The sequence below is a fragment of the Streptomyces sp. NPDC048192 genome, assembly GCF_043202415.1.
In the GTDB taxonomy this organism is placed as follows: Bacteria; Actinomycetota; Actinomycetes; order Streptomycetales; family Streptomycetaceae; genus Streptomyces.
This window is the reverse complement of sequence record NZ_JBIDAL010000003.1, coordinates 165,278-222,302: the sequence shown is the minus strand read 5'-3', so window position 1 is coordinate 222,302 and position 57,025 is coordinate 165,278. Positions and strand designations below refer to the sequence as shown.

The following is a 57,025-nucleotide window of genomic DNA, read 5'->3' as shown; positions in this document are numbered from 1 at the left end:
GCGGCGGCAACGGCGGCAACTGCCTGGAGGCGATGAAGCTGGCCGACGGCCGGATCGCCGTACGCCAGTCCACCGACCCGGACGGGCCGGCGCTGATCTACACCACGGACGAGATGACCGCGTTCATAGAAGGCGCCAAGGCGGGGGAGGCCGACTTCCTGCTCTCCTGACCTCGCTTGGCGTGTGCTGCTACTCGCTCGGCTTCCTCATCATGGCACCGACTTGAACGTTCCCCGCGTCAGACGTCCACTCCCGCGTCCCAGGGCGATGGACACCTGTGAGCCGCATCCCGCGCGGATGCACGACTGAGGCGGGGGCCGGCGGCTGCCGGCCCTCGAGCCCCGGGTGCCGGCCCCGCCTACACCCGCATGGGCCGATCCCGGGGCGAGACCGGGGCCGGCAGCTGTGAACTCCCGGTCAGATAGCGGTCGACGGCCGCCGCCACCGCCCGTCCCTCCGCGATCGCCCAGACGATCAGCGACTGCCCGCGCGCGGCGTCGCCGGCGGCGAACACCCCGGGCACGTTGGTGGCGAAACCGTCGTCCCGGGCGATCGTGCCGCGCGGTTGCAGCGCCAGCCCCAACTGGCCGATCAGCCCGTCCTCCTGGTCCGGCCCGGAGAACCCGAGAGCGAGCAGCACGAGATCGGCGGGCAGCGTCCGCCCGCTGTCCGGCACCGGGCGCCGCGCCGCGTCCACACCCACCAGGTGCAGCGACCGCACCCGCCCGCTGTCGTCCCCGGTGAAGCGGAGCGTGGACGCCGCGAAGAGCCGCGCGTCCGCGTCCGCCGCCGGAGCCGTACGCAGGTCCCGCGCCTCCTCGTGCGCGGCCGACAGCCGGTACAGCTTCGGGTACGTCGGCCACGGCTCGGTGTCCTCGTCGCGCTCGCTGCCCGGCTGGGCGTAGATGTCCAGCTGGGTCACGGACGCGGCCCCCTCGCGCACCGCGGTCCCCAGACAGTCCGCACCGGTGTCTCCGCCGCCGACGATCACCACATGCTTGCCGGCCGCCGACAAGGGGGAGACCTCCAGATCCCCCTCACGGACCCGGTTCGCCAGCGGCAGATACTCCATCGCCTGGTGGATCCCGCTCAACTCCCGGCCCGGCACCGGAAGTTCCCGCCACGCCGTGGCCCCGGTGGCGACGACGACGGCGTCGTACCGTCCGCACAGCTCCGCCGCCCCGACATCCCGGCCGACGGCGGTCGACGTACGGAACTTCGTCCCCTCGGCCCGCATCTGCTCGATCCGCCGCTCCAGATGCCGCTTCTCCATCTTGAACTCGGGGATCCCGTATCGCATCAGCCCGCCGATCCGGTCGTCCTTCTCGTACACGGCGACCGTGTGCCCGGCCCGGGTCAGCTGCTGGGCCGCGGCGAGCCCGGTGGGCCCGGAGCCGATGACGGCGACCGTCTTCCCGGACAGGCGCTCGGGCGGCGAAGCCGGGACGAAACCTTCCTCCCAGGCCCGGTCGGCGATCGCGCACTCGACGTTCTTGATGGTGACGGCCGGCTGGTTGATCGCCAGGACGCACCCCGCCTCACAGGGCGCCGGACACAACCGGCCGGTGAACTCGGGGAAGTTGTTCGTCGCGTGCAGCCGGTCGCTCGCCGCCCGCCAGTCCTCCCGCGAGACCAGGTCGTTCCACTCCGGGATGAGATTGCCCAGCGGGCAGGCGTGGTGGCAGAACGGGATGCCGCAGTCCATGCACCGGCCGGCCTGCTTGCTGATGATGGGCAGCAGCGCTCCCGGGACGTATGTCTCGTCCCAGTCCCGCACCCGCTCCTCGACGGGCCGCCGCGGCCACTCCTGGCGCGGCGTGGTCATGAACCCCTTGGGATCGGCCATGGTCGTCTTCCTCGCCTACGGAGACCGCGCGGGCACCGCGTGTACGACCGGCCGTACGTCATCGGGCGGCATCCTCCGGCACCCTTTCGGCCACGATACGTCCGCGCCGACGGCCGCGCAGAGTGGCTGACAGCGCTTTCTCCGGGTTGGTCGGAGGCGGTCCGGGGCCGGGAGGCGCAGCCGGGGTCAGGCGAGGGCCAGCAGGTAGATGAGGGCGGCCGCCGCGGAGGCGGCCGTGCGGACGTGGTTCCAGAACGTCCACTCCCGCACATACGCCGGCCAGTACACGGCGGCCTCCGGTGCGCCCGGGGTCAGCCGGGCCAGCCGCTCGTTGCGCCGGGATGTTCGCCGCGATCGTCAGCACGAACGCGCCGAAGAGGTACAGCGCGCTGCCCAGCAGCAGTTCCGTCCTGCCGTCCTCCGGCCACACCACGAACGTCACCACCGCGATGATCGCGCTCAGCACCGCCGAACCCGTGAACACCGTCGTGAAGACGGGCCGCACCGCGGCGGCGTTGATCGCGTTCATCGCGGCGACGCCCTGCGCGGGCGGCAGCGCGGCGAGCCCCCGCATCACGAAGGCCGAGAAGGCGCAGAAAACCCCGGCCATCAGCCCGGTACCGAGAACCCCCGCCACGACCAGCACGAAGAACGGCCCGTCGATCATCTCCCACGCCCCATCCCGTCTCGTCCCACCCCGTACGCACCCGGCATCCCCTCCGGGAAGCCGGCTCCGGCCAGGCCTGACGAGCGCCGCCGGCGAACGCACCCGGCGAACGCACGCGTCTCCGCCCCGAGGCCGATTCCCGCCCTTCACCCGGACCGGTGTCCGTTCGCTCCTCAGCCGACGTCCGCACCGGCGCTCTGCCAGCCCCGCAGCACGCTCTCCACCGCCGGGGCGATCCGGCGCCGTGCCTCGTACCGTGGCACCCCGCGCATCAGCAGCTGGTCGTACGTCGTGTCCACGTGCCGTACGGCCGCCACGACCGCCGACACCACCGCTCCCTCCGACAGCGCCCGCCCGGCCGCGCTCCGCCCGACCCGTCCGCTGCCCCGGGCGGACGCGTGCGCCGCGATCGCCTGTGCGCGATCGGCGGGGCAGCCGGGAAACAGCCGCAGGATCTCGGCCGCGAACGCCGCCGCGAACCGTTCGTCCTCCGCCGCCCGGCGTCGTGCGTCCCGTGCCCGTCGCCTGCGCCGCGCTTCCGCGTCCGCCAGACAGCGGGCCTCGGCCCGGGCCAGCGCCGCCTCCTCCACGAGCACGCCCTGCCGCTCGTAACGGCTCTTGCGCCGGTTGAACCGCACCACCACGACCGACAGCCCGCTCTCCTCCCGCGACCTGCGGGTCAGCGCGGTGTCCCCCCGCGGCAGGAACACCAGGTGCCCGAGGTCCGCGCAGTCCAGGCAGCGCGGAGCCCCGTCCTCCAGCACGAGCAGCGACAGCGGCCCGCGCCGGCAGGCGGAGCACCGCTTCGGCTTCTGCGCCTGGATGACGACAAGCCGACCGGGGGAGTGGGGAGTCGAGGGGAGCGCCATACGCGGTTCATTCCCCGTCGCCCACCCTTCCCACGCCGCGCCTGGTCCTTCCTCGTCCCCGCCTCTGCCTCACGCCTGCCTCACGCCTTCCGTCATCCCTGTCTCTGCTCCCGCTGCCTCCTCCCGCATGTGGTCCTCCGCTCCTCCCGCACGGGTCCTCGCGCTCGGGATTCCCCGGCAGCCGCCGTCACCCCACTTCCCTCCACCCGGCATCATGGGCCCGTGCGACTCGAAGCGATCACCTGGGACCGGCTCGCGGAGCTGCTCGCCGACCGGCTGGCCGCGCTGGAGCCGGCCGACGGCAGCGCCTGGCCGCGCGCCGGCTTCGACGGGGCCCCGGCCGCCCGGCCCGGCGACCTCGCCGAGCGCGTCGGGGAGGCGCTCCGGGTGCGGGGCCGGCCCTCACTCGTCATCGGCGCCGAGGGCTTCCTGCGCCCCGCCTCGCTGCGCCTGGAGCACGGGCACCGGGACGCGGAGTCGTACTACGGCGGATGGTTCGACGCCGGCGCCCTCTGGCGCGAGGTCTTCGGCCCGCTCGACCCCGGCGGCACCGGGCGCGTCCTGCCCGACCTGTGGGACCCGGCCACCGACCGGGCCACCCGCAGCCCCTATGTCCAACTCCCGCCCGGCGGGATCCTGTTGCTCCACGGCCCCCTTCTGCTGCGGCACTGGTTCCCCTTCGACCTGACCGTGCACCTCCTGCTCTCTCCGGGGGCCCTGCGCCGCCGTACCCCCGAGGCCGATCACTGGACGCTCCCCGCGTTCGAGCGCTACGAGGCCGAGACCGACCCCGCCGGCACGGCCGATGTGCTGGTCCGCGCCGACGACCCGCGTCATCCCGCCTGGAGCGGTGGATCCTGAGCGGGGGCCCCGAGCGGTTGATCCCGAGCGATGGATCCGGATCGGTGATCTGGAGTGGTGATCAGGAGCGGTGATCCGGAGAGGTTGATCCGGAGAGGTTGATCCGCACGGCCTGGCAGGAGGGTGCGGAGTTGTCGCTGCGGGCCGCGCCGGGGCCGTGGATCAGAGCCAGCCGTTGCGCCTGAAGCCCCGGTACAGCACCAGGCACGCCGCCGCCATGACGGCCATGACCAGGGGATAACCGAACCGCCAGTGCAGCTCCGGCATGTGGTCGAAGTTCATGCCGTACACCCCGCACACCATGGTCGGCACGGCGATCACCGCGGCCCACGCCGTGATCTTCCGCATGTCCTCGTTCTGCGCGACGGTCACCTGCGCAAGGTGGGCCTGGAGGATCGAGTTGAGCAGTTCGTCGAACGCGGCGATCTGCTCCTTGGCCCGTATCAGATGGTCGAGGACATCCCGGAAGTACGCCTGTATCTCCGGGGCGACGACCCGGATGGGACGGGTGGCCAGGTCCTCCACCGGCCGGCCGAGCGGCACCACCGCCCGCTTCAGCTCCAGCAGTTCACGCTTCATCTGGTAGATGCGCCCCGGATCGACCCGCGCGCCGTTCTCCGAGAACACGTCCGTCTCGACCTGGTCGATGTCGGCCTGCACCGCGTCGGTGACGTTCAGGTAGTCGTCCACGACGTGGTCGGCGATCGCGTGCAGCACCGCGGCCGGACCCTTGGCGAGCTGCTGCGGGTGCGCCTCCAGCTCCTCGCGCAGCGGGCCCAGCGAGCCGTGCCGGCCGTGACGCACCGTGATGACGAAGTCCTTGCCGACGAACACCATGATCTCGCCGGTGTCGACCACCTCGCTGGTCGCCGTCAGCTGTTCGTGCTCCACGTAGCAGACCGTCTTGAACACCGCGAAGAGCGTGTCGCCGTAATGCTCCAGCTTCGGACGCTGATGAGCCTCGACCGCGTCCTCCACCGCCAGCGGATGCAGGTCGAACAGCTCGGCGATACCGGCGAACTCACGGTCCGTCGGCTCATGCAGTCCGAGCCAGACGAAACCCTCGCCCGTCTTGCGCACCATCCGCACGGCGTCCACCAGGTCCGTGCACTGCGGCACGCGCACGCCGTCCTGATACATCACACAGTTGACCACCGAGGAACCCAGCGGCGACCTGGCGGGATGGCTCAGGTCCACGCGTGGCCGCCGCCGGGCCAGCCGGGCCACCTTGCGCAGGCCGCCAACCCTGCTCAGCCCCGTGACCTTCCGCAGATTCCCCGCCATGGACATCTGGATCCCCTCGTCTGGTCTCCCTCACTCGACGCTTTCGCGCCTTGCCCGGCAAGTCTGCCAGCCGAGGGCAAGACGCGGGTGAGCCTGTGGGAAGACGAAATTCCGCTTGGTTCCAGCCTGTGGACGAAGCGGTGGCGGCCGAACGTCGGACCCGGTGCGGGGAGAACGCCGGTGTGGTGGCTGAGGCGCCGGTGTGCGGCTGAGGCGCCGTTGTGGATAAGGCATGGGTGCGCGGAGAGGCGCATGATCGAGGCATGACCTCATCCGACGGGTACCTCCTGGACAACCGGCAGAACGAGGCCGGCGAGCGTTTCGACGCGTTCACCGCCCTCTTCGATCCCACGACCTTCCGGCACATCGAGGCGCTCGGTATCGGGCCCGGCTGGCGCTGCTGGGAAGTCGGCGCCGGTGGAACCTCCGTGGTGTCCTGGCTCGCCGAGAAGGCCGGCCCCGCCGGAAGGGTCGTCGCGACCGACATCGACACCTCGCGGCTCGACGCGGTTTCCGGCCCGTCGGTGGAGGTCCGCGTGCACGATGTGGGCGCCGACGAACCGCCGGGCGAGGGCTTCGACCTGGTCCACGCCCGGCTCGTCCTCGTCCATGTACCGGACCGGGCACGGGCGTTGCGGTCCATGATCCAGGCCCTGCGGCCCGGTGGACGGCTCCTCGTCGAGGACGCCGACCCCGCACTCCAGCCGCTGGCCTGCCCCGACGAGTACGGCCCCGAGCAGCGGCTCGCCAACCGGCTGCGCCAGGGCTTCCGCAAGCTGCTCGCCGAACGCGGCGCGATCTCTCGTACGGCCGCAAACTCCCGCGTCTGCTCCGGGAGGCCGGCCTGAGCGCGGTGGAGTCCGAGGCGTTCTTCCCGGTGACGTCTCCTGCCTGCACCGTTCTCGAGGCCGCCACGGTCCGCCAGATCCGGCACCGCCTCGTCGCCGCGGGGCTCGCCACCGACGAGGAGATCGACCAGCACCTGACCAATGTCGAGGCCGGAGGCATGGACCTGGCCACCGCGCCGATGATCTCCGCGTGGGGCAGGAAGGACTAGCCGGGCGCACCGCGCCGACGCCCGTACCACTGCGTCGCCCCCGGCCACGTCCGCGACGGTGCACGCGACCCAGTGCCGCCCCGAGCCACCGCCGCCGGCGCCTTAGCGGCCGTCGACGAAGAGCGTCGGCAGACGGCCTGGCGGCCCCTCGGATGCCGCGGTCGGGGCTGGGCGTCTCCCCGGAGCCGACCGCCGATATCGGCCTTCGGCCTGCCCCCCGAACGCAGGGCGAATCAGCCGCCGCTCGCCGGGCGCGGCGGTCTGCCGCCCACCCGTTCCACCGCCTCCGCACCCGCCCTGCAGCCGTGTGCCGCCGCCTCCTCGGGGGCGGTACCCGCGAGCAGCGCAGCGAGGAACGCGCCGGTGAAGGCGTCGCCCGCGCCCGTGGTGTCCCGAGGTGACACCGGCACCGCCGGTACCCGGGTCGGTGTGCCGCCGGAACGGACGACCAGCGCACCGTCCGCCCCGGCCTTCACCACCACGAGCGGAACGAGACGGCTCAGCTTGACCGCCGCGTCCGCCGGATCCGGCAGCCCCGTCAGCAGGCACGCCTCGTCGCGGCTGGGCAGCAGGACGTCCAGCTCCTCCGCGAACGCCAGGAAGCGGTCCACCCCCAGCCGTACGAGGAAGCCCGCCGACGCCGGATCAAGGCTGACCGGTACGCCACGCGCCCGTGCGGCGACGAGAGCCGTCCGCGCCAGCTCCCGGCTCGGCTCCGTGAACAGCAGATAGCCCGACAGATGCAGCCGGGCCACCCCGTCGAGCAACGCGTCCGACCAGTCGGCGGGTTCGAGCCGCAGCGACGCCCCGCTGTCCGTGAGGAACGTGCGCTCGGCCGCCGCGCCGGCGTCGACGAGGCAGATCACCGTCCCGGTGGCCGCCACCGGATCGACGACCAGCCGGGGACGCACCCCGGCCGCGACCAGCTCGCGTCCGTGCCACGCGGCCGACTCCCCGCCCACCCGGCCGAGCAGCCGTACGTCCGCACAGCCCGTGTGCGCGGCCCAGCACGCCACGTTGGCGCCCGCGCCGCCCGGCAGCGTCCGGATCACGGCGGCGGTGTCGGTGCCGGCCGCGAGGGGCCCGTGGTGCCGGGCGACCACATCGGTGACCACGTCGCCGACCACCAGCAGGGCCCCGCCCGGACCCGCGGTCATGCCCGGGTCCACGCCGCGGCGATCCGTGCCGCCAGCCGTACGTTGCCGCGCACGGCCGCCAGATTGGCGTCGAGGGAGGCGCCCTCGGTGTGCCGGACCAGGTAGTCCAGCAGGAACGGGGTCACCGCCTGACCGGTGACGCCCTGGTCCGCGCAGGCGCGCAGCGCGTCGGCCAGCACGCGCGCGTGCAACCCGGGATCGAGCTGCTCGGCCTCGGGCACGGGGTTGGCGACGATCAGCGCGGAATGCGGTGCGTCCAGCGCGTCCTGGGCCCGCATGACGTCCGCGACCTGCTCCGGCGTGTCCAGCGTCCAGTCGACCGGATGCCCGGAGTCGGACAGATAGAAGCCGGGGAAGCGGTCCGTGCCGTAGCCGGCGACGGCCACGCCCAGCGTCTCCAGCCGCTGCAGGGTCGCGGGCACGTCCAGGATCGACTTCACGCCCGCGCAGACCACCGTGATCCGGGTGTCCGCCAGCAGACGCAGGTCGGCCGACTCGTCCTGGGTCACCGTCCACTCCCGGTGCACCCCGCCCAGCCCGCCGGTGGCGAACACCCGGACGCCCGCGAGCGCGGCCAGCTGCGCCGTCGCCGACACCGTGGTCGCCCCGCTCGCGCCCGTCGCCACGGCGAGCGGCAGATCGCGGTGGCCGAGTTTGCGCACCCCGTCCTCGTTCGCGACCCGCTCCAGCTGCTCCTTGTCCAGGCCGATCCTGGGCCGGCCGTCGAGGACCGCGACGGTCGCCGGGACGGCGCCCTCCCGGCGGACCGCGTCCTCGAGTTCCAGCGCCACCTGAAGGTTGCGCGGGCGGGGCAGACCGTGCGCGATGATCGTGGACTCCAGGGCCACCACCGGCCGCCGTGCGTCGAGCGCTTCCCGGACCTCTTCCGACACCATCAGCACCACAGGCACCGCCTCCTGTCCGTCGGTAACGGCCTTTCCTCATCTCTGGCGGGCGCCGGCCGCCGCTAAACGCTTGCGGCCTGTGGGGGACACCACCAGCCTGGGGCGCATGACGAACACCAGCATGCGTCTCGACCACGTCGTCCTGTGGGTGGCCGATCCGGTCGCCGCGGCCGGCTTCTACGAGACGGCCGTGGGCCTGGAGCCGATCAAGGTCGCGGAGTTCGCCGAGGGCAAGGCGGCCTTTCCGTCCGTGCGTGTCAACGAGGAGACCATCCTCGACCTCGCCCCGCTCGGCCTCGCCCCGCGCATGAAGATGCTCCCCGGTGCGGACGAGAGCGCCGGTCACCCCGTCAACCACATCTGCCTGTCCCTGCCGGCCGACTCCTTCGACGCCCTCCGCGCCCGCCTGCAAGAGCATGGAGTCACCGTGTCGGACATCGACCGCGACCTGTCCGGCGCCCGCGGCAACGCCGCGCGCAGCTTCTACTTCCGCGACCCCGACGGCAACGTCTTCGAGGCACGGCACTACGACGGCTAGCCGGGCCACCGGAAACGAGCGGGCGCGCCGGCGCAGAAGCCGGGCCGGGCCCCTCGCACGCGCAGGGGCGGCCCGGTCACGGATCCATGGGCGGGCGGGTCAGAACAGCGGCTCGGGCAGCACTCCCTCCAGGGCGAGCAGCTTCCGCTTGGTCTCCAGCCCGCCCCCGAAGCCGCCGATCCCGCCGTCGCTCTCCACCACCCGGTGACACGGCACGACCACTGGCAGCGGATTGGCGCCCATCGCCGCGCCGACCGCCTGCGCACCGCCCGGCTGCCCGACCCGCCCGGCCAGGTCGCCGTACCCCACCACGGTGCCGTACGGCACCCCGGCCGCCAGCTCTCGCAGCACCTGCCGGTTGAAGCCGGAGATCAGCGACCAGTCCAGCGGCAGGTCGAAGTCGTGCCGCTCGCCCGCGAAGTAGGCCCGCAGCTGGCGTATCGCCTCCGCCAGCACCGGCGCGCCGGGATCCTCGACGGGGGCGGCGCCCAGCCGGGCGGCCAGGCGATCCAGGGCGCGGTCCCGCACCGCTTCCGTGGCGTGGAAGACGACGTTGACCAGGCCGTCGGAAGTCGCCGCCAGCATCAGCGGCCCGATCTCCGAGCGCACCACGATCCACACGACCTGCTGCTCATCCTGCCCATGGCTGTCCATGCGCCCACGGTACGGCCCGGCACTGACAACGCCCGCCGCGCTCAGTACGAGCCGAGTGCCGCCCGGACCACGTCCGGCTTGTTGGTGATGATCCCGTAGACGCCGTAGCCGGCGACCTTGCGCGCGGTGACCGCGTCGTTCACCGTCCAGGCGCACACCCGCAGCGGCCTGCCGTGCGCTCCGCGCAGCGCGTGGGCGGCGGCGACGTACTCCTTGGTGAGCGAGCCGTACGACGGGTTGACGAGATCGGTGAAGGGCGCGTCCTTGCGCAGCTGCGCCGGAGTCGGCGACCCGAGGAGGGCGGTGGTGACCGCGGGCCTCAGCTCGTGCACGGTGCGGATGCTGCCGACGCTGAAACTCTGCACGATCAGCCGCTTCAGATGCGCGCGGTCCAGCCAGCCCTCGTTGCCGAGGAGCTTCAGTGTCTGCTGCTCGATGCCGGGGTAGAGCTCCGGGTTCTTGATCTCCAGGAGCAGCTTCTCGTGGTTGTGCTCGATCCGGCGCATGTACTGCTTCAGGGTCGGCACACGCGTGCCCGCGTACGCGGGGGAGTACCAGCTGCCCGCGTCCAGCCGGGCGATCTCGGCCGCGGTGAAGTCCTTCACCTTCCACGGCGCCCGGCCCGGGAAGACCTTCTCGACGTTCGTGGTGCGCCGCAGGCTGTCGTCGTGGATGACGACCAGCTCGCCGTCCTTGGTGCGCTGGACGTCGTTCTCGACCCAGGAGAAGCCCAGCCGTGCGGCCTCGTCGATCGAGGCCAGCGTGTTCTCGGGGGCGTAGGCGGAGGCACCCCGGTGGGCGATCACCGTCGGTTCGCCGACGTCGCGCGCCCGGGCGTCGGAGGCGGGGTTCAGCAGGGCCACCGTCCCCAGGGCCGCGGCGACCGCGACGGCAACTACGCGCGCGTGCATGCACACTCCTCGCGTCGAGCGAATACGGACGGCAACCAGCCTGACAGCAGACGGTCCGCGGCACCTCGCGCACTACGGCCACAGGCGGAACGGATCTGTCCCGATTCCGCACACCGGTACCGCACAAGTGAGGCAAGGCCGTGTTTCTTTGCCGGAACATCGTTCGACCATTCCGGTCGGGGTCATACTCTCTGCGACAACCCTGACCGCCCAGGCGGTCCTGGGCCGGGGAACAATTTCAATGGATTCCGGGACGCAAGAGGGCGGAAGGGCAGCCGCGGATGCAAGGCACGGTCGACGGATTCAGTTACGGGGCCGTCACCCCACTGGTGGCCTATCTGATGGCCTGCCTCGGTGGCGCCCTCGGCCTGCGCTGCACCACCCGGTCCCTGCTGGTCTCGCACTCCTGGCGGCCCGCCTGGCTGGCCCTCGGCTCGGCCGCGATCGGCTCGGGCATCTGGACCATGCACTTCGTCGCCATGATGGGCTTCGCCATCAAGGAGACGCCGATCCACTACGACAAGTCGATCACCTATGCGAGCCTCGGCCTGGCCATCGTCATGGTCGGAATCGGGATCTTCATCGTCGGCTACCGGGGCGCCACCGGCACCGCCCTGTTCACCGGCGGCACCATCACCGGTCTGGGCGTCGCCTCGATGCACTACCTGGGCATGGCCGGTGCGCGCTTCCACGGGCGGTTCACCTACAACACGATCACCGTCGTCGTCTCCGTCGTCATAGCGGTCGTGGCCGCCACCGCCGCCCTGTGGGCCGCCGGACGTGTGCGGGGCTTCACGTGGAGCGTGGGCGCGAGCCTCGTGATGGGGCTCGCGGTCAGCGGCATGCACTACACGGGCATGGCGGCCCTCGGCGTCCACCTCGACGGCGCCTCCCACACCGGGGGAGGCGCGCCCGAGCCGTCCGTGCTCGCGCCGATGCTGATCGGTCCGCTCGCCTTCCTGCTCCTCGCCGGCATCGTGGTGATCTTCGACCCGCTGATGGTCGCGGGCCGGACCGCCCCCGGGCCCGTCGAGCACAAACCGGGCGTCCCGGCCGCCGCCGTCTCCTCCCACCCACCCCGCCGTACCGTCGTGCACGAGGTGCACCAGCCCGAGCAGCACGCCTCCCGGACCCCGCAGAACCGCTGATCCGGGCCCGTTGTCAGTGCGGGGTCGTACGGTGGATGGCATGCGGCCCGTATCCCACATCGAACGCACGGTGGCGCCCTTCGAGGTCGTCAGCTCCTACCAGCCCAGCGGCGACCAGCCGACGGCCATCGCCGACCTGGCCCGGCGCATCCAGGCAGGTGAGAAGGACGTCGTCCTGCTGGGCGCGACCGGCACCGGCAAGTCCGCCACCACGGCGTGGATGATCGAGCAGCTCCAGCGCCCCACGCTCGTGATGGCGCCGAACAAGACGCTGGCCGCCCAGCTGGCCAACGAGTTCCGCGAGCTGCTGCCGAACAACGCGGTCGAATACTTCGTCTCGTACTACGACTACTACCAGCCCGAGGCCTACGTCCCGCAGTCGGACACGTACATCGAGAAGGACTCCTCGATCAACGAGGAGGTCGAGCGGCTGCGCCACTCGGCCACGAACTCGCTGCTCACCCGTCGTGACGTCGTGGTGGTGGCCTCGGTGTCCTGCATCTACGGCCTCGGTACGCCGCAGGAGTACGTGGACCGGATGGTCCCCCTCAGGGTCGGCGACGAGATCGACCGGGACGAGCTGCTGCGCCGTTTCGTGGACATCCAGTACACCCGCAACGACATGGCCTTCTCCCGCGGCACCTTCCGGGTCCGCGGCGACACCATCGAGATCTTCCCGGTCTACGAGGAGCTGGCCGTCCGCATCGAGATGTTCGGCGACGAGATCGAGGCGCTGTCCACGCTGCACCCGCTCACCGGCGAGATCATCAGCGACGACCAGCAGCTGTACGTCTTCCCCGCCTCCCACTACGTCGCCGGCCCCGAGCGCATGGAGCGGGCCATCAACGACATCGAGAAGGAGCTGGGGGAGCGCCTCGCCGAGCTGGAGAAGCAGGGCAAACTCCTGGAGGCCCAGCGGCTGCGGATGCGCACCACGTACGACATCGAGATGCTCCGCCAGATCGGCACCTGCTCCGGCGTGGAGAACTACTCGATGCACTTCGACGGCCGTCTGCCCGGTTCCCCGCCCAACACCCTGCTGGACTACTTCCCGGACGACTTCCTGCTCGTCATCGACGAGTCGCACGTCACCGTCCCGCAGATCGGTGCCATGTACGAGGGCGACGCCTCCCGCAAGCGCACCCTCGTGGAACACGGTTTCCGTCTGCCGTCCGCGCTGGACAACCGCCCCCTGAAGTGGGAGGAGTTCCAGGAGCGCATCGGCCAGACCGTCTATCTGTCGGCCACCCCGGGCCCGTACGAGCTGTCGCGCTCCGACGGCGTCGTCGAGCAGATCATCCGCCCGACCGGCCTGGTCGACCCGGAGGTCGTGGTCAAGCCCACCGAGGGCCAGATCGACGACCTGGTGCACGAGATCCGCAAGCGCACCGAGAAGGACGAGCGCGTCCTCGTCACCACGCTCACCAAGAAGATGGCCGAGGACCTCACCGACTACTTCCTGGAGCTCGGCATCCAGGTGCGCTATCTGCACAGCGACGTCGACACCCTGCGCCGCGTGGAGCTGCTGCGCGAGCTGCGCTCCGGCGAGTTCGACGTCCTGGTCGGCATCAACCTGCTCCGGGAGGGCCTCGACCTGCCCGAGGTGTCCCTGGTGGCGATCCTGGACGCCGACAAGGAGGGCTTCCTGCGCTCGGGGACCTCGCTGATCCAGACCATCGGCCGCGCGGCGCGCAATGTTTCCGGCCAGGTCCACATGTACGCCGACAAGATCACCCCGGCGATGGAGAAGGCCATCGAGGAGACCAACCGCCGCCGCGAGAAGCAGATCGCCTACAACAAGGCCAAGGGCATCGACCCTCAGCCGCTGCGCAAGAAGATCAACGACATCGTCGCGCAGATCGCCCGCGAGGAGGTCGACACCGAGCAGCTCCTCGGTTCCGGCTACCGCAAGTCCAAGGACGGCAAGGGCGCCAAGGCGCCCGTCCCGGCGCTGGGCGACAAGGCGGCCAAGGGCGCGAAGGCGGGCAAGGCCGCCAAGGGCAAGGCGGCGGCCGCGGTCCCCACGGACCGTCCGGCGGCCGAACTCGCCGAGCAGATCGAGGAGATGACCGAGCGCATGCGCGCCGCCGCCGCGGAGCTGCAGTTCGAGATCGCGGCCCGGCTGCGCGACGAGGTGTCGGAGATGAAGAAGGAGCTGCGCCAGATGCGGGAAGCCGGCCTCGCCTGAGCCCCGCCACCCGCCGGACCTCGGCATACGCGCAAGTGTTGCAACACCGACACAAAGCGCGGGCCGGGGTTCGGCACTGTCAGTGCCCCTGCGTAGGGTTCTTGGCAACCGCGCACTGCGCGGCAACAGGGGACCTTCGAGAGGGGATTCAGCGGTGTCCGTCAACTTGAGCAAGGGTCAGGCCATCAGCCTGGAGAAGAAGGACGGGGCCACCCTGACCGCGGTCCGCATGGGGCTCGGCTGGCAGGCGGCGAAGCGGCGGGGCCTGTTCGGCTCCCGCACGCGCGAGATCGACCTGGACGCCTCGGCCGTCCTCTTCGCCGGCACCCAGCCGGTCGACGTCGTCTTCTTCCGCCACCTGGTGAGCGACGACGGCTCCGTCCGCCACACCGGCGACAACCTCGTCGGCGGCGTCGGCCAGGGCGGTGACGACGAGGCGATCCTCGTGGACCTGCAGCGCGTTCCGGTCCACGTCGACCAGATCGTCTTCACCGTGAACTCCTTCACGGGCCAGACCTTCCAGGAGGTCCAGAACGCGTTCTGCCGCCTCGTGGACGAGACCAACGGCCAGGAACTGGCCCGCTACACGCTGGACGGAGGCGGCGACTACACCGCCCAGATCATGGCGAAGGTGCACCGCGCGGGCTCCGGTTGGACGATGACCGCCCTCGGCACCCCGACCAACGGCCGTACGTTCCAGGACCTGATGCCGGCGATCCAGCAGCACCTGTAGGACCGCCCGCTCGACCGGCGGGGCGTACGACGGCACGACACGACGGACGGGGGCGGCGGCGATGACGACCGAGCTGGTGCGGGGGCAGAACCACCCGCTGTCCCAGGACCGGCTGACGATCCGGATCTCGGCAGGGGCGCCGGTCCTGGCCGGAGCCACGCTCAGCGACGAGAACGGCACGGTGCACGGCCCCGAGTGGGTCGCCCACCCCGGCGCCCCCGCTCTGCCCGGCGTCGAGACGCCCCGGCAGGCCGCCGGCGAACACCGGCTGGCCGTCGACCTGGGCGCCCTGCCCGAGTCGGTGCACCGCGTCCACATCTTCCTCGCCCTGCCCACCGGCGCGGGGTCGCCGCTCCGGTTCGGTGCCGTAGCCGCCCCGCACACCACGGTCGAGACCCCGGACGGCACCGAACTCGCCTGCTACACCCTCACCGGCCTCGACAGCGAGACGGCCGTGCTCGCCCTGGAGCTGTACCGCAGACAGGGCGCCTGGAAGGTGCGCGCGGTGGGCCAGGGCTATGCGGCCGGGCTTGCGGCACTCCTCGCCGACCAAGGGCTGCACGGGGCAGCCGACCTCGCGGCCGCAGCCCAAGAGGCGGCGGCCCCCGGCCGGACCGGCACGTCACCGGCACCGTCCTCCGTCCCCTCGCCGCGGGGAACGCCCCCGCACGAGACCGCAGCCTCCGCCGCGCTCGTCACCCCGGCCGCGGGGCCGGACGACACCCGGGCGCCCCGGCCGCAGGACACCCCCGCGGCCGGCCCGCCGCCGCCGTACACACCGCAGCACCCGGACCCGGCAGCGTCGCACGAGACGCGGAACGCGTACGACGCCCGTACATCCGCCGCCCCGCGTGATCCCGGCGCCCGCGTCGACTACACCCACCCCGGCCGCCGCCCGCACGGCGCACCGCCCGCCGAGCCTCAGGCCCCCGGCGACACGCCCGCGCAGCCCGTCGCGGGCGACGCCGCGGGCTGGTCGATGGAGGAGCGGCTCTACAACCAGGTGTGGGGCATGTTCGAGGACCTGGCCCGCACGACCGCCGCCTACCGTAGCGCGGTCGACTTCGCCGACTCGCGCCTGGAGAAGGAACTCGACCAGGCCCTGACCGACCCGCGCGACCGGCTGGGCGCCGCGGGCGAAGGCGCGCGGGAGGCAGCCCATGCCCGCCGGACGCAGCTGGTGGACCAGGCACGCGCAGTCCTCGACCGCGACCTCGCCCAGCTCACCGCCGAGTCCGAGGTGGTCGAACCCGCTCTCCCGCCCGCCTGCGCCCGCTGGGACAACCCCGTCTGGCACGGCTACCGCGTGCCCGCCGAGCCGCCGATGGCGCTGCGCCTGGGCGACCTCCGACTGCCCGAGAGCGGGCAGCTGAGCATTCCGCTGCTGGTCAGACTGCCGCTGGAACGCGGCCTGTGGGTCGACAGCGGCCCGACGGCGGAATACGACGGCTTCCCCGACTCCGCCCAGCTGCGGCACCTGGCGTTGGAGACGGCGGTGGCGCTCGCGGCGCGGCTGCTGGCCGTGCATCCGGCGGGGGACTTCGCCGTGCAGATCATCGACCCGGCAGGCGCAGGGGCTGCGGCGTTCGCCCCGCTGACCGGGACCGGCGTGCTCGCCGCGCCGCCCGCGAATGGCGCGTCCGGGGTGACGCGGACGCTGGAGCGGCTCACCCGCCGGGTCGACCTGGTGCAGATGGCCGTGCGCGGCGGTGCGCCCGAGTCGTTGCCGACCGATGTCGACACCGCACGTCAGCTGCTGATCGTCAACGACTTCCCGCACGGTTTCGACGACCGGGCGGTGACCCGGCTGCGGTATCTCGCGGACGAGGGACCGGACGTCGGTGTCCACCTCCTTCTGGTGGCCGACCGCGAGGACGCCGCCGGCTACGGCCCCCTGCTCGATCCGCTGTGGCGTTCGCTGACACGGCTCACCCCTTTGCCCGACGACCACTTCGCCGACCCCTGGGTGGGGCACGCCTGGACCTACGAACCCTCGCTGGTGCCGCCCGGCAGCCAGGTCGTGCACCGGGTTCTCAACGAGGTGGCCAGAGCTATGACCAAGTACAGGTAAAGGACATCTGACCTGTCTGTTTGGTCTTTCCTTTGCTTTTATCTTTACCTTTCCTTGGTGATTGGGGTACTGTCTTCCGTACGGAGGGGAGTACTCCCTGACAGCGGCGCACCCGTCAGTACGGACCGTTTCCGGTCCCGGGGCGCCGGCCCCACGCGGGTGGAAGAGACCTCCGGCAGCGACGACGCTGACGTGTTTGCCGTGATGTGACGCCGGAGGTGCTGTGGATATCTCGCTGACCGTGTGGGGCCTGACCATCGGGGGCCTCGCCGCCCTGATCGCGGTCGATTTCCTCATCGGGCGCAAGCCGCACGAGGTGTCGATCAAGGAAGCCGGGATCTGGACCGTCGTCTGGATCACCCTGGCCGGAGTCTTCGGCCTCGGTCTTCTCGTCTTCGGCGGCGGGCGGCCCGCCGGCGAGTTCCTCGCGGGGTTCATCACCGAGAAGTCGCTGAGCGTCGACAACCTCTTCGTCTTCGTCCTGATCATGGCGAAGTTCGCCGTGCCCGCCCGGTACCAGCAGCGCGTCCTGCTCGTCGGCGTGCTCATAGCCCTGGTCCTGAGGGCCGTCTTCATCGCAGCGGGGGCCGCGATCCTCGCCGGCTTCTCGTGGGTGTTCTTCCTCTTCGGCGCGTTCCTGATCTGGACGGCATGGAAGCTCGTCCAGGAGGCCCGCGCCGACGACGAGGACGAGGAGTACGAGGAGAACAGGCTGCTGAAGGCCGCCGAGCGCAGGTTCGGCGTGGCCGACCGGTACCACGGCACCAAGCTGTGGATCCAGCAGAACGGCAAGCGGGTCATGACCCCGATGCTGGTCGTGATGCTCGCCATCGGCACCACGGACGTCCTGTTCGCCCTGGACTCCATCCCCGCGATCTTCGGCCTGACCCAGGACCCGTACATCGTCTTCACCGCCAACGCCTTCGCCCTCATGGGCCTGCGGCAGCTGTACTTCCTCATAGGCGGCCTGCTCGAGAAGCTGGTCCACCTCTCGTACGGCCTCTCGGTCATCCTCGGCTTCATCGGCGTCAAGCTGGTGCTGCACGCGCTGCACGAGTCCGGCGTCCATGTCCCGGAGATCAGCATCCCGGTCTCGCTCGGCGTGATCTGCGCTGTTCTGGTCGTCACGACCGTCACCAGCCTGGCCGCCGGCCGGAGGCAGGCGGCCGTCGAGGCGGCACACAGCGAGGGCGAAACCACCGCGAAGGACAGCGTCGACGCCTGACCGACGGACATGCGAAGCCCCTACGTCTCTGCGACCATCGCCGCATGATCACCCGGCTCCGGTCGCTCACCCCGCAGTGGACGAGCCTCGTGCCCGTCCTTGCGGTCGTCCTCCTGGCGTTCACCTGGGGCCGTGCCCTGCCGGGTGCGATGGTCGCCCTGGTGATCCTCGTGCTCGCCGGCTCCGTCCTGGCAGCCGTCCACCACGCCGAGGTCGTCGCCCACCGCGTCGGTGAGCCGTTCGGCTCCCTGGTGCTCGCCATCGCCGTCACGGTCATCGAGGTGGCGCTGATCGTCACCCTCATGGCCGACGGCGGCGCCAAGAGTTCCACGCTGGCCAGGGACACCGTCTTCGCCGCCGTGATGATCACCTGCAACGGTGTCGTCGGGCTCTGCCTGCTCGTCGCCTCGCTGCAGCACCGCATTGCGGTCTTCAACGCGGAGGGCACCGGCGCCGCCCTGGCCACCGTGGCGACGCTCGCCACCCTCAGCCTGGTGCTGCCGACCTTCACCACCAGCAAACCCGGGCCCGAGTTCTCATCCCTCCAGCTGACCTTCGCCGCGCTGTCCTCATTGATCCTCTACGGACTGTTCGTGGCCACCCAGACCGTGCGCCACCGCGACTACTTCCTGCCGATCACCCGGCAGGGCGAGGTCATCACCGCCGAAGAGCACGCCACACCCCCGTCCGCGCGCACCGCCCGGATCAGCCTCGGGCTGCTCGCCCTGGCCCTGATCGGCGTGGTCGGGCTGGCCAAGGGCGTGTCGCCCGCCATCGAGTCGGGCGTGGCGGCGGCCGGCCTGCACCAGGCCGTCGTCGGTGTGATCATCGCGCTGCTCGTGCTGCTGCCGGAGACGATCGCCGCACTGCGCTCGGCGCGCCGTGACCGGGTGCAGACCAGCCTCAACCTCGCGCTCGGCTCGGCCATGGCCAGCATCGGCCTGACCATTCCGTCCGTCGCCCTCGCCTCCGTCTGGCTGTCCGGACCGCTCGTGCTCGGCCTCAGCCCGACCCACATGCTGCTGCTCGCGCTGACCGTGGTGGTCAGTTCCCTGACGGTGGTGCCGGGACGGGCGACGCCCCTGCAAGGCGGAGTCCATCTGGTGGTTTTCCTGGCGTATCTGGAACTGGCGATCAACCCCTAGCCGGTCGGCCGGGCCGATCCGTCGCCAGGGTCAGCACCACGACCGGCGCAAGCACCCGGCCCGGTCAGCCCGTCGCCGGCTCCACCGCCGCGACGGGCACCGGCCGCGTCTCCGGAAGCAGCGCGAAGCACACCAGGCTGCCCAGCGCGATGCCCGTCAGATACGCGCCCACGGCCCAGGGCACCCGCCCGCTGTGCTCGGCGAGCGCCGTGGCCACGACCGGGGTCAGCGCGCCGCCGAGGACCCCGCCGAGGTTGTAGCCCACCGCGGCGCCCGTGCAGCGCACCCGTGCCTCGTACAGTTCCGGCAGGTAGGCGGCGACGACCGCGAACATGGTGACGAAGGCGAGCAGCGCGCCGAGGATGCCGAGAAACATCAGCAGCGGCCGGCCGGTCGCGAGCAGCGACACCATCGGCAGCATCCACAGGGCGCAGGCCGCGCACCCCAGCAGACACAACGGCCGGCGTCCGTAACGGTCGCCGAGCACCGCCACCAGGGGCGTGAGGGCGCCCTTCACGACCACCGCCGCCATGACGCAGGTCAGCATCACCGTGCGGCTGACCCCGAGCCGCTCCGTCGCGTACGCCAGCGACCAGGTCGTCACCGTGTAGAAGACCGCGTATCCGACGGCCAGCGCGCCGGCCGTCAGCAGGACGAGCCGGCCGTGGTGCCGTACGACCTCCACGAAGGGCACGGGCGCGTGGTCGTCGATCTCCAGGAACCTTGGGCTCTCAGTGAGAGACGAGCGCAGCCACAGCCCGGCGAGCGCCAGGGCGCCGGCCGCCCAGAACGGCACCCGCCACCCCCACCGCGCGAACTCCGCGTCGGACAGCGCCGCCGACAGAGCCAGCATCATGCCGTTGGCCAGCAGGAAACCGAACGCCGGCCCCACCTGGGGGAAGCTCGACCACAGCGCGCGGCGCGCGGCAGGCGCGTGCTCGGCGGTCAGCAGCACCGCTCCGCCCCACTCCCCGCCGAGCCCGAGCCCCTGCAGGAAGCGCAGCACGAGCAGCAGCAGAGGCGCCGCGACGCCGATCGTGCCGTACGCCGGCAGACAGCCCACCGCGACCGTGGAGGCACCCGTGAGGAGCAGGGAGGCGACCAGCACCGGCCGCCGTCCGCGCCGGTCGCCGAGATGCCCGAACAGCACCGAGCCCAGCGGCCGGGCCACGAACCCCGCTCCGAACGTCCCGAACGCGGCCAGCGTCCCCGCCAGCGGCGAGAACGCCGGGAAGAACAGCGGGCCCAGCACCAGGGCCGCGGCCGTGCCGTAGACGAAGAAGTCGTAGAACTCGATCGCGGTGCCCGCCAGGGAAGCGGCGGCGAGTCTCGGCATGGAGGGGGTGCTGACGGCGCGTACAGGCTGCATGCCGCGTCAACCACCCGGCGTGATCAACGGTTACGGGGCGCGTGGAGGTGATCGGGCGACCACGACGTACGCCGAGGCCACCGGCGCACACGGCCCGCCGTGCGCCGCGGCCACCGTGATAGACCGGTGCGAGCAGGCGGTCGTCGACGTACCGCCCCGAACGGACCGGAGGAACCGTGCCCCGCACCCTGGCCAACGCCCCGATCATGATCCTCAACGGGCCCAACCTGAACCTGCTCGGCCAGCGCCAGCCCGAGATCTACGGCAAGGACACGCTGGCCGACGTGGAGGCGCTGTGCGCCAAGGCGGCGGCCGCGCACGGCGGCACGGTGGACTTCCGGCAGTCCAACCACGAGGGCGAGCTGGTCGACTGGATCCACGAGGCGCGCCTGAACCACTGCGGGATCGTCATCAACCCCGGCGCCTACTCCCACACGTCGGTCGCGATCCTGGACGCGCTCAACACCTGCGACGGCATGCCCGTGCTGGAGGTGCACATCTCCAACATCCACCAGCGCGAATCGTTCCGGCACCACTCCTACGTCTCGCTGCGCGCCGACGGCGTGATCGCCGGTTGCGGCGTGCAGGGGTATGTGTTCGGCGTGGAGCGCGTGGCCGCCCTGGCGGGTGCGGCGCGGGCCGAGGCGTAGCCGCCGGCGCGGGCCGGCGCCCGGCTACAGCCGCCCCGCCTCCACGATCCGCCGCAGGAAGCGCCGTGTGCGCTCCTGCCGCGGGTCGCCGAAGACCTGCTCCGCGGTGCCGCGCTCCAGGACGACGCCACCGTCCAGAAAACAGACCTGGTCGGCGACGTCCCGCGCGAAGCCCATCTCGTGCGTCGCCAGCACCATGGTCATGCCCTCGTCCTTCAGGCCCCGGATCACCTCCAGCACCTCGCCCACGAGCTCGGGGTCGAGCGCGGCCGTGATCTCGTCCAGCAGCAACAGCCGGGGCCGCACCGCGAGCGCCCGGACGATCGCCACCCGCTGCTGCTGACCGCCGCTGAGCCGGTCCGGGTAGGCATCAGCCTTGCCGCCCAGCCCGAGGCGCTCCAGCAGCTCCCTGGCGCGTTCCTCGGCCTCCTCGCGAGAGACGCCGTGCACTCGGCGCGGCGCCAGCGTGATGTTGTCCAGCACCGTCATGTGCGGGAAGAGGTTGTACGCCTGGAACACCACGCCGATCCGGCGCCGCACCGCGTCCGGGTCGACACGGGGATCGGTGATCTCCTCGCCGTCCAGCCAGATCGCGCCGTCGTCGATGTCCTCCAGCAGGTTGGCGCACCGCAGCAGCGTGGACTTGCCCGAGCCCGAGGCACCGATCAGCGCGGTGACCGTGTGCGGCGCGACCTCCAGATCGACGTCCCGCAGCACGAGCGAGGCGCCGAAGGTCTTGCGGACGGACTCCATGCGCAGCACGGGCGCGACGGTGTCGCTCACAGTGATCCTCCCTGGGCCCGCCGCCGGTCCGTCCGGGCCGTCACCCAGTCCGTGAAGCGGGTCATCGGAATGGTCAGCGCCACGAAGACCAGGCCCGCGACGATGTACGGGGTGTAGTTCAGGCTGCGCTGGGTGATGATGTCGGCCGCCCGTACGGCGTCGACCGCGCCGCCGATCGACACGAGCCCGGTGTCCTTCTGCAGCGACACGAGGTCGTTGAGCAGGGGCGGCACCTGACGGCGCACGGCCTGGGGCAGCACCACGTACCGCAGGGCCTGGCGGCTGGTCAGGCCCAGCGAGCGGGCCGCGGCGCGCTGCGAGGGGTGCACGGACTCGATGCCGGCGCGGAACACCTCGGCGACGTACGCGGAGTAGGTCAGCGTCAGCGCCGTACCGCCCAGCAGCACGGGATCGACGGTCACTCCCTGCAGGCGCAGGGCGGGCACGCCGAAGACCACGATCATGAGGTTGATGATCAGCGGCAGACCGCGGAAGAAGTCCGTGTACGCGGCCGCCAGCACGCGCAGGGGGAAGAACACGGGCCCGGGCAGGGTGCGCGCGACGGCGATCAGCATGCCGAGGACGAGCACCAGCACGCCGCAGAGCAGCAGCAACTGGACGTTGAGCCACAGCCCTTCGAGGACCTTGGGGAAGGCCTCGCGCGCGTAGCGGCCGTTGAAGAAGGTCTCCCTGGTGCGCGGCCAGCCGGGAGCGCTGACGACGACCAGGCTCAGCAGCACGCCGGTGACCAGGGTGGAGAGGGCGGCGATCGCCGTGGCACGGCGGGCACGCGCGCGTTTGTGCCGCTCGCGTGCCAGTCGCCGTTCGGACGGGACGTACCCGTCGCCCAGGTCGTCCTTGGCGAAGTTCTTCCCGGACTCCTCCTCGACGACGGTCACTTGAGCACCGGAGCGTCGACGGCGTCGGACAGCCACTGCTTCTCCAGCCTCGCCAGCGTGCCGTCCTTGCGCAGGGCGTCCACGGCCGCCGTCACGCACGGCGTGAGGCCGCTGCCCTTGTCGAGGACGAGCCCGAACTGCTCGGGCGCGCCGCCCTGATTCTCGAACTGGCCGACGACCTTGGCATCGGTGACCTGGGCGGAGGTGATGTAGAAGGCGGTCGGCAGATCGGTGACGATCGCGTCCACCTGGCCGTTCCTGAGCGCGGAGACGGCCTCGTCGTTCTTGGAGTAGGCGGCCGCCTGCTGCGACGGCTTCACCACGTCGCTGATGTAGTCGAGGCTCGTGGTGCCCACCTGGGCGCCCAGCTTCAGGCCCTTGAGGTCCGCGATGCTCGTCGCCCTGGCCGCCTTGCCGCCCTTCAGGGCGATGACGGCCTGGCGCACGTCGTAGTAACCGGAGGAGAAGTCGACGGCCTTCTTGCGCTCGGCGCTGATCGACACCTGGTTGACGTCGAAGTCGAAGGTCTTCTCGCCGGGAGCGAACGCCTTGTTGAACGGCACTCTCTGCCAGACGACGGCGCTCCTGCCGTACCCCAGTCGCCCGGCCACGGCGTAGGCGACCGCCGACTCGAAGCCCTTGCCGTTCGCGGGCTTGTCGTCCTCGAACCAGGGCTCGTACGCCGGCTCGTCCGTCGCGATCGTCAGTTTCCCGGACGTCTTGGTGGCCGGCGAGCCCTTGGCGCAGCTCTGCGAGGCCGAGCCGGACGGGGCGGCCGACGTCCTGGCCTCGGGTTGCGGAGCGCAGCCGACGGCGGTGGCGAGGAGGGCTACGGTGGCGGCGGCTGCCGCGCGGCGCAGGGGGCGAGGGGCGGGATGCATGCCGGGAGAGTGGCAGCGAACCGCGCCTTTGTCGAGGTCACGACCATGACTGTCCGCATAGTGGGAGCGGGTGTTGCGGCCGTGTGAACGGCGGCTCGGCCAGGGGCGGTTGACCTGGGCCGCCGGCCGAGGGCGGGGTTGGAGGCCGGCGGCCCTGCCGTGGAGGAGCCGTCATCCTCTACGGGGTTGACACCAGTTGACCGCGTGGCACGGCGCGCGGGAAGCGCGCATGCGCCCCCGACACGAGTGAAACGTTCACACGGGGCGCGCGGCGGACGGCACACCCGGTCGCCGGGCGCGAGGCGCGCCGGACGGGGCGCGCCGGGCGGTCACCACCCGCGCGCGTGCCACTCCGGCAGGTGCGGCCGCTCCGCGCCCAGCGTCGTGTCGTTGCCGTGGCCGGGATACACCCAGGTCTCGTCCGGCAGCACGCCGAAGATCTTCGTCTCCACGTCGCGGATGAGGCTGGCGAAGGCCTTCGGATCTTTGTGCGTGTTGCCGACACCGCCCGGGAAGAGGCAGTCGCCGGTGAAGACGTGCGGGTGGCCGTGCGGGTCGTCGTAGACCAGGGCGATCGAACCCGGGGTGTGTCCGACGAGATGCCGTGCGGTGAGCTCCACCTGACCCACCCTGATGACGTCGCCGTCGTCCACGAGGACGTCGGTGGGCACGGGGATGCCGGGGGCGTCCTCGCGGCCCGCGTACGTGCGCGCGCCCGTCGCCGCGACGACCTCGGCGAGCGCCTGCCAGTGGTCGCCGTGCCGGTGCGTGGTGACGACGGACGCGATGCCGTCGTCACCGATCATGCCGAGGAGTGTGCCCGCCTCGTTGGCGGCGTCGATCAGGAGCTGCTCGTCGGTGGCCCGGCAGCGCAGCAGGTAGGCGTTGTTGTCCATCGGGCCGACCGCGATCTTCGTGATCATCAGGTCTTTGAGCTCGTGCACATCCGCCGGTCCGCCGACCCTGACCTCTCCGGTGTACGTCATGGAGATCAGCCTATAGCCGACAGGTGCCCGCGCACCGCCGGCGGCCTACAGCGGCGGCAGCGCCGGCAGTGCGCCCTCCGCGGTGAGGCCGGAGCCGTCGCGCCGTCCGGCGAGCCAGCCGACCAGCTCCGCCGCAGTCCCGCTGACCACGACCTCCGGCTCGTCCGCCTGCCGCCCGGTCGTCCACTCGCGCGTGCCGTCCGTGATCCGCGTCGGCGCGACATCGGGGTGCCCGGTGAACCGCTGGGCGAGAAAGCCGGTCTCCCGCTCCAGGAACTCCGCCGGGAGATCCTCCAGCTCGTAGCCGATGCCGAGGTCCACATGGTGCAGCTCCACCTCCGCCCACCGCCGGAACGGCACCCGCGCCGCCGAGTCGGTGACCCCGTTGCGCAGCTCCACCGTGCGCGCCCAGTCCGCCGGCGCGTCCTCCGCCGCCTGGAAGCGGGCCGCGCTCTCGCGCAGGTCGGCGAGCTGGACGTCGAGGGGGCGGGGGGCACCCTGCTCGATGTCGGCGTCCCGAGCCTCGGCGCTCGGGTACATGGGGCGCCCCTCGAGGACGTTCACGAGCGCGTCGGCGTTGCGGGCGAGATGGGCGAGGACGTGCCCGCGGGTCCAGCCGGGAAGCCGTGACGGCTCGGCGAGCGACGCGTTGTCCAGTTTGGCGACCGCGGTGAGGAGCCGTTCGGTCGCGTCACGTACACATGCCAGGTCATGAGCGTGATCAATCATGGGCCTGACACTAGCCCCGCCACACCTTCGGGTGAAGGTGGTGAAGCTCGTCCGCGAATCGAAAGTGCGTGCTATATCGTCGGAGGCGGCGTCGGGCATGCTGGATGGCCGGAGGTTGTTATGCAACCGGGCAATCCGACCGGCGTTGTCAGTGGCTCCCCCTAGTCTGAAGAAGCACGGGGGCCCCGCCCCTGTCACTTCTCTCAAGAAAGGTGCGGACCGGCGTGGCCGACCGTCTCATCGTCCGTGGCGCGCGCGAGCACAACCTGAAGAATGTCTCGCTCGACCTGCCCCGGGACTCGCTCATCGTCTTCACGGGCCTGTCGGGGTCGGGCAAGTCCTCCCTGGCCTTCGACACGATCTTCGCGGAGGGCCAGCGGCGCTACGTGGAGTCGCTCTCCTCGTACGCCCGGCAGTTTCTCGGCCAGATGGACAAGCCGGACGTCGACTTCATCGAAGGCCTGTCCCCGGCGGTCTCCATCGACCAGAAGTCGACCTCCCGCAACCCGCGCTCGACGGTCGGCACCATCACCGAGGTCTACGACTACCTGCGTCTGCTCTTCGCGCGCATCGGCAAGCCGCACTGCCCCGAGTGCGGCCGGCCGATCTCCCGCCAGTCGCCGCAGGCCATCGTCGACCGGGTCCTGGAGCTGCCGGAGGGGAGCCGCTTCCAGGTGCTGTCGCCGCTGGTGCGCGAGCGCAAGGGAGAGTTCGTCGACCTCTTCGCCGACCTGCAGACCAAGGGCTACTCCCGCGCGCGCGTCGACGGGGAGACCGTCCAGCTCTCCAGCCCGCCCACGCTGAAGAAGCAGGAGAAGCACACCATCGAGGTGGTCGTCGACCGCCTCACCGTGAAGGACTCCGCCAAGCGCCGTCTGACCGACTCCGTCGAGACCGCCCTCGGCCTGTCCGGCGGCATGGTCGTGCTCGACTTCGTCGACCTCCCCGAGGACGACCCCGAGCGCGAGCGCATGTTCTCCGAGCACCTGTACTGCCCGTACGACGACCTGTCCTTCGAGGAGCTGGAGCCCCGCTCCTTCTCCTTCAACTCGCCCTTCGGCGCCTGCCCCGACTGCACCGGCATCGGCACGCGCATGGAGGTCGACCCCGAGCTGATCGTCCCGGACGAGGACAAGTCCCTGGACGAGGGCGCCATCCACCCCTGGTCCCACGGCCACACCAAGGACTACTTCGGCCGTCTGATCGGCGCCCTCGCCGACGCGCTCGGCTTCCGCACGGACATCCCGTTCGCGGGCCTGCCGCAGCGCGCGAAGAAGGCCCTGCTCTACGGCCACAAGACCCAGATCGAGGTCCGGTACCGCAACCGGTACGGCCGTGAGCGCGTGTACACCACGCCCTTCGAGGGCGCGGTGCCGTTCGTGAAGCGCCGGCACAGCGAGGCCGAGAGCGACGCCAGCCGCGAGCGCTTCGAGGGCTACATGCGCGAGGTGCCCTGCCCTTCCTGCGAGGGCACCCGGCTGAAGCCGATCGTCCTCGCGGTCACCATCATGGGGAAGTCGATCGCCGAGGTCTCCGCGATGTCGATCAGCGACTGCGCGGACTTCCTGAGGCAGCTCAAGCTGAGCGACCGCGACAAGAAGATCGCCGAGCGGGTGCTCAAGGAGGTCAACGAACGACTGCGCTTCCTGGTCGACGTCGGCCTGGACTACCTCTCGCTGAACCGCGCGGCCGGCACCCTGTCCGGCGGCGAGGCCCAGCGGATCCGCCTGGCCACCCAGATCGGCTCCGGCCTCGTCGGCGTCCTGTACGTCCTGGACGAGCCGTCCATCGGCCTGCACCAGCGCGACAACCACCGGCTGATCGAGACCCTGGTCCGGCTGCGCGACATGGGCAACACCCTCATCGTCGTGGAGCACGACGAGGACACCATCAAGGTCGCCGACTGGGTCGTGGACATCGGCCCCGGCGCCGGTGAGCACGGCGGCAAGGTCGTGCACAGCGGCTCGCTGAAGGAGCTGCTCGCCAACACCGAGTCGCAGACCGGCGCGTATCTCTCGGGCCGCAAGGCGATCCCGGTGCCGGACGTGCGCCGTCCGCGCGACCCGTCCCGGCAGCTCACCGTGCACGGCGCCCGGGAGAACAACCTGCAGGACATCGACGTGTCCTTCCCGCTGGGCGTCTTCACGGCCGTCACGGGCGTGTCCGGATCCGGCAAGTCCACGCTGGTCAACGACATCCTCTACACCCACCTGGCCCGCGAGCTGAACGGCGCGCGCAACGTCCCCGGCCGGCACACGCGCGTGGACGGCGACGACCTGGTCGACAAGGTCGTGCACGTCGACCAGTCGCCGATCGGCCGCACCCCGCGGTCCAACCCGGCGACGTACACCGGCGTCTTCGACCACATCCGCAAGCTGTTCGCCGAGACCACCGAGGCGAAGGTCCGCGGCTACCTGCCGGGCCGCTTCTCCTTCAACGTCAAGGGCGGCCGCTGCGAGAACTGCGCGGGCGACGGCACGATCAAGATCGAGATGAACTTCCTCCCGGACGTCTACGTCCCGTGCGAGGTCTGCCACGGCGCCCGGTACAACCGGGAGACCCTGGAGGTCCACTACAAGGGCAAGTCCATCGCCGACGTGCTGAACATGCCGATCGAGGAGGCCACCGACTTCTTCGAAGCCGTCCCGGCCATCTCCCGGCACCTGAGGACCCTGAAGGACGTCGGCCTCGGCTACGTCCGCCTCGGCCAGTCCGCCACCACCCTCTCCGGTGGCGAGGCCCAGCGCGTGAAGCTGGCCAGCGAACTGCAGAAGCGCTCCACGGGACGCACTGTCTACGTCCTGGACGAGCCGACCACCGGCCTGCACTTCGAGGACATCAGCAAGCTGCTCAAGGTCCTCGGCGGTCTGGTCGACAAGGGCAACACGGTCATCGTCATCGAGCACAACCTCGACGTGATCAAGACCGCCGACTGGATCGTGGACATGGGCCCGGAGGGCGGCGCCGGCGGCGGTCTCGTGGTCGCGGAGGGCACGCCCGAGGAGGTCGCCGGGGTCCCGGCCAGCCACACCGGCAAGTTCCTGCGCGAGATCCTCGGCGCCGACCGCATCAGCGACGCCGACACCGTGCCGGCGCAGCGTGCCGCCACGGCCAGGAAGACGGTCGCGGCGAAGACGACGGCCAAGAAGTCGGTGACGGCCAAGGCCAACAACACGGCGACCAAGAAGGCCGCCGCGGCGACGAAGAAGACGACGCCCGCCAAGAAGACGACGCGGGCCCGCAAGGCCTGACACATCACCAGAAAAACGGCGCCCCGCGGGAACTCCCCGCGGGGCGCCGCTCGTTCCACCATCAGCCACCCGGATCCGAGGTCCGGCAAATCCCCGCACCACGGCTCCGGCAGCACCTTGCCGACAGCAGAGAGAAGCGGCTGAAGAGAAAGAGAAAAAACGGAAAAGGGGCCGCTCACAGATCACCGAGCTCGGCCGCGTACGGCGGCTCGGCCCCCGCCCGCGAACAGGTGATCGCCGCCGCGCGTGCCGCGAAGCGCAGCAGCCGCGTCCAGCCCTCCGTCCCGAGGGCGGCGAGCGCTTCCTCCGACAGCGCGCCCAGGGCCGAAAGCCCGTGCAGCAAGGCCGCGTTCACCGTGTCACCGGCGCCGATGGTGTCCACCACGGCGACCTTCTCACCCGGTACGGAGTACTCCGCGCCGTCCCGGGTGAACGCGGTCAGACCATCCCCGCCCCGGGTCACCACGACGGCCGCCGGTCCCGCGACCAGCCACTCGCGCGGGGTGCCGCCCAGCCACTCGGCGTCCTCCGCCGACAGCTTCAGCAGCGTCACCGAGGGCAGCCAGCTCTTGAAGCGCGCCCGGTAGGCGTCCGCGTCCGGGATCAGTCCCGCCCGGATGTTGGGGTCGAGTGTGGTGAACAGCCCCTGTGCGGCCGCCGTGCGCATCAGCTCCTCGTAGGCACTCGCCCCCGGTTCCAGGACGAGCGAACAGGTGCCGAAGGACACCGCGCGCGTGCCGGCGGGCAGCGCGGCGGGGGCGGTGAACAGACGGTCGGCGGTGCCGTCGACATAGAAGGAGTAGGCGGCCGACCCGCCGTCGTCGATCGTGGCCACCGCCAGCGTCGTCGGCTCCGCCCCGCGCTGCACGCCCGACACGTCGACCCCCGCCCGCCGCAGTCCGTCCAGCAGGGCCTCGCCGAAGGCGTCCCGCGAGGTCCGGGAGCAGAACGCGGTGCGCGATCCGAGGCGGCCGAGGGCCACGGCGGTGTTGTAAGGGCCGCCGCCGAGCGCCGGCTGCAGGGCCGCGAGAGCACCGGAGCCCTGCGGTACCAGGTCGATCAGTGCCTCACCGGCGACGACGATCACGAGGTCCTTCCCTTCTCCGACAGCGTGGATGACGCGATGTGCCCGGACTCGCCGGTACCGCCCGGCTCCTCCGGGCACCCGCAGGACGTGCGATGGACGAACGCGCACGGCAGCCGCACCGTCCGGGCCGGCCGGCGCGGGTCGTCCAGGCGGCCGAGGAGCACCCGCACGGCCTCGCCGCCCAGTTCCCTGCTGGGCTGGGCGATGGCGGTGAGCCGGGGCGAGAACAGGTCGGCCCAGGCGAAGTCGTCGAAGCAGCACAGGGCGATGTCGTCGGGGACGGACAAGCCGCGCCGGCGCAGGGCGCGCAGCGCGCCGATGGTCATCGCGTTGTTGGCGGTGACGAGAGCGGTGGGCGGATCGGGGAGGGCGAGCAGGGCGGCCGTGGCCTGCTCCGCACCGGCGGACTCCGAGTTCCCCGACAGGAGGAGCCGTTCGTCGAAGGCCAGGCCGGCGGCGGTGAGACCGTCCCGGTAGCCGGAGACGCGTTCCCCGGTGGTGCTGAGGCCGGGCAGGCCCGCGACGAGGCCGATCCGGCGGTGCCCCAGGCCGGCGAGGTGGGTGACCAGGCGCGCGGTCGGTTCCGCGCTGTCGGCGCAGACCTGGTCGTACCAGGGCCCATCCGGGGTGGCGGCGCCTGCCATGCGCGGGCCCTCCAGCACGTCCGCGCCGATCATCCGGTCCAGGAACACGGTCGGTACGGAGTGCCGGCGGAGATAGCCGACCAGTTCACGCGGCCGCGCGGAAGGCGCCACGATCATGCCGTCCACCCGGCGTTCATGGAGTAGCTGCACGACCTTGCGCTCGTGCTCGGGATCGTCGTGCGGGTCCGCGATGAGCAGGCTGTAGCCCGCTTCCAGGGCGGCGGCCTCCACGCCCTGGAGGATCTCCGTGAAGTACGGGTTGCTGATCGCCGACACCGCGAGCCCGATGGACCGGGTGCGGGAGGTCACCAGGGAGCGGGCCAGCGTGTTGGGGGTGTAGCCCAGGGCGTCGATGGCGTCCAGTACGGCCTGACGGGTGTGGGGCAGCACCGGGCGGGTGCCGTTCAGCACATGGGAGACGGTCGCCACGGAGACCCCGGCGCTGCGTGCGACGTCGGCCATGGTGGGCATCCCGTCTCCCTTCTCCTCGGCCGAGTCTCACGTGACTGAGTCTCGCGTGACTGTTGCCGGGCGCGTCCTTCCGCGCGGGACGGTATCCCATCGACCAGCCTCCCGTAAACGCTTACGCAAGCGTTTACGTCACCCACCCACGCACGCAGACTCACCCACCCGTCGCCCACCCCCGCCACCCGGACCCGGTCCCTCCGCCCGACCCGCCCCCCGCCCAGGACCGGCCCATCTGCCCGGGTATCGTCGCCCTGCACATCCCTTGAGCAGTGGAGTCCCAGATGCCCGCCCAACCGTCCGCGAGCCGTCGTACCGTCCTCCGAGGGGCCGCCGTGGCCCCGGTCGCCGGGCTCGGCCTGGCCGCCTGCTCGGCGTCGGGCCAAGGTGGCTCGGACCCGGCGGCCACCCCGACCGCACCGGTCGACCTCGGCGCCGAGAGCGAGGTCTCGAAGGGCGGAGCCAAGCTCTACCGCGACCACAACGTGGTCGTCAGCCGCGACGGCAACGGCACGCTGAAGGCGTACAGCACGATCTGCACGCACGCGGGATGCCCCATCAACAAACTGCAGGGGACCACTCTGATCTGCCCTTGCCACGGCAGCCAGTTCGACGCCGTGACGGGCAAGGTGGTCCAGGCACCGGCCACCGAGCCCCTGGCGGAGCTGCCCGTGAAGACGTCGAACGGCAGGATCATCGCGGGCCCGGGCGCCTGACAGGCAGCCGAGCCGAGCCGGGAAGGCCCGGCAGTGATCCGGCTCAACTGGCGGGCACGGGCGGCGAGTTCACTCCCAGTCCCACGCTATGCCGACGATGCCCGGACGGATCCGCGGCTCGACCACGTGGACGCAGTGGTGCGGGCCGGTGACCGGCAGTTCGTGGCGGCCGCTGCGAGGGGCGGCCGGCGAGTGCTGGGCGAAGCGGTGACAGCGGACCGGCAGCGCGGCCGCGTCGAACCGCACCTGGAGGGCGTACTGGCCGCCGGGGAAGCCGAAGCGGTGCAGGTACTCCCGGGCGGCCCCGGCCGTGCCGTCCTCGATGCTGTACCGGAAGAGGAAGGTGTCACCGGCGCGCAGCCGGGTGCCGAAGAGCAGCTCCGCGACCAGCACGCCGGTGTCCTGGTCCCAACGGACGCGTCCCGTGCGGCAGTTCTCCAGGGCGCGCACTCTCAGGTCGGCCGGGCGGCAGCCGGGATCTCCGTGGTGGACGGCGACGAAGCGGTCGACGCCGTCGCGGTGGGCCCGCACGATGTGGTGGGCCTCGCGGGCCGCCAGCTCGCGCCGGGCGCCGATGCGGACGCATTCGTGGTGGCCCAGGGTGTGCAGCCCGCCGTCGAGCGACCAGCCCAGCTCGGCGCGGAGCCGGTCCAGGGCGTTCGAGGCCTCGGTCAGCAGGCGGTAGGAGCGGCCTGCCGGACGGCCGGCCGGGCGCTGGTCGGCCTCGGTGAGCAGCCGGATCAGAGACTCGTCCGGCAGCTGGAGGATCTCCTCAAGGGCCCGCACGGCCCTGAGCGACTCCGGCCGCTGGGGGCGACGGGCGCCCTGCTGCCAGTAACTCAGGCTGGTGACGCCGACCTTCACCCCGTAACGGGACAGATGATGCTGGACGCGCTGCAGCGGCAGCCCGCGCGCGGCGATCGCGGCGCGCAGCGCCACATGGAAGGGGCCGCCCCGCAGGGCCGTGTCCAGTTCCGCGGTGGGGAGGTGCGCGTGCTCCGTGGCATGCCGCATACCGGGGCGCCTTTCTGTGAGGTGTCGCTACGGCTGGTCAGACCGCTGCGCTGGTGCCGGGGCCACCCCTTGGGCGCTGTGGACGCCTGTGCCTGCGCACGCCACGCCGGTACGCGTGGACGCACGGCCCCGAGTTCCCCCGCATTGAAGCGTGTTGACCAGACCCCGACAACACCTGGAACCCGCCAGGCCCTCGGCGGGCGCCGGCGCCGCGGCCGGATCCCGCAGCCGTCGGCCCCCGGCGCGAGATGTCGACAAGGAGACCCGGGGCGTTCCGGTGGCGATCACCCGGGCGGAAGGCCGCCCCCCGCCGCCCGCCGCGTACACCTCCGTCGCCCACCGCGTACCCCTCCGCCGCCCCCAGCGTCCGCCGTCCGCCACGTACGGCTCCGTCCCCCCGCATACGCCTCGGCCGCCCGCAGCCCGGCGAAGCCTCCATGTCGCCCGGCGGACCCCTCCCCGGCCGTCCGCCCCTGATCGGTGCCGGAGCCGGGCCTGCCATCGCCGCACACCGGTGTCGGCCTGTGGACGGACGGGCACGCGGGTGCGGGCGTTGTCCACAGGCCCGACGCGGTGTCGGTGCTCGCCAGTAGGGTGTGAGACATGGCCGACCCCTCCAGCTACCGCCCCAGGCCGGGTGAGATCCCGGACTCCCCGGGGGTGTACAGGTTCCGTGACGAGCACCGCCGGGTGATCTACGTCGGAAAGGCGAAAAGCCTGCGCCAGCGCCTGGCGAACTACTTCCAGGACCTGGCGAACCTGCACCCGCGGACCCGGACGATGGTGACCACCGCCGCGTCCGTGGAGTGGACCGTGGTGTCCACGGAGGTCGAGGCCCTCCAGCTGGAGTACTCGTGGATCAAGGAGTACGACCCCCGGTTCAACGTCAAGTACCGCGACGACAAGAGCTACCCGTACCTCGCGGTGACGATGAACGAGGAGTTCCCGCGCGTGCAGGTGATGCGCGGTCACAAGAAGAAGGGCGTTCGGTACTTCGGTCCGTACGCGCACGCGTGGGCCATCCGCGACACCGTCGACCTGCTGCTGCGCGTCTTCCCGGTGCGCACCTGCTCGACGGGCGTCTTCAAGAACGCCGCCCGCACCGGCCGGCCCTGCCTGCTGGGCTACATCGGCAAGTGCTCCGCCCCGTGCGTCGGCCGGATCGGTCCCGAGGACCACAGGGAGCTGGCCGAGGAGTTCTGCGACTTCATGGCCGGCCGCACCGGCACCTACCTCCGCCGTCTGGAGAAGCAGATGATGGAGGCGGCCGAGGAGATGGAGTACGAGCGGGCGGCCCGGCTGCGCGACGACATCGAGGCCCTGAAGAAGGCCATGGAGAAGAACGCCGTCGTGCTCGCCGACGCGACGGACGCCGATCTCGTCGCGGTCGCCGAGGACGAGCTGGAGGCGGCGGTGCAGATCTTCCACGTGCGCGGCGGCCGGGTGCGCGGCCAGCGCGGCTGGGTGACCGACAAGGTGGAGGAGATCACCACCGGCGCCCTGGTCGAGCACGCCCTGCAGCAGCTCTACGGCGAGGAGACCGGGGACGCCGTCCCCAAGGAGGTCCTGGTCCCGGCACTGCCCGAGCCGGTCGAGCCGGTCCAGGAGTGGCTGACCGGTCGCCGCGGGTCCAACGTCTCGCTGCGCATCCCGCAGCGCGGCGACAAGAAGGCGCTCATGGAGACCGTGCAGCGCAACGCCCAGCAGGCCCTCGCCCTGCACAAGACCAAGCGCGCCTCCGACCTGACCACGCGCTCGCGCGCCCTGGAGGAGATCGCCGAGGCCCTCGACCTGGACAGCGCCCCGCTGCGGATCGAGTGCTACGACATCTCGCATCTCCAGGGGGACGACGTGGTCGCCTCCATGGTCGTCTTCGAGGACGGCCTGCAGCGCAAGAGCGAGTACCGGCGCTTCCAGATCAAGGGCTTCGCGGGCCAGGACGACGTCCGCTCCATGCACGAGGTGATCACCCGCCGTTTCAGGCGGTACCTCGCGGAGAAGGAGCGCACGGGGGAGTGGGCGGAGGGCTCCGAGGACGCCCTCGGCGACGGTGACGGCGCGCTGACCGGCCCGGACACGGCCGCCGGCGCCCTCAAGGACGACGACGGCCGGCCCAGGAAGTTCGCGTACCCGCCGCAGCTGGTCGTGGTCGACGGCGGACGGCCGCAGGTCGCCGCGGCCCGGCGCGCGCTGGACGAGCTGGGCATCGACGACATCGCCGTGTGCGGCCTCGCCAAGCGCCTGGAGGAGGTCTGGCTGCCCGGCGACGACGACCCGGTGGTGCTGCCCCGCACCAGCGAGGGCCTGTATCTGCTCCAGCGGGTGCGGGACGAGGCCCACCGGTTCGCGATCACCTACCAGCGCACCAAACGCGCCAAGCGCTTCCGGGCCGGCCCCCTGGACGAGGTTCCCGGCCTCGGCGATACCCGCAAACAGGCGCTCATCAAGCATTTCGGCTCGGTGAAGAAGCTGCGGTCCGCCACAATCGAGCAGATCCAGGAGGTGCCGGGCATAGGCCGGAAGACGGCCGAGACCGTCGCCGCGGCCCTCGCCCAGGCGGCTCAGGCCGCACCCGCCGTCAACACGGCGACCGGAGAGATCATTGAGGACGAGGAACCCGATACGACGGCGGGTGCCTCGCGGGAGCCCGTAACCGCGGGCCTCCCGGACGAACGACGGGGGCAGGAGACATGACCGAGCACGATGCACAGCCCACAGCGGACCGAGATCCCGCGCACAGGGAGGCCGGGCAGGATCAGCCGCGAACCGCGGCCGGTCAGCAGCCCGCGGTCCAGGACGACGGAGCACAGGTGAGCACGGACGGTACGCCGGCGTCGGGCCCCGAGGCGGCCATCCCCGAGCTGGTGATCATCTCCGGCATGTCCGGAGCGGGACGGTCGACGGCGGCGAAGTGTCTGGAGGACCTCGGCTGGTTCGTCGTGGACAACCTCCCGCCCGCCCTCATCCCCACCATGGTGGAGCTGGGCGCCCGCTCGCAGGGCAACGTGGCGCGGATCGCGGTCGTCGTCGACGTACGCGGCCGGCGCTTCTTCGACAATCTGCGCGAGTCCCTCGCCGACCTCGACACCCGCGGGGTGACCCGGAGGATCGTCTTCCTGGAGTCCTCCGACGAGGCCTTGGTGCGCCGCTTCGAGTCGGTGCGCCGCCCGCACCCGCTGCAGGGCGACGGCCGTATCGTCGACGGCATCGCCGCCGAGCGCGAGCTGCTGCGCGAGCTGCGCGGCGACGCCGACCTGGTGATCGACACCTCCAGCCTCAACGTGCACGAGCTGCGCGCGAAGATGGACGCCCAGTTCGCGGGCGAGGAGGAGCCCGAGCTGCGGGCGACCGTGATGTCCTTCGGCTTCAAGTACGGTCTGCCGGTCGACGCGGACCTGGTGGCGGACATGCGGTTCCTGCCCAACCCGCACTGGGTCCCGGAGCTGCGCCCGTTCACCGGCCTCAACGAGGAGGTCGCCGCCTACGTCTTCAACCAGCCGGGCGCCAAGGAGTTCCTCGACCGGTACGCCGAGCTGCTGCGGCTCATCGCGGCCGGCTACCGGCGCGAGGGCAAGCGGTACGTGACCATCGCCATCGGCTGTACGGGCGGCAAGCACCGTTCGGTCGCGATGTCGGAGAAGCTCGCCGCGCGGCTCGCGGCCGAGGGTGTGGAGACGGTGGTCGTGCACCGGGACATGGGACGGGAATGACGGAACGTACACGGCGGCTGGGCAGGCTGCGCCGGATGGTGCCCGAGGGCGGTTCGAGCCGTGCCGCGGCCGACGCCCGGGCGGCGGCCCGGCCTGCCGAGGCGCGCGGTGGGCGGCCCCGCCGCCGGGGCGCGCAGCCCAAGGTGGTCGCCCTCGGCGGCGGCATGGGCCTGTCCGCCTCGCTCGCCGCGCTGCGCCGGATCACCGGCGACCTCACGGCCGTGGTCACCGTGGCCGACGACGGCGGCTCGAGCGGCCGGCTGCGCGACGAGCTGGGCGTGCTGCCGCCCGGTGACCTGCGCAAGGCGCTGGCGGCGCTGTGCGGCGACGACGAGTGGGGGCAGACCTGGGCCCGGGTCATCCAGCACCGCTTCCAGTCCAAGGGCGATCTGCACGAGCACGCGGTCGGCAATCTGCTGATCGTCGCCCTGTGGGAGCAGCTCGGCGACCATGTGCAGGCTCTGGACCTGGTGGGCAAGCTGCTCGGCGCCCAGGGCCGGGTGCTGCCCATGTCCGCCGTGCCGCTGGAGCTGCAGGCCCTGGTCAAGGGGCACGACCCGGACCGCCCGGACGACGTGGACACGGTGCGCGGGCAGGCGAACGTCGCCCTGACCCCGGGCGAGGTCCAGTCGGTGCACCTGGTGCCCAACGACCCGCCGGCCGTGCCCGAGGCCGTGGCGGCGGTGCTGGACGCGGACTGGGTGGTGCTCGGCCCCGGTTCCTGGTTCTCCTCCGTGATCCCGCACCTGCTCGTCCCCGAGCTGCTGGACGCCCTGACCGAGACCAAGGCCCGCAAGGTGCTGTCCCTGAACCTCGCCCCGCAGCCGGGAGAAACCGAGGGGTTCTCCCCGCAGCGTCATTTGGAGGTTTTGGGGCGACACGCCCCTAAACTCGCCCTGGACGTGGTGCTGGCCGACGAGGCCGCCGTGCCCGACCGCGACTCGCTCACCGAGGCCGCCAAGCGGCTGGGAGCCGCGATCGAGCTGGCGCCGGTGGCCCGGACCGACGGAAGCCCCCGGCATGATCCGGAGCTGTTGGCCGCCGCGTACGACCGTATTTTTCGGATGCATGGAAGGATCGGCCCATGGCGATGACGGCAGCGGTGAAGGACGAGATCTCCCGGCTCCCCGTCACCCGGACCTGCTGCAGGAAGGCGGAGGTCTCCGCCATTCTGCGGTTCGCCGGCGGCCTCCACCTGGTGAGCGGGCGCATCGTGATCGAGGCGGAGCTGGACACCGCGATGGCGGCCCGTCGCCTCAAGCGGGACATCCTGGAGATCTTCGGCCACGCCTCCGAGCTGATCGTGATGGCGCCCGGCGGGCTGCGCCGCGGCTCGCGCTACGTCGTCCGGGTCGTCGCCGGCGGGGACCAGCTGGCCCGCCAGACGGGGCTCGTGGACGGCCGCGGCCGTCCCATCCGGGGCCTGCCCCCGCAGGTGGTCTCGGGAGCCACGTGCGACGCGGAGGCGGCCTGGCGCGGGGCCTTCCTGGCGCACGGTTCGCTGACCGAGCCCGGCCGGTCCTCCTCCCTGGAGGTGACCTGCCCGGGGCCCGAGGCCGCGCTGGCGCTGGTCGGCGCCGCCCGCCGGCTCTCCATCGCCGCGAAGGCGCGCGAGGTGCGCGGCGTGGACCGGGTGGTCGTCCGTGACGGCGACGCGATCGGCGCGCTGCTGACCCGGCTGGGCGCACACGAGTCCGTGCTGGCCTGGGAGGAGCGCCGGATGCGCCGCGAGGTGCGGGCCACGGCCAACCGGCTCGCCAACTTCGACGACGCCAATCTGCGCCGCTCGGCCAGGGCCGCAGTGGCCGCCGGAGCCCGGGTGCAGCGGGCGCTGGAGATCCTGGGAGAGGAGGTCCCCGAGCACCTCGCCGCGGCCGGACGCCTGCGCATGGAGCACAAGCAGGCCTCCCTGGAGGAGCTGGGCGCCCTCGCCGACCCGCCGCTGACCAAGGACGCGGTGGCGGGCCGTATCCGCCGGCTGCTGGCCATGGCCGACAAGCGCGCCGCCGACCTGGGCATCCCGGGCACGGAGGCCAACCTCACCGAGGAGCTGGCGGACAACCTGGCGGGCTGACCGCCCGCATGTCAACAGGCCGGTGCCGAGGCCCAGTCGGGCCGGGGCACCGGCCTTCGCGTATCTGACGACCCGTCATGTCCACAGGCCGGGGCGTCCGCTCACAGGCACCGCTCTCCCCAAGAGCACCACAACGCATCAACTGCACCACGGGCCCCGGTGCCCGTCAGGTGTCGTCGGCGGCCGATCGGGCACCTCTGCCGAGGAAGGGCGTTCCGTGTGTTCCGGGAGGTGAGGGCCGCCACGTTGACAGATCACGCCCCCCTTGTTCCGACAGGTGAGCGCGAGCCCTCTCAACGGTGCGTGGAAAGGGCGTTGATCAAGTGAGCCGACCCGCTCACGAACGAGTGAACAGACCGTCAAAACCGCTCGGCATTCCGTAACAAATACGAGTGAAACCACCGTCGATCCGGGACGGTCCGTACCCCTACCGACGGGTACGGAATGCCTGCCCGTGTATGGGCCATCTCGATGTCACCCCGGGGCCATCGGAGAGGTAGGGTCGGTGGTGGTCGGGGACATCCCAAACAGAGCTCGCCGGCACCGCATGGCCGGCGTACCAACGAGGAGATCGGTTCGTGACGATCCGCGTAGGCATCAACGGCTTCGGCCGCATCGGGCGTAACTACTTCCGCGCCCTGCTGGAGCAGGGGGCGGACATCGAGGTTGTGGCTGTCAACGACCTGGGTGACACCGCGACCACCGCTCACCTGCTCAAGTACGACACGATCCTGGGTCGCCTCAAGCAGGAGGTCTCCCACACCGCCGACACGATCACCGTGGACGGCCACACCATCAAGGTGCTCTCCGAGCGCAACCCGGCCGACATCCCGTGGGGCGAGCTGGGCGTCGACATCGTCATCGAGTCGACCGGCATCTTCACCAAGAAGGAAGACGCCGCGAAGCACATCGCCGGCGGCGCCAAGAAGGTCCTCATCTCGGCTCCGGCCAAGGACGAGGACATCACCATCGTGATGGGCGTCAACCAGGACAAGTACGACCCGGCGAACCACCACGTCATCTCCAACGCCTCCTGCACCACCAACTGCGTGGCGCCGATGGCGAAGGTCCTCGACGAGAACTTCGGCATCGTCAAGGGCCTGATGACGACGGTGCACGCGTACACGAACGACCAGCGCATCCTGGACTTCCCGCACAAGGACCTGCGCCGCGCCCGTGCCGCCGCCGAGAACATCATCCCGACCACCACGGGCGCCGCCAAGGCCACCGCCCTGGTGCTGCCGCAGCTCAAGGGCAAGCTCGACGGCATCGCCATGCGCGTCCCGGTCCCGACCGGCTCGGTCACCGACCTGGTCGTCGAGCTCGGCCGCGAGGTCACCAAGGAAGAGGTCAACGCCGCCTTCCAGAAGGCCGCCGAGGGCGAGCTGAAGGGCCTCCTCGACTACACCGAGGACCCGATCGTCTCCTCCGACATCGTCAACGCCCCGGCGTCCTGCACCTTCGACTCCTCCCTGACCATGGTCCAGGAGGGCAAGAACGTGAAGGTCATCGGCTGGTACGACAACGAGTGGGGCTACTCCAACCGCCTCGTGGACCTCACGGTCTTCGTCGGCAACCAGCTCTGATCGCCGAAGCGGGACCTTGAAGTGAGAGCAGGGCTCGGGCAGCGCAGCGCCGCGCTGTCCGGGCCCTGTCTCGCGCCCGGACCACGTCCTCTTACGATCAGGTGCACCACGAGCCCTCCTTTGGAGTCCACTCAATGAAGACGATCGACGAACTTCTCGCCGACGGCGTGAGCGGCAAGCGGGTATTCGTCCGCGCCGACCTCAACGTGCCGCTGGCCGACGGGACGATCACCGACGACGGCCGCATCCGCGCCGTCCTGCCCACCGTCAAGGCCCTCGCGGACGCGGGTGCCAAGGTGGTCGTCGCCTCGCACCTGGGCCGCCCCAAGGGCGCCCCGGACCCCGCCTTCTCCCTCGCTCCGGCCGCCTCCCGCCTGGGTGAACTCCTCGGCTCCGCCGTGGCCTTCGCGACCGACACCGTCGGCTCCTCCGCCCGGGATACGGTCGCGGGCCTCGTCGACGGCCACGTCGCCGTCCTGGAGAACCTGCGCTTCAACCCCGGTGAGACAGCCAAGGACGACGCCGAGCGCGCCGCCTTCGCCGAGCAGCTCGCCGCCCTCGCCGACGTCTACGTCGGCGACGGATTCGGCGCCGTGCACCGCAAGCACGCTTCCGTCTACGACCTGCCGAAGAGGCTGCCGCACTACGCCGGCCACCTCATCGCCACCGAGGTCGGCGTCCTGAAGAAGCTCACCGAGGACGTCCGCCGCCCGTACGTCGTCGCGCTCGGCGGCGCCAAGGTCTCCGACAAGCTGGCCGTCATCGACCAGCTGCTCGGCAAGGCCGACCGGCTGCTCATCGGCGGCGGCATGGCCTACACCTTCCTCAAGGCCAAGGGCTACGAGGTCGGCATCTCCCTCCTGCAGGAGGACCAGGTGCCCGTCGTCAAGGAGTACATGGAGCGCGCCGAGAAGCAGGGCGTGGAACTGCTGCTCCCGGTCGACGTCGTGGTCTCCCGGAGCTTCCCGGACCTGAAGACCAAGGCGCCCACCGAGCACACCACCGTCGACGCGGACAAGATCCCCGCCGACCAGGAGGGCCTGGACATCGGCCCGAAGACCCGAGAGCTGTATGCCTCGAAGCTCGCCGACGCCGAGACCGTCTTCTGGAACGGTCCGATGGGCGTCTTCGAGCACCCCGACTACGCCGAGGGCACCAAGGCGGTCGCCCAGGCTCTCGTCGACGCGAAGGGCTTCACCGTCGTCGGAGGCGGTGACTCCGCCGCCGCCGTGCGTACGCTCGGCTTCGACGAGAACGCATTCGGCCACATCTCGACCGGTGGCGGCGCCTCCCTCGAATACCTCGAGGGCAAGACGCTCCCCGGCCTCGCCGCACTGGAGGACTGACCTTGAGCACGCGCACGCCGCTGATGGCGGGCAACTGGAAGATGAACCTCAACCACCTCGAGGCCATCGCGCACGTCCAGAAGCTCGCCTTCGCCCTGGCCGACAAGGACTACGAGGCCGTCGAGGTCGCCGTCCTGCCGCCCTTCACCGACCTGCGCTCCGTGCAGACCCTGGTCGACGGCGACAAGCTCAAGATCAAGTACGGCGCCCAGGACATCTCCCAGCACGACTCCGGCGCCTACACCGGCGAGATCTCCGGCCCGATGCTGGCCAAGCTCAAGTGCACCTACGTGGTCATCGGACACTCCGAGCGCCGGCAGTACCACAACGAGACCGACGAGCTGGTGAACGCCAAGGTCAAGGCCGCCTACAAGCACGGCCTGACCCCGATCCTGTGCGTCGGCGAGGAGCTGGACGTCCGCGAGGCGGGCAACCACGTCGCCCACACCCTCGCCCAGGTCGAGGGCGGTCTGAAGGACCTCCCGGCCGAGCAGGCCGAGACGATCGTGATCGCCTACGAGCCCGTGTGGGCCATCGGCACCGGCAAGGTCTGCGGCGCCGAGGACGCCCAGGAGGTCTGCGCCGCCATCCGCGCCAAGATCGCCGAGCTGTACACCCAGGACGTGGCCGACAAGGTCCGCATCCAGTACGGCGGCTCCGTGAAGTCGGGCAACGTCGCCGAGATCATGGCCCAGGCCGACATCGACGGCGCCCTGGTCGGCGGCGCCTCGCTGGACGCCGACGAGTTCGTCAAGATCGTGCGGTTCCGCGACCAGTGACGCGGGCTGTGAGTAGGCGGTAGCGGCAATACGTCGTACCCTTGCGGGGGCACAGCCGGGACGCTGTGCCCCCGTCGTCCATCCGAATCCGAGGAAGTTGGTCCAGCCGTGGTTGTGGGGTTCTCGATCGCCCTGATCATCTTCAGCCTGCTGCTGATGCTGCTGGTGCTGATGCACAAGGGGAAGGGCGGCGGCCTCTCCGACATGTTCGGCGGTGGCATGGCGTCGTCCGTCGGCGGCTCGTCGGTCGCCGAGCGCAACCTCGACCGGATCACCATCGTGATCGGTCTGCTCTGGTTCGCGTGCATCATCGTCCTCGGCATCCTGATGAAGACGAACAGCTGACACCATCGCAGCACACACATCACGCATATTCGGCACGTAAGGCCCCATGTTCGGTACGCGCTCCAGGGCGCGGCCTATCATGGGGCTTGCGTCTGGGTGTGGGGCTGGTAACTCCCAACACTGGACGCGCGTTGGGCCTTACGTAGACTGAGGCGCTCGCAGCGAAGCGAAACGCCGACTCGCTTCGCGGCACCATCACGCAGGGAGTTACGACCGTGGCAAGTGGCAACGCGATCCGAGGTAGCCGGGTCGGGGCGGGGCCGATGGGCGAGGCCGAGCGCGGCGAGTCCGCGCCGCGTCTGCGCGTCTCCTTCTGGTGCTCCAACGGGCACGAGACGCAGCCGAGCTTCGCCAGCGACGCGCAGGTCCCCGACACCTGGGACTGCCCCCGCTGCGGCTTCCCGGCCGGCCAGGACCGGGACAACCCGCCGGACCCGCCGCGCACCGAGCCGTACAAGACGCACCTCGCGTACGTACGGGAGCGGCGCAGCGACGCGGACGGCGAGGCGATCCTCGCCGAGGCGCTCGCCAAACTGCGGGGCGAGATCTAGGAGTTGACACCGGCCGGGCGCCTTCCAGGTGCCCGGCCGGAGCCCTCTCGGACCGCACGCACGCCGATTGTCAGTGCCGCCCCCTACGGTTGTCGGTGCAGGCGAGAACCGCGCGAGGGGAGCTGGCGGCAGTGGTCGGCACGGGGGAGAGCAGGACGGGCCAGAGCCGTGCGCCCGGATGGCGCGGGGGCTTCGGACGGCTGTGGACGGCCGCCGTGGTCTCCCGGTTCGGGGACGCGTTACGGACCTCCGCGCTGCCCCTGCTCGCCGTCCGGCTCAGTGACGAGCCCCTGGTCATCGCGTCCGTGACGGCCTGCGGTTACGTGCCCTGGCTGCTGTTCGGCCTGCTCGGCGGGGCCGTGGCCGACCGGGTCGACGGACGGCGCGCGATGTGGGCCGTGGACACGGTACGCGGCCTGCTGGTGGCCGCGTTCGCGGTCGCGGTGGGACTGGGCCACGCCTCGATCCCCCTGCTGCTCGTCCTCGCCTTCACGCTGACCACGCTCCAGACCCTCTTCGACAACGCCGCGACGGCCCTGCTGCCCGCGCTCGTGGACCGGGCTGCACTGGGCGGCGCCAACGCCCGTCTGATGACGGGTCAGCAGCTCGCCGGCGGTCTGCTGGCCGCGCCGCTCGTGCCGCTGCTGCTGGCGGCCGGTGCGGCCATGCCGTTCGCGGCCGACGCCGGCACCTTCCTGGTGGCCGCCGCCCTGGTGGCGTCCCTGCGGAGGCGTCCACCGCAGCGCGCGCCCCGCCCGGCGGGCAGCACCCTGCGCACGGAGATCGGTGCCGGCCTGCGCGCCCTGTGGGGCGACCGGGCGCTGCGCGCCGTCTGCGTGGCCACGCTGCTGTGCAACATCGGCATGGGCGGCCTGATCGCCACCCTGGCGCTGCACGTGACACGCTGGCTCGACGCGGGCGACGCCGGATACGCGGCCGCGATGACGGCCTACTCGGTGGGCAGCATCGCGGGGGGCTTCGCCGCGCAGCGCCTCGCGCTGCGCACCGGCCGGGTGCGGGCGCTGCTGGTCGCCGGCGGTGTCCAGACGTCGTCCCTGCTGCTCATCGGATCCGTACGGCACCTGGCCGCGCTCGTCGCCGGCATGCTGCTGCTCGGCGCCATGAACATGGTGTGGAACGTCAACCAGGTCACCCTGATGCAGCAGCGCAGCCCCGAGGCCATGGTGGGCCGGATCGCCTCCGCGTTCCGCACGGCCTCCACGTCCGGCGCGCCGCTCGGCGCACTCCTCGGCGGGCTGGCCGCCCGCGCGTACGGGCTGAACGGCCCCGCCCTGCTCGCCGCGGTGCTCTTCGCCCTCGCCGTCACCTCGCTGATACCGGCCCGCACGCCGGACGTACCTGTTGTCGCGCCGCACGGTGATGTCACGACTCATCGTGCCGAGCGCTGATCAACTAGGTTGGAACAGCTGGGACAGGCACGAAAGAAGGCGGAAGTCGGAAATGAACGCAGACGGCCGTACCAGGCTCAACCAGACGCCCGAGTGGACCGCTCTCGCCAAGCACCGCGAGGAGCTGGCCGACACCCATCTCAGGGAGCTGTTCGCCGCCGATCCCGGGCGGGGTGAGACCTACACGCTCCAGGCCGGCGATCTCTACATCGACTACTCCAAGCACCTCGTCACCGACGAGACGCTGCGGCTGCTGCGCGAGCTGGCCGCCGCCACGGACGTGTCCGGGCTCAGGGACGCCATGTTCCGCGGCGAGAGGATCAACGTCACCGAGAACCGGGCCGTGCTGCACACCGCTCTGCGCGCCCCCGGGGACGCGGTGATCGAGGTCGACGGCGAGAACGTCGTGCCCAAGGTGCACGCCGTGCTCGACAAGATGGCCGCGTTCGCCGAGAGGGTCCGCTCCGGCGAGTGGACCGGCCACACCGGCAGGCGGATCAGGAACGTCGTCAACATCGGCATCGGCGGCTCCGACCTCGGCCCCGCGATGGCCTACGAGGTGCTGCGCAGCTTCACCGACCGCGAGCTGACGGTCCGCTTCGTCTCCAACGTGGACGGGGCCGACCTGCACGAGGCCACCCGCGATCTGGACCCGGCGGAGACGCTGTTCATCGTCGCGTCCAAGACGTTCACCACGATCGAGACGATCACCAACGCCACCAGCGCCCGCAAGTGGCTGCTCGACGGGCTGGGAGGCGACGAGACGGCGGTGGCCAAGCACTTCGTCGCGCTGTCCACGAACGCGCAGAAGGTCACCGAGTTCGGCATCGACCCGGACAACATGTTCGAGTTCTGGGACTGGGTCGGCGGCCGGTACTCGTACGACTCCGCGATCGGCCTGTCGCTGATGATCGCCATCGGCCCGGACCGGTTCCGGGAGATGCTCGACGGCTTCCGGCTGATGGACGAGCACTTCCGCACCGCCCCCGCCGAGGCCAACGCGCCGTTGATCCTGGGCCTGCTGGGCATCTGGTACGGCAACTTCCACGACGCCCAGTCGCACGCGGTGCTGCCCTACAGCCACTACCTGTCGAAGTTCACCGCCTACCTCCAGCAGCTGGACATGGAGTCCAACGGCAAGTCGGTGCAGCGCGACGGCCGGCCGGTGGAGTGGCAGACCGGGCCGGTGGTGTGGGGCACGCCGGGCACCAACGGGCAGCACGCCTACTACCAGTTGATCCACCAGGGCACCAAGCTGATCCCGGCGGACTTCATCGGCTTCGCCGAGCCGGTGGCCGAGCTGAGCGGTGAACTCAGGGCGCAGCACGACCTGTTGATGGCGAACTTCTTCGCCCAGACCCAGGCCCTCGCCTTCGGCAAGACCGCCGAGGAGGTCCGCGCGGAGGGCGTGGCGGAGGAGCTGGTCCCGCACAAGACCTTCCAGGGCAACCGGCCCACGACGACCATCCTGGCGAAGGAACTCACCCCGTCCGTCCTCGGCCAGCTGATCGCGCTCTACGAACACAAGGTGTTCGTGCAGGGCGCGGTGTGGAACATCGACTCCTTCGACCAGTGGGGGGTCGAGCTGGGCAAGGTGCTGGCCAAGCGGGTCGAACCCGCCCTGACCGAGGGCGCGGAGGTGCCCGGCCTGGACGCCTCCACCAGGACCCTGGTCGCCCGGTACCGGCAGCTGCGCGGCCGCAGCTGACCCCGCCCGGCCACCGCGGCAGCCCCTTCTGTGCGCCCCCTGTGCTGATCCTTTAGGGTTGGGCGACTTCAGGGGAGGGGCACATGGTGCGCAGAAGGTCCACCGCGGTGGCAGCGGCGGTAGGGGTGGCCGTGGCGGGGATGTGGGCGGTGGGCTGCCACAGCAGAGACCAGCGGGCGGAGGCGAAGAACGGCCGTCCGGCACCCGCCTACAAGACCCTGTCGGACGTGCCGGAGCGGCTCGGCAACGACGGCACGACCATCGTGGTCGGCGACCCGGCCGCCCCCGTCGCCGTGCACCTGTACGAGGACCCGCGGTGCCCGGTGTGCAAGCAGTTCGAGACCGGCGGAGGAGCCCCCCGGCTGCGCGCGGCGACCATCCGGCGGGAGGCGAGGACCGAGTACACCCTGGCCTCCTTCCTGGACGGCCGGCTCGGCGGCGCCGGGTCGGAAAAGGCGGTCAACGCCCTGCGGGCCGCGCTGGACAAGGGCAGGTTCGCCGAGTACCACGACGTGCTCTACGCCCACCAGCCCGAGGAGAGCGTCGACGGGTTCACCGACGCCTACCTGCTGAAGCTGGCCGCGCGGGTTCCCGGGCTGCGCGGCCCGGACTTCGACTCGGCGGTGAAGACCATGAAGTACCGCTCGTTCGTGGACCAGGCCGAGGAGGTGTACGAGGAGGCGGGCGGAGCCCAGGACCCCCAGGGCCCCGGCACCCCGACCGCCGAGATCGACGACGTGTGCATCCCGGCCGAGTACAACGCGGTGCTGTTCGACGGCGACGCCTTCGCCACCCTGCTCACGAAGATCCGCGCCCACCCCGAGCAGTGGCACGACGTCACGCCCTGACGGCCGTCAGGCCACCGTGCTGAAGGTGTCCGCGAGGCGGCCCCGTGCCGCGCGGGCCGCGGGCAGCGCGGCCAGTCCCGCCGCGCCCAGCACGGCGGCCGCGCCCAGGACGAGCAGCAGCAGAGGCGACGGGGACTGGGCGATACCGGACCCGATGCCGCTGGAGCTGCCCTGGGCGTCGATCAGCCGGCGGCCCAGCGGCAGCCCCAGCGCCATGGCGGCGATCGCCGCGACCAGGGCCGTACAGCTCGTGGCCGTGACGGTGATCGCGGTGATCTGCCGGGGCGACATGCCGATCGCCTTCAGCGCCAGCACGTCCCGTTCGCCCTCGCGGACGCTGCCGCCGATGGCGGTGAGCAGCTCGACCAGCCCGATCAGGGCCAGCACGGCGATCAGTCCGGCGACGACGCCGCGCAGCGGGGACAGCCCGTCGGCCGGGTTCGTCACGGGGTGCACATCGAGGTGCCCCCGGCCGGCCCGGGCGAGCGCGGCGGCCACGCTCTTGGCGTCCGCGCCGGGGCGCAGCCGCAGTTCCCAGAAGGCCGGGGTCAGCGCCGGGTCGTTCTCACGCAGGGTGTCCAGGGAGGTGGTCACCACCCGGCCGGCGTTCTGCGGCTCGATGCTGCGGCCCACGATGTGCAGGATCTGCGGCCGGTCGCCCACCGTCATGCGCACCCAGTCACCGACCCGCGCGTGCAACAGGTCCAGCAGGCCCTGGCCGGCCACCGCCTCGTCCGGTCCGCGGGCCGCGCGGCCCGCGGCGAGGGCGTACGGGTAGGGCTCCGCGCGGGTGCCGACGCCGCGCAGCGCGATGGTGCCGGTCTGGCCGGGCACCAGCGCGGCGACCTCGACCCCGGGATAGGCGGCGGCGACCCGGGGATCGCCGGTCAGCACGGACCGCACGCCGGACGCGGTCAGGGCGCCGTCCGTGCGGACGGTGAGCGAGGTGGGCAGGCCCACGCGGTCCGGGCTGCTGTGGAAGCGGTCGATCGTGGTCCAGGCGCCGAGCGCCACCACGATCAGCAGCAGCGGCAGCGTCAACCGGGCCACGGTGGCCAGCGACCTGCCGCGCCCCGCGAACGCCTTGTGGCAGCCGAGAACCAGGGCGGCCGGCAGCCGCAGGCCGAGCGCCCGCCGGGCCACACCGGTCAGCCGGCCGCCGGCCGGCCCGGCCCGGCGCGGCACCGGAACCGGCGGCACCCGGCCGGCCCGCCACGCCGCGAGACCCGTGGTCAGGCCGATGAACAGCACCGCGCCCACGGGCACCACGCACAGCGCCACGGTGTGCCCGGGCAGCCCCTGCCAGACACCGACGGCGTCACCGAGCCGGCCCGGGATCCGGCGGCCCAGGGTCTCGGCGAGCGCGGCCGCGGCGAGCGAGCCGAGCAGGGCGTACGCCAGGTGCTGGAGCAGGAAGATCCGCACCACCTGGCCGGGGGTGAAGCCGATCGCCTTCAGCACCGAGATGTCCCGCAGATGCCCCCGGATGCGGGTGGCGATCGCGCCGTGCACGGCGAACCCGGCGGCGATCAGGGCGCCCAGGCCGAACAGGCCGAGCACCTGGCCCAGCAGCCGGTCGTCGCCCTGGGCCGCCGAGCGCGCCTGCTGCCAGGTGGACACCTCGCCGACCGCGCCCGCGCCCAGCACGGTGACCGCCCGCTGCACCGCGTAGTCCGTGTCGTCGGGGTCGGCGAGCCGCAGGCCGATCACCTGGCCGCCGAGGGCGCGCACGGCGGACGGCAGCGCCCAGACCAGCCCCGGCTGCTCGCCCGGGCTGTAGCGGGGCTCGGCGCTGTCGGCGATGCCCTCCACGGTCAGGGTGCGGGCCGTGCCGGGCAGGGTGAGGGTGTCCCCGGGTTCGGCCAGCAGCGCGCGGGCCAGGCTGCTCTCCAGCACCACGCCGTCCGGTTCGGCGGGGTCCAGCCAGTGCCCGGAGGCGAGCAGCGGCCGCCCGACCGAGGGCAGCCGCGGGGTGCCGCGCAGCTCCACGGAGGCGCGGGCGCCGCGTACGGCGACGGTGGCGGACTCGGTGCGGTAGGGACCGGCCACGGCTTGGACGCCGTCCAGCCGGGCCAGGGCGCCGGCGTCGGCGGACGGCACGGTGTGCAGCCACACGTGCGCCCCGCGGGCCTGGGTGAAGACCCGCTGCCAGGGGTTGGTGGCGTATCCGAACAGGGCGGTGGCCAGCAGCAGCGAGGCGACGATCCCGGCGGTGGCCAGCACGAGGAACAGTGCCTCGCCCCGGTGCGTGCGCAGGTCGGAGTGCGCCCACCTGAGGGCGGCCCGCACATCCCTGAGATCCGGCACCGTCAGTCCCTCAGCTCCAGCACGCCCGAGATGCCCGGCTTGCGGGGCGCGGGCGCGCCGTCCAGCGGGGCGTCGTCGGCTATGCGGCCGTCGAAGAAGCTGATCACGCGGTCGGCGGCGCTCGCGAGCCGGGCGTCGTGCGTGACGAGGACGATGGTCTGGCCGCGCCCGTGGAAGCGGGACAGCAGCCGCATCACCTCGCGCGTGCCCTTGCTGTCCAGGCTGCCGGCGGGCTCGTCGGCCAGCAGCAGCGCGGGATGGTTGACCAGGGCGCGGGCGAGCGCGACCCGCTGCTGTTCGCCGCCGGACAGCTCGCCCGGCATGCTGCGCTCCTTGCCCTCGAGCCCCAGCTCGGCCAGCAGCTCCTCGCGTTCGGCGCGCGCCTTCTTCGGCGGGACGCCGACGAGCAGGGCGGGCAGCTCGACGTTGTCGGCGACGGACAGGTTCGACACCAGGTTGAAGAACTGGAACACGATCCCGATGGCCTTGCGGCGCTCCACCGCCCAGCGTGCCTCGCTGAAGGAGTCCGTGCAGCGCCCGTCCAGCCAGATGCTGCCCTCGTCCGGCCGCTGCAGCCCGCCGAGCAGATGCAGCAGCGTGGACTTGCCGGCGCCCGACGGGCCGGTGATCGCGACGAACTCGCCGCGCGCCACGGACAGGTCGACCCCGCGCACGGCGTGTGCGGGCGCGCCCTCGCCGTGGTGGGTCTTCACCAGGCCCTCGGCCCGCAGCACCGGAACGGTGTCCTCGCTCATTCCAGTTCCTCCTGGCACCGCTCCAGCCAGTCGAGGTCGGCCTGCAGATGCAGCATCGCGCCCTCGATGAGCAGGTGGGCGATGCGGTTGTCCCGGTTCTCGGCCGCGGCCAGTTTCGACAGGTTGCGCATGGTGTTGAGGTACTGGCGCCGCTGCTTGTTGATGAGGGCTATCTGGTCGGCGAGACCGGTCTGCGGGGCGAGGGCGAGCTTCATGAAGAACTCGTCCCGTACCCGCGGCTCGTCCTCGGTCTCCTCGAACCAGGCGTGCAGCGCCTCGCGCCCGGCGTCGGTGAGGTGGTAGACCTTCTTGTTGGGCCGGCTGGACTGCTCGACGTCCTCGCCCTCGATCAGTCCCGACTTCTCGAGGCGGCCGAGGGTGACGTAGATCTGGCCGACGTTGGGCTGAGGGTACGCGGAGCCCAGCAGTTGCTCAAGGTCCTGCTTCAGCTCGTAGCCGTGGGCGGGGCCGCGGGCGAGGAGTGCCAGGAGGGGCAGGCGCACGCGTGCTGTCCTCCTGTCCTCTCACAATGTGCTCCAGGCCCTAGTATCGCCCATACCTAACAGGTATACATGGCCCTGACTCCCGGGCGAGGACGCCCGGAGCCGTGTGTACGTGTTCAGGGAGGAACCTATGCGGTGGATACGCGCCGCCGGTAGGGGTCTCCTCGTACTCGCCGTGATCATGGCGGGGTACGTCGCCTCCGGCGCCCACGCCGACGACGCGGGCGGCGGCGGCCGCGGCCCGCTCACCCTGGCCACCGCCGGTGATCTCACCGGCTATCTCGCCCCGCTGCTCCAGGGCTGGAACCGCACCCACCCCGGCGAGAAGGTCACCCTCGTCGAGCTGCCGGACTCCGCCGACGAGACCCACGCGCAGATGACCACCGATCTGCGCGGCGGCGACCGCGGCCGCTTCGACGTCCTCAACATCGACGTCAACTGGACCTCGGAGTTCGCGGCGACCGGCTGGATCCGCCCCCTGCCGCGCGACCGCTTCCCGCTGAAGAGCTTCCTGCCGCCGGTCGTGGACACGGCCACCTACGACGGCCGCCTCTACGCGGTCCCGTACGTCACGAACGCCGGACTCCTGCTGTACCGCAAGGACATCCTCGCCAAGGAGGGCGTGCCCCCGCCGCGCACCTGGGCCGAGCTGGAGCACGACGCGAAGACCATCGCGCCCAAGTACGGACTCGACGGTTACGCGGGCCAGTTCCTGCCCTACGAAGGCCTCACCGTGAACGCGGCCGAGGCCGTCTACTCGGCGGGCGGCACCATCCTCGGCGGTGAGGGCAAACGGGTCACCGTCGACTCCTCCGCCGCGCGCGAGGGCATCGGCTTCCTCGCCCGCGGCGTGCGCGAGGGCTGGATACCGAAGGCGGCGCTGACCTACAAGGAGGAGGAGTCCAAGCAGGCCTTCCAGGACGGCAGACTGCTCTTCCTGCGCAACTGGCCCTACGCCTACGCCCTCGCCTCCGCCAAGGGCTCCAGGGTCGCCGGGAAGATCGGCGCCGTGCCGATCCCCGGACCCGACGGGCCGGGCACCAGCGTGCTCGGCGGCTCCGACCTCGCCGTCAACTCCCACACCCGGCACCCCGATTCGGCCGCGCGCCTGATCGCCTACCTCACCAGCGCGCCCGTCCAGCGCCAGGTGCTCACCCGGGGCTCGCTGCCGCCCGTGCGCGCCGCGCTCTACGAGGACCCGGCCCTGATCCGGCGCTTCCCCTACCTGCCGACGCTGCGCACCGCCGTGCTCACCGCCCGGCCGCGGCCCAAGAGCCCGCGCTACGACCAGGTCAGCCTGGTGGTGCAGGCGGTGATGCAGGACGCGCTCACCGGGCGCGAGACGCCCGGGCAGGCCGTGCACCGGCTGGCGCGCGAACTCGACGCGATCGCCCGTCGCTGATCCCGCTGCTAGTTACTTGTTAGGTAACGCCCGGATCTCATCTTGGCTCTCGATGCCCCATTGAGTCCGGATTTGTTCCCTCAACTCCCCAGTAGCTTCCGTTCTTTTCATTGACACCCTCGCGACACGGCTACCTAACATGCATGCATAACCGCTGCCCTTCGCAGCTGGCCCTTCGGAAAGACAGGCACAAGGGTTGAACAGGCATCATTGGTGGCGTGACGCGGTGATCTACCAGGTCTACGTCCGCAGCTTCCTCGACAGCACCGGCGACGGCGTCGGCGATCTGGCCGGAGTCCGGGCCGGACTGCCGTACCTGAAGAAACTCGGCGTCGACGGCATCTGGCTGAGCCCGTTCTATCCCTCGCCGCAGCACGACCACGGCTACGACGTGGCCGACTACTGCGACGTCGACCCGCTCTTCGGCGACCTCGCCGAGTTCGACCTGCTGATGGCGGCGGCCCGGCGGCTCGGCATCAAGGTGCTCCTCGACATCGTCCCGAACCACTGCTCCAGCGAGCACCCCTGGTTCCGCGAGGCACTGCGCGGCGCCCCCGGCAGCCCGGCCCGCGCCCGCTTCCACTTCGCCGACGGGCGCGGCCCCGACGGCGCCGAACCGCCCAACAACTGGCACGCCATGTTCGGCGGCCCCGCCTGGACCCGGGCCGCCGACGGCCAGTGGTACCTGCACATGTTCACGCCCGAACAGCCCGACTGGAACTGGCGCAACCCCGAGGTCGCCGACGAGTTCGACCGCGTCCTGCGCTTCTGGCTCGACCGGGGCGTCGACGGCTTCCGCATCGACGTGGCCGCCGGACTGTTCAAGCACCCCGAACTGCCCGACTCCGACGACCCGGAGGCCGACGCCCGCACCCGCGACTCGGTCAACCCGCTCGCCTGGAACCAGCCCGAGGTGCACGGGGTGTGGCGCCGCTGGCGCGCCCTGTGCGAGGAGTACACCGCACGCGACGGCCGCGACCGCCTCCTCGTCGGCGAGGTCTCCGTGCCCACCGCCCGCGAACACGCCCTGTACGTCCGCTCGGACGAACTCCACCAGGCCTTCTTCTTCGACCTGCTCGGCGCCCCCTGGGACGCGGACGCCTTCCGCAAGGTCATCTCCGAGGCCATGCAGGACATCGCCGGCACCGGCTCGACGGTCACCTGGGTCCTCAACAACCACGACCAGGTCCGCACCGTCACCCGCTACGGCGAACCCGCCCCCGAGGGCAGCGGCCTCGGCGCCGCCCGCGCCCGCGCCGCCGCCCTGCTGATGCTGGCGCTGCCCGGCGCCGCGTACATCTACCAGGGCGAGGAACTGGGCCTGCCCGAGGTCGTCGACCTGCCCGACGACGTCCTCACCGACCCGATATTCCGCCGCACCGGCAGCCGCGCCCGGATCCGCGACGGCTGCCGGGTGCCGCTGCCCTGGTCCGGCCAGGCCTCCCCGTTCGGCTTCACCTCCGGAGTCGAGGGGGTCAAGCCCTGGCTGCCGCAGCCCGACTACTTCGCGGAGTACGCCACCGACCGCGCCCTCGCCGACACCCGCTCCTTCTGGCACCTGTACCGCGACGGCCTGCAGCTCAGGCGCACCCTGCCGCAGTTGGGCGAGGGCGCGCTGAGCTGGCTGGACACCCAGCCCGGCGTTCTCGCCTTCACCCGCGGCGACGGCCTGGTCTGCGCCGTCAACTTCGGTACGGCGCCCGTGCCCGCCCCCGTCCCCGGCGCCCCCCTGCTCTCCAGCGGCCCCTGCCCGGCCGGCGTCCTGCCCGGCGCCACGGCCGCCTGGTGGCTCAGCGACCTGTGATCACCCACCTCTCGAAAAGGACATCGACGATGATGCGACGCCGTACCACCCTGCTCACCGGCTGCACAGCCCTCGTCCTCGCCCTCGGCGCCACCGCCTGCGGCGGCGGACCGGTCTCCGCCGGCGGCGGCGACAAGGCGCTCAGCGGCCAGACCGTCACCGTGGCCGGCGTCTGGACCGGCAGCGAGCAGAAGAACTTCCAGAAGGTGCTGGACGCGTTCACCGCGAAGACCGGCGCCAAGACCCAGTTCATCTCCACCGGCGACAACGTCTCCACGGTCGTCGGCAGCAAGATCGAGGGCGGCAACGCGCCCGACGTCGTGATGGTCCCGCAGGTCGGCGTCCTGCAGCAGTTCGCGAAGAAGGGCTGGCTCAAGCCCCTGTCCGCCACCGCCCAGCAGACGATCACCGCCGACTACGCGCCCGTGTGGAAGAAGTACGGCAGCGTCGACGGCACCGTCTACGGCCTGTACTTCAAGGCAGCCCACAAGTCCACCGTCTGGTACAGCCCCGACGCGCTCGCCCAGGCCGGGGTCAAGCCGCCGAAGACGTACGACGAGATGCTCAAGGACGGGCACACCGTCTCCGACTCCGGGCTCGCCGCCTTCGCCGTCGGCGGCGAGGACGGCTGGACCCTCACCGACTGGTTCGAGAACATCTACCTCTCCCAGGCCGGACCCGAGAAGTACGACGCCCTCGCCGCGCACAAGCTGAAGTGGACGGACGCCTCGGTGGTCAAGGCGCTGGAGACCCTCGGCAAGCTGTTCAAGGACAAGCAGCTCGTCGCGGGCGGCCAGAAGGAGGCCCTGAACACCGACTTCCCCGGCTCGGTGGAGAAGGTGTTCGGGCCCAAGCCCGAGGCCGGCATGGTCTACGAGGGCGACTTCGTGGCCGGCGTCGCGCACGACCAGTACGGCAAGACCATCGGCAAGGACGCGAACTTCTTCCCGTTCCCGGCGGTCGGCGGCGGCGCGGCACCGGTCGTCAGCGGCGGTGACGCCGCCGTCGTCCTCAAGGACGGCAAGAACAGCAAGGCCGGCATGAAGCTCCTGGAGTACCTGGCCACCCCGGAGGCCGCGGCCGTCTGGGCCAAGGCGGGCGGCTTCCTCTCCCCGAACAGGAAGCTCGACCTGTCCTCCTACGGCGACGACGTCACCCGCGCCACCGCCAAGTCCCTCATCGCGGCGGGCGACTCGGTCCGCTTCGACATGTCCGACCAGGCCCCGGCGGCCTTCGGCGGCACCAAGGGCGCGGGCGAGTGGAAGCTGCTCCAGGACTTCCTGCGCGACCCGTCCGACCCCAAGGGCACGGCGGCGAAGCTGGAGTCGGCCGCGGCGAAGGCCTACCAGGACTGACCATGGCCGCCACCACTGTGCTGAAACAGCGGGCGGCCGAGCCGGCCGCCGCCGGCGTGGCGCGCGGGCGCCGCGGCCGGCGGCGGGCCCGGCTGATCGCCCTGCTCTTCGTCTTCCCCGCGCTGCTCCTGCTCGGCGCGCTCGTCGTCTACCCGGTGCTGTTCTCCGTCGGCCGCAGCTTCTTCGACGCCTCCGGCACCCGGTTCGTGGGCGGCGGCAACTACGCCGAGATGTTCCGTGACCCGGCGACCCTGAAGGCCATCCGCAACACCACCATCTGGGTGGTCGTGGCCCCGGCCCTGCTGACCGGCCTGGGCCTGATCCTGGCCGTCCTGGTGGAGAAGGTCCGCTGGGCCACCGCCTTCAAGCTGCTGCTCTTCATGCCGATGGCGGTGTCCTTCCTGGCCGCCGGCATCATCTTCCGGCTCGCCTACGACGAGGACCCGAACAAGGGCGTGCTCAACGCGGCCGTGGTCTCCGTCCACGACGCCTTCAAGGGCACCTCGGCCTACCCGACGGCGCGCGGCCGCACCGGCCTGCTGACCCAGGACCGGGACGGCTCCTACCGTACGACCGCCGACGCCGGGCACACGGTGACGCTGCCGATGGTCGGGGTGCTGCCCAAGGACCTGCCCCGGGGCGCCGAGCCCGCCGCGCCGGCCGCCTCGCACCCGGCCGCGCCCGGCGAGCTGCGCGGTGTCGTCTACCTGGACTTCACTCCCGGCGGCGGAGGCAGACAGGGCAAGGTCGACCCGAAGGAGAGCGGCCTTCCCGGCATGAAGGTGCAGGCGGTGCGCGGCGGGCGGACCGTCGCGAGCGCGACCACCGCGGCCGACGGCTCCTTCCGCTTCTCCGGGCTGCGCGCCGGCTCCTACTCGGTGAAACTCCCGGCGTCCAACTTCGCCCAGCCCTACCAGGGCGTCTCCTGGCTCGGGCCGACGCTCGTCACCCCGGCGATCATCGGCGCCTACCTGTGGATCTGGACCGGCTTCGCGATGGTCCTGATCGGCGCCGGCCTGTCGACGCTGCCCCGGGACGCGCTGGAGGCGGCCCGGATGGACGGCGCCAACGAGTGGCAGATCTTCCGCAGGATCACCGTCCCCCTGCTGGCGCCCGTCCTGACGGTCGTCTTCGTCACGCTCGTGATCAACGTGATGAAGGTCTTCGACCTCGTCTACATCATCGCGCCCGGACCGGTGCAGGAGGACGCCACGGTGCTCGCCACCCAGATGTGGCTGGTGTCCTTCGGCGGCGGCAACAACCAGGGCCTGGGCAGCGCCCTCGGCGTGCTCCTGCTGCTGCTGGTGATCCCCGCGATGGTCTTCAACGTCCGGCGTTTCCGAAGGAGTCAGCGATGAGGAGTCAGCGATGAACGCGATCAGGCGGGGCCTGGGCAACGGCCTGGTGCAGGCCTTCCTGGTGGTGATCGGCCTGGTCTGGCTGACCCCGCTGGCCGGACTCTTCCTGTCCTCCCTGCGCTCGGCCCAGGACACGGCGAAGGGCGGCTGGTGGACGGCGTTCGCCAGCCCCGGCCAGCTGTCCTTCGACAACTACTCGGCGCTGCTGAAGAACTCCGGCATGGTGCAGGCCTTCTGGAACACCGTGCTGATCTCGGTGCCGGCCACCGCCCTGGTCGTGATCATCGCCGCGCTCGCCGGATACGCCTTCGCCTGGCTGGACTTCCCGCTGCGGGAACCCCTCTTCCTGCTGGTGGTGGCCCTGCTGGTGGTGCCGGTGCAGATCGGTCTGCTGCCGGTGGCCAAACTCTTCGGCGCGCTGGGCCTGTTCGGCACGATCCCCGGGGTCGTCC

Annotated in this window: 48 protein-coding genes and 2 pseudogenes (2 of these 50 cut by a window edge); 30 read left to right on the top strand and 20 right to left on the bottom strand. The window is 71.6% G+C overall.

Translation table 11 applies throughout. The annotated features are described in order from the left end of the window. Positions 1-170: the 3' portion of a DUF397 domain-containing protein gene (locus tag ACGFZN_RS06650; protein ID WP_071375516.1), read on the top strand. It extends 85 nt beyond the left edge of the window; the window shows 170 of its 255 coding nt (coding positions 86-255); the start codon falls outside the window, past its left edge; its stop codon occupies positions 168-170. 188 nt (positions 171-358) lie between these two features. Here the strand turns inward: ACGFZN_RS06650 and ACGFZN_RS06645 are convergent, their stop codons facing one another. The 3 genes and pseudogenes from ACGFZN_RS06645 to ACGFZN_RS06635 all read right to left on the bottom strand — a co-directional run bounded on the left by ACGFZN_RS06645 (position 359) and on the right by ACGFZN_RS06635 (position 3,382). Then, positions 359-1,846: a glutamate synthase subunit beta gene (locus ACGFZN_RS06645; protein WP_393857385.1), complete on the bottom strand. Its 1,488-nt coding sequence runs from the start codon at positions 1,844-1,846 to the stop codon at positions 359-361. A gap of 186 nt (positions 1,847-2,032) precedes the next feature. Then, a pseudogene (locus ACGFZN_RS06640) lies at positions 2,033-2,513 on the bottom strand (DUF1772 domain-containing protein). A 173-nt stretch (positions 2,514-2,686) separates the two neighbouring features. Continuing rightward, the gene (locus ACGFZN_RS06635; RefSeq protein WP_393857384.1) at positions 2,687-3,382 is read right to left on the bottom strand and encodes a DUF2293 domain-containing protein; all 696 of its coding nucleotides are present in this window, start codon (positions 3,380-3,382) and stop codon (positions 2,687-2,689) included. Between the two features lie 222 nt (positions 3,383-3,604). Between ACGFZN_RS06635 and ACGFZN_RS06630 the strand changes: the two genes are divergently transcribed. Continuing rightward, entirely contained in the window at positions 3,605-4,243 is a 639-nt protein-coding gene (locus ACGFZN_RS06630) for a uridine kinase (RefSeq protein ID WP_393857383.1), read from the top strand. 162 nt (positions 4,244-4,405) lie between these two features. Here ACGFZN_RS06630 and corA read toward each other — a convergent pair whose 3' ends face one another. Continuing rightward, positions 4,406-5,533, bottom strand: coding sequence for a magnesium/cobalt transporter CorA (gene corA / locus ACGFZN_RS06625; RefSeq protein ID WP_393857382.1), 1,128 nt, complete (start codon positions 5,531-5,533; stop codon positions 4,406-4,408). 257 nt (positions 5,534-5,790) lie between these two features. On the opposite strand from corA, the pseudogene ACGFZN_RS06620 reads away from it, so the two are divergent. Continuing rightward, positions 5,791-6,584 (top strand): annotated as a pseudogene (locus ACGFZN_RS06620) (class I SAM-dependent methyltransferase). Between the two features lie 233 nt (positions 6,585-6,817). Here ACGFZN_RS06620 and ACGFZN_RS06615 read toward each other — a convergent pair. Both ACGFZN_RS06615 and ACGFZN_RS06610 read right to left on the bottom strand, forming a co-directional pair. Further along, a complete protein-coding gene (locus ACGFZN_RS06615; RefSeq protein WP_393857381.1) occupies positions 6,818-7,741 on the bottom strand; it encodes a carbohydrate kinase family protein in 924 nt (307 codons plus the stop codon). Then, positions 7,738-8,646 (bottom strand): pseudouridine-5'-phosphate glycosidase, encoded by a 909-nt coding sequence (locus ACGFZN_RS06610; protein ID WP_393857682.1) that lies wholly within the window; start codon positions 8,644-8,646, stop codon positions 7,738-7,740. The genes ACGFZN_RS06615 and ACGFZN_RS06610 overlap by 4 nt, the downstream gene beginning before the upstream one ends. Before the next feature lie 106 nt (positions 8,647-8,752). Between ACGFZN_RS06610 and ACGFZN_RS06605 the strand changes: the two genes are divergently transcribed. Then, positions 8,753-9,184 carry a VOC family protein gene (locus ACGFZN_RS06605; protein WP_393857380.1) on the top strand — a complete coding sequence of 144 codons (432 nt, stop codon included), beginning with the start codon at positions 8,753-8,755 and terminating at the stop codon, positions 9,182-9,184. Positions 9,185-9,283: 99 nt separating this feature from the next. Here the strand turns inward: ACGFZN_RS06605 and ACGFZN_RS06600 are convergent, their stop codons facing one another. Together ACGFZN_RS06600 and ACGFZN_RS06595 are read right to left on the bottom strand one after the other, a co-directional pair. Beyond that, positions 9,284-9,838, bottom strand: coding sequence for a methylated-DNA--[protein]-cysteine S-methyltransferase (locus ACGFZN_RS06600; protein WP_393857379.1), 555 nt, complete (start codon positions 9,836-9,838; stop codon positions 9,284-9,286). Positions 9,839-9,879: 41 nt separating this feature from the next. Continuing rightward, on the bottom strand, positions 9,880-10,749 hold the full coding sequence (locus ACGFZN_RS06595) for a glycerophosphodiester phosphodiesterase (protein ID WP_393857378.1): 870 nt from the start codon (positions 10,747-10,749) through the stop codon (positions 9,880-9,882). Between the two features lie 281 nt (positions 10,750-11,030). On the opposite strand from ACGFZN_RS06595, the gene ACGFZN_RS06590 reads away from it, so the two are divergent. The 6 genes from ACGFZN_RS06590 to ACGFZN_RS06565 all read left to right on the top strand — a co-directional run bounded on the left by ACGFZN_RS06590 (position 11,031) and on the right by ACGFZN_RS06565 (position 19,259). Then, positions 11,031-11,897, top strand: a complete 867-nt coding sequence (locus tag ACGFZN_RS06590; RefSeq protein WP_393857377.1) for an MHYT domain-containing protein — start codon at positions 11,031-11,033, stop codon at positions 11,895-11,897. A 40-nt stretch (positions 11,898-11,937) separates the two neighbouring features. Further along, positions 11,938-14,085, top strand: coding sequence for an excinuclease ABC subunit UvrB (gene uvrB / locus ACGFZN_RS06585; RefSeq protein ID WP_393857376.1), 2,148 nt, complete (start codon positions 11,938-11,940; stop codon positions 14,083-14,085). Positions 14,086-14,239: 154 nt separating this feature from the next. Then, positions 14,240-14,818 (top strand): TerD family protein, encoded by a 579-nt coding sequence (locus ACGFZN_RS06580; protein ID WP_393857375.1) that lies wholly within the window; start codon positions 14,240-14,242, stop codon positions 14,816-14,818. Positions 14,819-14,879: 61 nt separating this feature from the next. Then, a complete protein-coding gene (locus ACGFZN_RS06575; protein WP_393857374.1) occupies positions 14,880-16,889 on the top strand; it encodes a TerD family protein in 2,010 nt (669 codons plus the stop codon). A gap of 223 nt (positions 16,890-17,112) precedes the next feature. Next, positions 17,113-18,114, top strand: a complete 1,002-nt coding sequence (locus tag ACGFZN_RS06570) for a TerC/Alx family metal homeostasis membrane protein (protein WP_393857373.1) — start codon at positions 17,113-17,115, stop codon at positions 18,112-18,114. A gap of 44 nt (positions 18,115-18,158) precedes the next feature. Beyond that, a complete protein-coding gene (locus ACGFZN_RS06565; protein ID WP_393857372.1) occupies positions 18,159-19,259 on the top strand; it encodes a calcium:proton antiporter in 1,101 nt (366 codons plus the stop codon). Positions 19,260-19,323: 64 nt separating this feature from the next. On the opposite strand, the gene ACGFZN_RS06560 is transcribed toward ACGFZN_RS06565, so the two are convergent. Further along, positions 19,324-20,595, bottom strand: coding sequence for an MFS transporter (locus tag ACGFZN_RS06560; protein WP_393857681.1), 1,272 nt, complete (start codon positions 20,593-20,595; stop codon positions 19,324-19,326). A gap of 209 nt (positions 20,596-20,804) precedes the next feature. On the opposite strand from ACGFZN_RS06560, the gene aroQ reads away from it, so the two are divergent. Next, positions 20,805-21,278 (top strand): type II 3-dehydroquinate dehydratase, encoded by a 474-nt coding sequence (gene aroQ, locus ACGFZN_RS06555; RefSeq protein ID WP_393857371.1) that lies wholly within the window; start codon positions 20,805-20,807, stop codon positions 21,276-21,278. A 24-nt stretch (positions 21,279-21,302) separates the two neighbouring features. Here the strand turns inward: aroQ and ACGFZN_RS06550 are convergent, their stop codons facing one another. The 5 genes from ACGFZN_RS06550 to ACGFZN_RS06530 form a co-directional block, all read right to left on the bottom strand. Further along, positions 21,303-22,061 carry an amino acid ABC transporter ATP-binding protein gene (locus ACGFZN_RS06550; RefSeq protein WP_393857370.1) on the bottom strand — a complete coding sequence of 253 codons (759 nt, stop codon included), beginning with the start codon at positions 22,059-22,061 and terminating at the stop codon, positions 21,303-21,305. After that, positions 22,058-22,960 carry an amino acid ABC transporter permease gene (locus ACGFZN_RS06545; RefSeq protein ID WP_393857369.1) on the bottom strand — a complete coding sequence of 301 codons (903 nt, stop codon included), beginning with the start codon at positions 22,958-22,960 and terminating at the stop codon, positions 22,058-22,060. Before ACGFZN_RS06545 ends, ACGFZN_RS06550 begins: the two co-directional genes overlap by 4 nt. Then, positions 22,957-23,841 carry an ABC transporter substrate-binding protein gene (locus tag ACGFZN_RS06540; RefSeq protein ID WP_393857368.1) on the bottom strand — a complete coding sequence of 295 codons (885 nt, stop codon included), beginning with the start codon at positions 23,839-23,841 and terminating at the stop codon, positions 22,957-22,959. Before ACGFZN_RS06540 ends, ACGFZN_RS06545 begins: the two co-directional genes overlap by 4 nt. 329 nt (positions 23,842-24,170) lie before the next feature. Then, positions 24,171-24,827, bottom strand: coding sequence for an MBL fold metallo-hydrolase (locus ACGFZN_RS06535; RefSeq protein ID WP_393857367.1), 657 nt, complete (start codon positions 24,825-24,827; stop codon positions 24,171-24,173). Positions 24,828-24,872: 45 nt separating this feature from the next. After that, positions 24,873-25,556, bottom strand: a complete 684-nt coding sequence (locus ACGFZN_RS06530) for a maleylpyruvate isomerase family mycothiol-dependent enzyme (protein WP_393857366.1) — start codon at positions 25,554-25,556, stop codon at positions 24,873-24,875. 224 nt (positions 25,557-25,780) lie between these two features. Here ACGFZN_RS06530 and uvrA point away from each other — a divergent pair, with 224 nt between their 5' ends. Further along, positions 25,781-28,807, top strand: a complete 3,027-nt coding sequence (gene uvrA, locus ACGFZN_RS06525) for an excinuclease ABC subunit UvrA (RefSeq protein ID WP_393857365.1) — start codon at positions 25,781-25,783, stop codon at positions 28,805-28,807. A 175-nt stretch (positions 28,808-28,982) separates the two neighbouring features. Here uvrA and ACGFZN_RS06520 read toward each other — a convergent pair whose 3' ends face one another. Together ACGFZN_RS06520 and ACGFZN_RS06515 are read right to left on the bottom strand one after the other, a co-directional pair. Further along, on the bottom strand, positions 28,983-29,894 hold the full coding sequence (locus tag ACGFZN_RS06520) for a carbohydrate kinase (RefSeq protein ID WP_393857364.1): 912 nt from the start codon (positions 29,892-29,894) through the stop codon (positions 28,983-28,985). Next, positions 29,891-31,009, bottom strand: coding sequence for a LacI family DNA-binding transcriptional regulator (locus ACGFZN_RS06515; RefSeq protein WP_393857363.1), 1,119 nt, complete (start codon positions 31,007-31,009; stop codon positions 29,891-29,893). Before ACGFZN_RS06515 ends, ACGFZN_RS06520 begins: the two co-directional genes overlap by 4 nt. Before the next feature lie 278 nt (positions 31,010-31,287). Between ACGFZN_RS06515 and ACGFZN_RS06510 the strand changes: the two genes are divergently transcribed. Then, positions 31,288-31,719 carry a Rieske 2Fe-2S domain-containing protein gene (locus ACGFZN_RS06510; RefSeq protein ID WP_393857362.1) on the top strand — a complete coding sequence of 144 codons (432 nt, stop codon included), beginning with the start codon at positions 31,288-31,290 and terminating at the stop codon, positions 31,717-31,719. 69 nt (positions 31,720-31,788) lie between these two features. Here ACGFZN_RS06510 and ACGFZN_RS06505 read toward each other — a convergent pair whose 3' ends face one another. Then, positions 31,789-32,733 (bottom strand): hypothetical protein, encoded by a 945-nt coding sequence (locus ACGFZN_RS06505; protein ID WP_393857361.1) that lies wholly within the window; start codon positions 32,731-32,733, stop codon positions 31,789-31,791. Positions 32,734-33,336: 603 nt separating this feature from the next. On the opposite strand from ACGFZN_RS06505, the gene uvrC reads away from it, so the two are divergent. From uvrC to ACGFZN_RS06445, 12 genes are all read left to right on the top strand, one after another. Continuing rightward, complete coding sequence (gene uvrC / locus ACGFZN_RS06500; RefSeq protein WP_393857360.1) at positions 33,337-35,427, top strand: excinuclease ABC subunit UvrC; 2,091 nt, start codon at positions 33,337-33,339, stop codon at positions 35,425-35,427. Continuing rightward, positions 35,424-36,443: an RNase adapter RapZ gene (gene rapZ / locus ACGFZN_RS06495; protein WP_393857359.1), complete on the top strand. Its 1,020-nt coding sequence runs from the start codon at positions 35,424-35,426 to the stop codon at positions 36,441-36,443. Before uvrC ends, rapZ begins: the two co-directional genes overlap by 4 nt. Then, on the top strand, positions 36,440-37,537 hold the full coding sequence (yvcK, locus tag ACGFZN_RS06490; protein ID WP_393857358.1) for a uridine diphosphate-N-acetylglucosamine-binding protein YvcK: 1,098 nt from the start codon (positions 36,440-36,442) through the stop codon (positions 37,535-37,537). The genes rapZ and yvcK overlap by 4 nt, the downstream gene beginning before the upstream one ends. Further along, the gene (gene whiA, locus ACGFZN_RS06485; protein ID WP_393857357.1) at positions 37,528-38,517 is read left to right on the top strand and encodes a DNA-binding protein WhiA; all 990 of its coding nucleotides are present in this window, start codon (positions 37,528-37,530) and stop codon (positions 38,515-38,517) included. The genes yvcK and whiA overlap by 10 nt, the downstream gene beginning before the upstream one ends. A 578-nt stretch (positions 38,518-39,095) precedes the next feature. Then, entirely contained in the window at positions 39,096-40,103 is a 1,008-nt protein-coding gene (gap, locus tag ACGFZN_RS06480) for a type I glyceraldehyde-3-phosphate dehydrogenase (protein WP_069781521.1), read from the top strand. 134 nt (positions 40,104-40,237) lie between these two features. Beyond that, entirely contained in the window at positions 40,238-41,449 is a 1,212-nt protein-coding gene (locus tag ACGFZN_RS06475) for a phosphoglycerate kinase (RefSeq protein ID WP_393857356.1), read from the top strand. A gap of 2 nt (positions 41,450-41,451) precedes the next feature. Continuing rightward, on the top strand, positions 41,452-42,228 hold the full coding sequence (tpiA, locus tag ACGFZN_RS06470; protein ID WP_393857355.1) for a triose-phosphate isomerase: 777 nt from the start codon (positions 41,452-41,454) through the stop codon (positions 42,226-42,228). Positions 42,229-42,342: 114 nt separating this feature from the next. Beyond that, the gene (secG, locus tag ACGFZN_RS06465) at positions 42,343-42,573 is read left to right on the top strand and encodes a preprotein translocase subunit SecG (protein ID WP_330342966.1); all 231 of its coding nucleotides are present in this window, start codon (positions 42,343-42,345) and stop codon (positions 42,571-42,573) included. 215 nt (positions 42,574-42,788) lie between these two features. Then, positions 42,789-43,124: an RNA polymerase-binding protein RbpA gene (locus ACGFZN_RS06460; protein ID WP_078066843.1), complete on the top strand. Its 336-nt coding sequence runs from the start codon at positions 42,789-42,791 to the stop codon at positions 43,122-43,124. 215 nt (positions 43,125-43,339) lie between these two features. Then, the gene (locus tag ACGFZN_RS06455) at positions 43,340-44,533 is read left to right on the top strand and encodes an MFS transporter (protein WP_393857680.1); all 1,194 of its coding nucleotides are present in this window, start codon (positions 43,340-43,342) and stop codon (positions 44,531-44,533) included. 52 nt (positions 44,534-44,585) lie between these two features. Then, positions 44,586-46,241 carry a glucose-6-phosphate isomerase gene (gene pgi, locus ACGFZN_RS06450; RefSeq protein WP_393857354.1) on the top strand — a complete coding sequence of 552 codons (1,656 nt, stop codon included), beginning with the start codon at positions 44,586-44,588 and terminating at the stop codon, positions 46,239-46,241. A gap of 83 nt (positions 46,242-46,324) precedes the next feature. Beyond that, positions 46,325-47,089, top strand: a complete 765-nt coding sequence (locus ACGFZN_RS06445) for a DsbA family protein (protein ID WP_393857353.1) — start codon at positions 46,325-46,327, stop codon at positions 47,087-47,089. 6 nt (positions 47,090-47,095) lie between these two features. Here the strand turns inward: ACGFZN_RS06445 and ACGFZN_RS06440 are convergent, their stop codons facing one another. Genes ACGFZN_RS06440 through ACGFZN_RS06430 form a run of 3 tightly spaced genes read right to left on the bottom strand, consistent with a single transcriptional unit; the run spans position 47,096 to position 50,654 of the window. Then, the gene (locus ACGFZN_RS06440; RefSeq protein ID WP_393857679.1) at positions 47,096-49,378 is read right to left on the bottom strand and encodes an FtsX-like permease family protein; all 2,283 of its coding nucleotides are present in this window, start codon (positions 49,376-49,378) and stop codon (positions 47,096-47,098) included. A gap of 20 nt (positions 49,379-49,398) precedes the next feature. Further along, positions 49,399-50,151 (bottom strand): ABC transporter ATP-binding protein, encoded by a 753-nt coding sequence (locus tag ACGFZN_RS06435; RefSeq protein WP_393857352.1) that lies wholly within the window; start codon positions 50,149-50,151, stop codon positions 49,399-49,401. Beyond that, a complete protein-coding gene (locus tag ACGFZN_RS06430; protein ID WP_393857351.1) occupies positions 50,148-50,654 on the bottom strand; it encodes a PadR family transcriptional regulator in 507 nt (168 codons plus the stop codon). The genes ACGFZN_RS06435 and ACGFZN_RS06430 overlap by 4 nt, the downstream gene beginning before the upstream one ends. 130 nt (positions 50,655-50,784) lie before the next feature. On the opposite strand from ACGFZN_RS06430, the gene ACGFZN_RS06425 reads away from it, so the two are divergent. From ACGFZN_RS06425 to ACGFZN_RS06405, 5 genes are all read left to right on the top strand, one after another. After that, on the top strand, positions 50,785-52,056 hold the full coding sequence (locus ACGFZN_RS06425; protein WP_393857350.1) for an ABC transporter substrate-binding protein: 1,272 nt from the start codon (positions 50,785-50,787) through the stop codon (positions 52,054-52,056). Positions 52,057-52,252: 196 nt separating this feature from the next. Further along, positions 52,253-53,860: a glycoside hydrolase family 13 protein gene (locus tag ACGFZN_RS06420; RefSeq protein WP_393857349.1), complete on the top strand. Its 1,608-nt coding sequence runs from the start codon at positions 52,253-52,255 to the stop codon at positions 53,858-53,860. A 29-nt stretch (positions 53,861-53,889) separates the two neighbouring features. After that, positions 53,890-55,215 (top strand): ABC transporter substrate-binding protein, encoded by a 1,326-nt coding sequence (locus ACGFZN_RS06415; protein WP_393857348.1) that lies wholly within the window; start codon positions 53,890-53,892, stop codon positions 55,213-55,215. A 2-nt stretch (positions 55,216-55,217) separates the two neighbouring features. Next, positions 55,218-56,573: an ABC transporter permease subunit gene (locus ACGFZN_RS06410; protein ID WP_393857347.1), complete on the top strand. Its 1,356-nt coding sequence runs from the start codon at positions 55,218-55,220 to the stop codon at positions 56,571-56,573. Positions 56,574-56,583: 10 nt separating this feature from the next. After that, positions 56,584-57,025, top strand: partial view of a carbohydrate ABC transporter permease gene (locus tag ACGFZN_RS06405; protein ID WP_393857346.1) — the 5' portion only. The gene runs 398 nt beyond the window's last position; the window shows 442 of its 840 coding nt (coding positions 1-442); the start codon lies at positions 56,584-56,586; its stop codon lies beyond the right edge, outside the window.

What these genes read in the sequence shown, in the direction of transcription:
- ACGFZN_RS06645 (WP_393857385.1), bottom strand. Translation starts at nt 1,846, where the DNA reads ATGGCCGATCCCAAGGGGTTCATGACCACGCCGCGCCAGGAGTGGCCG.
- ACGFZN_RS06635 (WP_393857384.1), bottom strand. Translation starts at nt 3,382, where the DNA reads ATGGCGCTCCCCTCGACTCCCCACTCCCCCGGTCGGCTTGTCGTCATC.
- corA (WP_393857382.1), bottom strand. Translation starts at nt 5,533, where the DNA reads ATGTCCATGGCGGGGAATCTGCGGAAGGTCACGGGGCTGAGCAGGGTT.
- ACGFZN_RS06615 (WP_393857381.1), bottom strand. Translation starts at nt 7,741, where the DNA reads ATGACCGCGGGTCCGGGCGGGGCCCTGCTGGTGGTCGGCGACGTGGTC.
- ACGFZN_RS06605 (WP_393857380.1), top strand. Translation starts at nt 8,753, where the DNA reads ATGACGAACACCAGCATGCGTCTCGACCACGTCGTCCTGTGGGTGGCC.
- ACGFZN_RS06600 (WP_393857379.1), bottom strand. Translation starts at nt 9,838, where the DNA reads ATGGACAGCCATGGGCAGGATGAGCAGCAGGTCGTGTGGATCGTGGTG.
- ACGFZN_RS06595 (WP_393857378.1), bottom strand. Translation starts at nt 10,749, where the DNA reads ATGCACGCGCGCGTAGTTGCCGTCGCGGTCGCCGCGGCCCTGGGGACG.
- ACGFZN_RS06590 (WP_393857377.1), top strand. Translation starts at nt 11,031, where the DNA reads ATGCAAGGCACGGTCGACGGATTCAGTTACGGGGCCGTCACCCCACTG.
- uvrB (WP_393857376.1), top strand. Translation starts at nt 11,938, where the DNA reads ATGCGGCCCGTATCCCACATCGAACGCACGGTGGCGCCCTTCGAGGTC.
- ACGFZN_RS06575 (WP_393857374.1), top strand. Translation starts at nt 14,880, where the DNA reads ATGACGACCGAGCTGGTGCGGGGGCAGAACCACCCGCTGTCCCAGGAC.
- ACGFZN_RS06565 (WP_393857372.1), top strand. Translation starts at nt 18,159, where the DNA reads ATGATCACCCGGCTCCGGTCGCTCACCCCGCAGTGGACGAGCCTCGTG.
- ACGFZN_RS06560 (WP_393857681.1), bottom strand. Translation starts at nt 20,595, where the DNA reads ATGCCGAGACTCGCCGCCGCTTCCCTGGCGGGCACCGCGATCGAGTTC.
- ACGFZN_RS06540 (WP_393857368.1), bottom strand. Translation starts at nt 23,841, where the DNA reads ATGCATCCCGCCCCTCGCCCCCTGCGCCGCGCGGCAGCCGCCGCCACC.
- ACGFZN_RS06535 (WP_393857367.1), bottom strand. Translation starts at nt 24,827, where the DNA reads ATGACGTACACCGGAGAGGTCAGGGTCGGCGGACCGGCGGATGTGCAC.
- ACGFZN_RS06530 (WP_393857366.1), bottom strand. Translation starts at nt 25,556, where the DNA reads ATGATTGATCACGCTCATGACCTGGCATGTGTACGTGACGCGACCGAA.
- ACGFZN_RS06515 (WP_393857363.1), bottom strand. Translation starts at nt 31,009, where the DNA reads ATGCCCACCATGGCCGACGTCGCACGCAGCGCCGGGGTCTCCGTGGCG.
- ACGFZN_RS06510 (WP_393857362.1), top strand. Translation starts at nt 31,288, where the DNA reads ATGCCCGCCCAACCGTCCGCGAGCCGTCGTACCGTCCTCCGAGGGGCC.
- ACGFZN_RS06505 (WP_393857361.1), bottom strand. Translation starts at nt 32,733, where the DNA reads ATGCGGCATGCCACGGAGCACGCGCACCTCCCCACCGCGGAACTGGAC.
- uvrC (WP_393857360.1), top strand. Translation starts at nt 33,337, where the DNA reads ATGGCCGACCCCTCCAGCTACCGCCCCAGGCCGGGTGAGATCCCGGAC.
- rapZ (WP_393857359.1), top strand. Translation starts at nt 35,424, where the DNA reads ATGACCGAGCACGATGCACAGCCCACAGCGGACCGAGATCCCGCGCAC.
- yvcK (WP_393857358.1), top strand. Translation starts at nt 36,440, where the DNA reads ATGACGGAACGTACACGGCGGCTGGGCAGGCTGCGCCGGATGGTGCCC.
- whiA (WP_393857357.1), top strand. Translation starts at nt 37,528, where the DNA reads ATGGCGATGACGGCAGCGGTGAAGGACGAGATCTCCCGGCTCCCCGTC.
- ACGFZN_RS06475 (WP_393857356.1), top strand. Translation starts at nt 40,238, where the DNA reads ATGAAGACGATCGACGAACTTCTCGCCGACGGCGTGAGCGGCAAGCGG.
- pgi (WP_393857354.1), top strand. Translation starts at nt 44,586, where the DNA reads ATGAACGCAGACGGCCGTACCAGGCTCAACCAGACGCCCGAGTGGACC.
- ACGFZN_RS06445 (WP_393857353.1), top strand. Translation starts at nt 46,325, where the DNA reads ATGGTGCGCAGAAGGTCCACCGCGGTGGCAGCGGCGGTAGGGGTGGCC.
- ACGFZN_RS06435 (WP_393857352.1), bottom strand. Translation starts at nt 50,151, where the DNA reads ATGAGCGAGGACACCGTTCCGGTGCTGCGGGCCGAGGGCCTGGTGAAG.
- ACGFZN_RS06425 (WP_393857350.1), top strand. Translation starts at nt 50,785, where the DNA reads ATGCGGTGGATACGCGCCGCCGGTAGGGGTCTCCTCGTACTCGCCGTG.
- ACGFZN_RS06415 (WP_393857348.1), top strand. Translation starts at nt 53,890, where the DNA reads ATGATGCGACGCCGTACCACCCTGCTCACCGGCTGCACAGCCCTCGTC.
- ACGFZN_RS06410 (WP_393857347.1), top strand. Translation starts at nt 55,218, where the DNA reads ATGGCCGCCACCACTGTGCTGAAACAGCGGGCGGCCGAGCCGGCCGCC.